Source organism: Herbaspirillum rubrisubalbicans, from assembly GCF_003719195.1.
Lineage (GTDB): Bacteria > Pseudomonadota > Gammaproteobacteria > Burkholderiales > Burkholderiaceae_D > Herbaspirillum > Herbaspirillum rubrisubalbicans.
The window spans coordinates 518053-575723 of the sequence record NZ_CP024996.1 but is presented as its reverse complement, the minus strand read 5'-3'; the positions used below and the strand labels follow the sequence as shown (position 1 = coordinate 575723).

The following is a 57671-nucleotide window of genomic DNA, read 5'->3' as shown; positions in this document are numbered from 1 at the left end:
GCTTACCTGGCTATCTTCTTTCTCATCCAGGCCGGTGATACCGTGCTGGGCTAGCAGCACCAAGGTCTCGGCCATGGTCAGGTCGTCACGCAACGGAAGATCGGCAGGCAAGGCGCCTGCCTCCACGTAACAGCGCAACACATCACCAGTGGTGCTTGCACCCTCTTTCCACTGCAGCCGACAATCGAGCGTTTGCGCCAACTGGAAGCGCAACTCCTGCAGTGCCGGCCCCGGGACACCCTCGCCGCGTGGCTCGACGACGAAACCGTGGGCCAGCAAGGCCTGCTCCAGGGCCGGCCAGTCGGGTTGATCCAAGTGCGCCTGGAGCGGAAAAATGTAATCTTCGTGCAATGACATGGTGGAGACTCCATTGGTTAAGCTGCACAATAAAGCAGCAAGCGGTAGACTGAGTCCCCCATGCACGGTTCCATGACTGGTCAGCCGGCATCATCGTTGCTTGACGAAATTTCTCCTTCTTTTCAGAACGCCATGACGCACAAGCTTTTCTGGTCGGCTCCCTACCAGACCGAACTCGATACCCACATCACCCAGGTCGAGGGCGACCAGGTGCAAGTGGCACAGACCATCTTCTTCGCCTTCTCGGGCGGCCAGGAAAGCGATGCCGGCACCTTGGGCGGCTATCCGGTGCTGCAGGCAGACAAGCGCGAACAGAGCATCGTCTACACCTTGCCTGCCGGGCACAGCTTGCGGGTGGGGGATGCGGTCTCGATGCAGATCGACTGGGCGCGTCGCTATCGCCTCATGCGCCTGCACTTCGCCGCCGAGATGGTGCTGCAACTGGTCTATCAGTTGCGCCCCGGCATCGAACGCATCGGCGCACACATCGCGGTGGACAAGGCACGTGTGGATTTTGCCAGCGACACCAGCCTGGCACCGCTCTTTGCCACCATCGAAGCTTCGGCGCAGCAACTGGTGAGCGCCGACCTGCCCATCGTCACTGCCTTCAGTGATGAACAGGCCGGACGGCGTTATTGGGAAGTGGAAGGATTTGCGCGCATGGCCTGTGGCGGCACCCACCCGCGCACCACGGCCGAAGTGGGCAGCCTCAAGCTCAAACGCAAGAACACCGGTCGCGGCAAGGAGCGCATCGAGATCCTGCTGGATGCGCCCGCCGCTGCGGTGTGAGCAGAACGTTCAGGTCTTGTAGTCGTACTTCATCTGCTGGGCGATGAGGATGTCCTTGCTGGTACGCTCGCACAGGGTCACGTAATGGGTCAGCGGCTGCGGCGGCCGCATTCCCTCTTCGATCAGGCGCGCATTGTCGAACAGCACTTCCTCGGCCGCGAAATACCCGTAGGAACGGATCGCCTTGAGCACGATGCGCTTGTTGCAGGGGCCGATCAGATCCTTGAAGCGATCCTGCATCTGCAGGAAACTTTCGTAGTGCGTCTGGCGGTAACGCGACATCTTCTTCTCGCCATTGCCCACACTGATGGCTTCATCGATCTGGCCAAAAGTGCAGGAATGATTGGGGCCGGAAGAGATGTTGTAGGCCGAATATTTCAGCGTCGGTTTTTCCAGCAGCAGGTGCAGCGCCTCGGCGCAATAGTCGACCGGGATCACATCGATCTTCTGGTCCAGCTCGCAGGGGAAGGCCTGCAAGGCGCGCGCCAGGCGGAACACCCAATAGATGCTGCCGGAGGCCGCACACCCCAGCTCGGTATGCCCGACCACGATGGAGGGCCGCGCAATGACCAGCGGCAGCTCAGGCAATTCGGTGCGCAAGCGCTGCTCGGCCTGGTACTTGCTGGCGGTGTAGTCCAGGTAATGTTCCACATCTTCACCGGGCAAGTAATCTTCCGACACCGGACGCGGTGCATTGCGCCCGCAGGACATCCCTGTACCGATCTGTATGAAGCGGCGCAGCTTGCGCCCCCGGCACAGGCCATGCGCCATGCTCAGGACGCCATCGACGTTGGTGGGGAAGATGGAGCGATGGGTACCGAAGGAAGCCAGTGCGGCCGAATTGACTACGTCATGCACCTCAAGCAGACGCGGGTCATCGATCCAGCGCTCCACGCCAGTGAGATCGCCGCAGATGATCTGCTCGGGCGTAAGGCGCTGCAATTGGCTTTCCGTCATGCCATGCAGCCGCAGGTTCTGCGCCAGCCGTGCGCGCCCTTGCTCGCGATTGGCCGACCTGACCAGGAACAGCGAGCGCTCCCAGCGCGGCGTCTTGATAAGTCGAGCGGCCAGCGCGCCCCCGATGAATCCGGTACTGCCAGTGAGCAACAACATAGAAGATGAACACTCCACAGAAAAAGGAGCAAGAGCCTGGCGTGAGCAACATGCCGGCCCGTGAAATAAGTGCCGAAAGCTTGCCCCCATCAGTGATAAAAATAGGGCAAAAAATTATAAGTGAGCGCACCCCGAAATAAATCAGTCTGTTTGGACTGGCGCGCAAGAAAGGCACTCCCCGTACCACAGAGAATTTACATCGTTTTATCGCCTTTCAGTCCAAACAGACCTATTTCTTTTGTCAGCGCGACCATTAAAATCGAGGGAATGCCACAAGGACCACTCCCCCTTCCTCTGGCCACCATGACGTCACCACACCGAGGAGCCTGCTCATGCTGCCCTTGCCTCTGCGCCGCCCCATCCTGGCCCAGGATCGTGACTGACCACGCCCACGTACTCCCGCTGCATCGCCGCGTCGGGCTGCTGCTGCAGACCGCTCTTCTGGTCGCGGGCGCGACCTTGTCCGCGACCGCTTTGCTGGACCGCTCCCTGTCGTTCCACACGGCTTGCACGGCGGCAATCACCGGCCTACTGTGTGCCGGCTGCTTCGCCCATTGGCTGCTGCGTGAACAGCGCGGCCTGGTGGAGTCGGAACGCAAGTCAGTGACGCTGGCGGTATTGATCGTCTGCCTGTTTTGTGCCGGACTGCGTGATAGCGGCCTTGTCGCCGGGCAACGCGTGGACTTCCTGGTGGCATTGGTGAGCGCGCTGCGCCACGTGGTTCTGCCCTTGGGGGTGTTCATGTATTGGCTGGTGTTCTGCGGACCGGTAAGGCTAGGCTGGCGCATGGTCATGCCGTCTTCGCCGGTGCTGGGGGGACTGTATTTCTCGATGATCCATTCCATCCAAGGCAGGCCAGTACGATGGCCCTTACGCTTGCTGGAATTGCAGCCGAAAGAAGCCGTCTTGCTTCATGCAGGATTGCTGGTGCTGCTGTTTGCGGGGATGCTGGTGGGGTTGAAGCTGGTGAAGAAGTATTTGCTGACGGCGGCGGTGCGGTCGGCGGCTTTTGGGGATTGGGATGCTGCTATAGCTTTGCGCCAAAGCAGCTAGACGCAAGCGGGCAAGGAAGAAGCCTCGTCGGGCAAACCCGGCAAGGCTTTGTTTAACTGGACCAGGAGTTCAACATTGGATTGAGCGAAGACGACTTCATTTCTTCGTTTCGCTCAACATATCTGTGGAAAAGTCCAGGCATCGTTTTGTTGGCACCCACGACCTCCACTTTGGATTGCTGACTGACTCGTCAGTCGGCACACAGAATTCATTACCCAAATCGGTCGGCGTTCGGGTTTCATAGGCTCCAGACTTGGGAACCCAATAGGAGCAGTCGTTAATTGCTTTTGCATTGCTCACCACCGTTTTTCCATATCGATCAAAACGGCTTTTCAGAGACATCAGCGTAGCCCGATTGGAATAGATGTCTTTCCATCCCACACCATCGGTCCCATTACGTCGGATGCGCTCCAGATCCTGCGCCTTGGCACGCGCAGGTCGAGGCCAGAACATATAGGGATAGGCTTCCGTTTTCGCTTTCGAAAACATGCCCTGATTGGACACCGACAATACAGCCGCATTGATGGCATCCAGCGTGAATTGCTGCTGCATCAGCAAAAGCTTGTAGCCGCCACTCCCGAGGAGAGATTCGATGTCCTGGGGAGTGACTTTCAGAGCCATGCTGAATGCGGCAGAAGCATCCAGTTGCTCACTATAGGCAATGTACTTGACTGAACGGGAGAAGGTTTCGATGTAGGGTGAGTCGAAAATATTTTCTACATCCATCTGTCCGGACGCGTCCGTATACTCCACTGCCAGCCGCGTAATGAAATCCATACCGATCTGTAATGACGCATCTCGAATGCCGGCGAGCACCACGTAACCCGTGGTCGCCTTGCTGCTACTTTTCTCTGCCCCCACCAGAGAGCCGATCGCAAGCTTGGTATCGTCCTGCTTGCCGCTGCTCCAGCGTGCCACCATCACGCCTGATTTGGACGCCGCTGTCTTGACATTCGACAAGGTGGCTTGCAGGGCTCTGTTTTCGTTATCCAGAGCACTACTGATCTCCTGTTGCGCCGCCTGGAAATCTGTCGCGGATTTCCCTGCCACGCCAAGTACCTTGGTGAGCGTATCGAGTTGCTCCTTGGAACCCCCACTTTGAGACAGACCGACACCCATCTCCGCAAATTGCTTGCGCATTTGCAGGCTGAGTACCTTGATTGCCTGCTGCTGAATCGCATCCAGTTGATTCTTGATGTTAGCGACATCGGCCATCGTCGCTTCCGTTTCATAGGAAGTCACCACGATCTTGGAACACATGCCTGCAATCGGTATGGCCATCAAGTCCGGTTGATCTTGCCCCGGCGACATGACGTTTTGCCCCACTACCGTCGGCAAATTCAAGCCCGTGACAGAGAATGCGGTGCGCACGTCCAGTCCCTGCGTCGTGCTGCGTGTGGCACTTTCCACCCCCAATTGCTCAAAGGACACTTGAATTCCCGCCGGGTCCTTACGCGGTAGGGAATCACACGCACTCAACATTCCAGAAAGAACCATCAGCAACAACCCCCTCGTGCTTTTCATTTTGGCCTCGATGTCGTGAAGTGAACTGGGAGATACACAGCGTCCGATTTTCATCGTGACGCAAACTCAGCCTGCGGCTCTTGAAGATACACATGGCATTGTTCTGCATCCTAGCGGGCCACGCCAAAGCCGACATCATCAAAACGGATGAGGTCGTTTTTACACGCTGTTTCCCCAGAAAAATAGTCACGAAAAAATTACGTTAATGGAGTTACTTTGCATATTTCATGCTGCGATAATTCGATGTCGTTCGAGCTGCGCCGTTGGCGCAAGACAAAATAAAAAACATAGGGGAATCTTGTGGACCTTCCGACCCAGGAACTCACGCGATTTAGCGAGCTTGTCGATCTGATCTATGAAGGCGCCACTGCTCCCGGAGACTGGAGCAGAAGGATACTCCCCGCCGTTGCGCACTATCTGGATGCCCCCAGCTGCATCCTGTATTCCACCCACCATACGCCGCAGGATGGCGGTTACTTCTTTCTGCATGGCATCGATCAGGAGCACGTGGATCAATACATCCAGAAATACTATGACGTCGATGTCTGGAAGATGGCGATGCAAGAGCGCAATTTATATTCCACCGGCAATGTCCTGATCGGAGATGAACTGGTGGAGCGCAGCCGGTTGCTCGAATCTGATTTCTATAAGCAATGTCTCTCGCGCAATCAGAATATGGCGCAGGTATTGGCCGGCATTGTATTCGGCAAAGAGTCGTCAACCTCGCTCCCCACGGTCTGCTCGTTCTTTCGGGGGATGCATCATCCTGACTTCGACCAGATTGCCCGTACGCGGCTAGGCCTGCTGCTGCCACATCTATCGCGTGCGCTGGGCGTGATGCAGCGTCTGCGGTGCAGCGAACTCACCCTGGCCACCAGCCTGGAAGCGCTTGACCGGCTGCCCTCCGCGGTGCTTCTGCTGGACCATCAGGGTCGGGTCGGCTTTGCCAACGGAGCGGCCAAGAACATGCTGACGCTGGGCGATGGCCTGCGCCTGCGACGCTTCAATCGCGCAGTGGAAACCTACGAACTCATGGGGGAAACATCGGCAGTGAATAAAGCGATCAAGATTGCCATCGACTCCACCTTGAATGCTTCCCCATTGGAGATTCGCCACTTCTCGAAATCCCTGGCGGTACCGCATCTGTCTTCCACGGAAAACTATGTCCTGCAGTTTTCTGCGCTGGGGATGCACAACGAGTTCGGCGGCGAGGACAGCATGTTTGCTGCGATCATTTTCATTTCAGATGGAGCCGCGCGTGTGCGCATCGATCTGGACACCTTGCAGGCGGTGTATGGCATGACACCCATGGAGGCACGTGTAGCCGCGTCCCTGGTGGAGCACGAATCGGCGAAAGAGGTGGCCGATTTCCTCGGCATCAGCGCCAATACGGTGCGTACCCATATCCAGAATATCTACGCCAAACTGAGTGTGGACACGCGCACCAGGTTCGTTAAAGTGATGTTGGGGACGGCCAATGGCCGGCCTTGAAGAGAGACACACCGGACACTCCTGAGGGTAAGATAAGCACCGCGAGCAAACCCAGTCCAGCAGGAGCCAGCCATCATGAGCGAACGTCGCGTTCCCCCCGTCAGTCCAATCCATGCCATCCGACCGCTATCGGAGGTGAGCGTCAAAAGGACGTACTTCCGGCAATTGAATCAATGGCGCAAGATGTCAGAAAAATATGCGAAGGAGAGGAAGGCGCGGGAGGCTAAGGAACAGGATAAATAAGCTGGAAAACGGAATTTGCCCAAGATCAGTGAGCCGATTCGACAGACCCTGGTTTGCCCGCGCAGTACAATCCCGCGTAAAATAGCGGCTCTCGCGGGTGTAGCTCAATGGTAGAGCAGAAGCTTCCCAAGCTTAAGACGAGGGTTCGATCCCCTTCACCCGCTCCAGATCACTGCCTCGCGGCCCTTTACGCCCAGCCTTGCCTGGAGCACCTGTGCGGGCCGCACCCCATACTGCTTCGAGTCATCATGTCTGAAAACAAAGCCGGCAAACCGCTGTTCTACGATCCCAGCGAGCGCCGTATCCGTAGTTTCGTTACCCGCGCCGGGCGCGTGTCGGTGGCCCAAGGCCGGGCGCTGGAGGAGCTGGGGCCGCGCTTTCTGGTGCCGTATGAAAAGGCGCCGCTGGATCTGGCCGCGACCTTTGGCCGGCAGGCGCCGACCATCCTGGAAATCGGCTTCGGCATGGGCGAGACCAGCGCCAAGATCTCGGCCCTGATGCCGGAGAAGAACTTCATCGGCGTCGAAGTCCATACGCCGGGCGTGGGCAGCTACCTCAAGCTGATCGGCGAAGGCCAGCTGGAAAACGTGCGCATCATCCAGCACGACGCCGTGGAAGTGCTGACCAACATGATTGCGCCCGCCACCCTGGCCGGGGTGCATGTGTTCTTCCCCGATCCCTGGCACAAGGCGCGTCACAACAAGCGTCGCCTGATCCAGAACCCGCTGGTGCAGTTGATCAGTTCGCGCCTGGCCCCCGGTGGCTACATCCACTGCGCCACCGACTGGGAAGAATATGCGGTGCAGATGCTGGAAGTGCTGTCGGCCGAGCCGACGCTGAAGAACACGGCCACCGATCCTTCCGGTTACGTGCCGCGCCCGGAATATCGCGATACCACCAAGTTCGAGAACCGCGGCCTGCGTCTGGGACACGGCGTATGGGACCTGGTGTTCGAAAAGCGCGCCTGATCGCTGGCCCTCCCCGCCTCAACAAAGACGGCATGTTCCTTCACAGGACATGCCGTTTTTGCTGCTGGCTACGGGCGCCGATGTAGAAAACTTCATATCGCGGCTTTAAAGGCCTTAGCCACCCTACCCAGCCTGCATCTGGGCGATCAACTCGATGATCTGGGCGCCGTAGGTTTCCAGTTTCTTCTCGCCCACGCCGGTGACGTGGCGCAGCTCATCCAGCGATTGCGGGCGGGCCTTGGCGATTTCGCGCATGGTGGCGTCGTGGAAGATGACGTAGGCCGGCACGTTGTGGGCGCGCGCGGTTTCCATGCGCCACCAGCGCAGTTTTTCGAAGAGTGCCTGTTCTTCGCTGTTGAGATCGGTCTCGACGAAGCTGGAGCGCTGCGAACTGCGCTTGGCCTTTTCCGGCTTGCGGTAGCGGCGCAATTGCACCTGCTGTTCGCCGCGCAGCACGGGGCGCGCGGCTTCGGTGAGCTTCAAGGCGCTGTAGTTCTCTGCATCCACCGTCAGCAAACCCAACGCGATGACCTGGCGCAGGATGGCGCGCCATTCTGCTTCACCGCGATCACTGCCGACACCAAAGACGGAAAGCTGGTCATGCCGCCACTGCTTGACGCGCTCGCCATCGATGCCGCGCAGCACCTCGATCACATGGCCGGGGGCGAAGCGCTGCTCGACGCGATAGACGGTGGAGAGCAGTTTCTGTACCTCGACCGTGGCATCAAAGGAGACCGGCGGCGTGAGGCAGGTGTCGCAATTGCCGCAGGGGCTGGACTTCTCGCCGAAGTAGTCCAGCAGGTGCACGCGCCGGCAGTGCAGCGTCTCGCACAGGGAGAGCATGGCGTCGAGCTTGGTGCCGAGTACGCGCTTGAAGGTTTCGTCGGCTTCGGATTCGTCGATCATGCGGCGCTGCTGCACCACGTCCTGCAGGCCATAGGCCATCCAGGCGTCGGCGGGCAGGCCGTCACGACCGGCGCGGCCGGTTTCCTGATAGTAGCCTTCCACGCTCTTGGGCAGGTCGAGGTGGCAGACGAAGCGCACATCGGGCTTGTCGATACCCATGCCGAAGGCGATGGTGGCGACCATCACGATCTTGTCTTCGCGCAGGAAACGCGCCTGGTTCTTGGTGCGCAACGCATAGTCCATGCCGGCGTGATAGGCCAGCGCATTGATGCCCTCGCCGCGCAGGAACTCGGCGGTCTCCTCGACCTTCTTGCGCGAGAGGCAATAGACGATGCCAGCGTCTTCCGGGTGTTCGCTCTTGATGAAATCGAGCAACTGCTTGCGACCGTTGGCCTTTTCCACGATCTGGTAGCGGATGTTGGGTCGGTCGAAGGAAGAGACGAACTGGCGCGCATCTTCCAGTTGCAGGCGATGGATGATCTCTTCGCGGGTCTGCTGGTCGGCAGTGGCCGTCAGCGCGATACGCGGCACCTGTGGAAAGCGCTCGTGCAGGATGGAGAGCTTGATGTACTCCGGGCGGAAATCATGGCCCCATTGCGAGACGCAGTGCGCCTCATCGATGGCGAAGAGCGCGATGCGGGCCGATTCGAGCAGGTCCAGACAGCGCGGCGTCATCAGCCGTTCCGGCGCGACGTAGAGCACGTCCAGATCACCCTGGCGCAAGCGCCGTTCGATCTGCAGGGCTTCGTCGAAACTCTGGGTGGAGTTGAGGAAGGCCGCGCGCACGCCGACTTCGGCGAGCGCATCGACCTGATCCTGCATCAGCGCGATCAATGGCGAGACCACCACCCCGGTGCCCTCGCGTAGCAGCGCCGGCACCTGGTAGCACAGCGACTTGCCGCCGCCGGTGGGCATGAGCACCAGGGCATCGCCGCCAGCGGCGACGTGCTGGACGATCTCGCCCTGATGACCGCGAAAGGACGAGTAGCCGAACACCGTCTCCAGCACGTGCAGTGCGCGTTCTTGCTGGGTGGCGCCGGGAGGCAGGGAATCGAGATCGACCATGGAAAAACCTGAAGCTGCTGCGTAGCAAAGGCGCTATTTTATTGCAGCCAGCCGCGCGAGACGCCCAAGAGCAGGAAAACGCCCAGCGCAGCTCGATAGACGATGAAGGGCCATGTCGAGAAACGCTCCAGGAATTTCATCAAGCCCCAGATCGCCGCAAAGGCCGACACGCTCGCCACGGCCAGGCCGAACAGCAGCACGCCCCAGGCTTGCAGCGGGATATGCGCGTGCAGCAACACGGCCAGTTCCTTCAGCCCAGCCAGGGCGATGGCGGGCAAGCCCAGCAGGAAGGAGAAGCGCGCGGCTTCTTCGCGACGGAAGTTCAGGAACAGTGCAGCGGTGAGCGTGGAGCCGGAACGCGAGACGCCGGGGATGAGCGCACCGACCTGGGCCAGGCCGACGATGAAGGCATCGCGCAGGCGCATCTGGTCGACGCTGCGACGATGGCGGCACACCAGTTCGGACAGCGCCAGCAAACCCGCCATGACGATGCAGGACCAGCCGATCACCGACAGGCTGCGCAGTGGCGAGCCACAGGCATTCAAGACATGCGACAGCGCCAGGCCGGCGATGCCGATGGGAATGGTGGCCAGGATGATGGCCACGGCCAGCTTGAACATGGGGTCGCTGAAATCGCGACGGCGCCAGGCGGCCAGGCTGCCACCGGTCACGGCCGTCACATCGCGCCGGAAGTAGCTGATGACTGCGGCCAGCGCCGCCAGTTGCATGGCCGCCGAAAAGGCCGAGCCGGGATCGTGCCAGCCGAGGAAGGCGGGGACCACGCGCATGTGGGCGGTGGAAGAAATGGGGAGCAGTTCGGTGATGCCCTGGACGATGCCCAGGAAACCGATCTGTGCGTAACTGAGGGAGGCAAAGCCGATATCAAGCCCGGCGCTGCAGACGTTGGCCATGGAGTGTGCTCTGAAGGGAGTTGGCGAAAGGAAGTCAGGAACCGTCGCCGGCCTCAAGAATCCAGTCTTGAGGCCGGCGACGAGCACCGCAGTGTACCGCGCCAGCTAAGGTACTGGCTGACGGTAAGCTGACGCGCAAGAGTCAGGCTTGTGTCGGCGCTGGCAGTGATCAATCGACCCAGGCCACAGTGCCGGTGTAGGCGGTGACCAACACGATGATGCCGAAGACAATGCGGTACCAGGCAAAAATGGTGAAGTCGTGCGAGCTGATGTAGCGCAACAGCCAGCGCACGCACAGGAAGGCCGAGACGAAGGCGGCCACGGTACCCACGGTGAAGAGCGGCACGTCGGCCGCCGACAGCAGGGCGCGTTCCTTGTAGAGGGAATAGATGGTGGCGGCAAACAGCGTGGGGATGGCCAGGAAGAACGAGAATTCGGTGGCCGCCTTGCGCGACAGGCCGAACATCATGCCGCCGATGATGGTGGCGCCCGAGCGGCTGGTGCCGGGGATCAGGGCAAAGGCCTGGGCGATGCCGACCTTCAGGGCGTCCAGCGGGGTCATGTCATCCACCGTTTCGACGCGCGCCGAGGCCATGCTCATGCGGTCCTTGTTACGCCGTTCCACCCACAGGATGATCAAGCCGCCGACGATGAAGGCAATGGCCACCGAGACCGGGTTGAACAGTACGTCCTTGATGCGGCGGCTGAACAGGAAGCCCAGAATGGCCGCTGGCAGGAAGGCCACGATCAGGTTGATCACCAGGCGCTGGGCCTTGCGATCGGAAAACATGCCCGTCAGCACGGTGGCGATGCGCACCCGGTATTCCCAGCACACCGCCAGGATGGCGCCGGCCTGGATGACGATCTCGAAGACGTCGGCTTTTTCCTTGGAGAAATCGGGGCCGGTGAATTGCAGCAGGCTGTTGGTGAGGATCAGGTGGCCAGTGGAGGAAATGGGCAGGAATTCGGTCAGGCCTTCGACGATGCCCATGATGAGCGCCTTGAGCGCGAGGAGAGTATCCATACGGGTGCTGTGGGTGGCTTTTTCTGAGGGGTTGAAGGGAAATGCTGGGGATTGTGCCGTTTTGAGCTAAGAAAGCGGGATCAAAGCCTGCTGGATCACCACTTGTCGGCATCAGGATGCATTGAATGCACTGCAACAAAATCGAATTCTACATGAGCAGCGTGACAAAACTCGCGTTTTCCGGCCATCGATCCGGGCTACCATGTAGTTTTCTTCTGTCTCCGGCAAACCAAGATGAGCAATAGTTCCATCACTATCTATCACAACCCCAAATGCGGCACCTCGCGCAATGTGCTGCAAGGCCTGCGCGATGGCGGGGTCGAGCCGACCATCATCGAATACCTGAAGAACCCGCCCGACCGGGCCACTCTGACCGGGCTGATCGCCGCCATGGGCGTGCCGGTGCGCGAGGTGGTGCGCAGCAAGGAGGCGCTCTACCAGGAGCTTGGGCTGGATGCGGCTACCGTAAGCGATGAACAATTGATCGATGCGATGCTGGCCCATCCCGTCCTCATCAATCGTCCCATCGTGGTCACGCCCAAGGGCACGATGCTGGTGCGGCCCAGCGAACGACTGGCCGAGATTTTCCCTTAAGCACTGAAATGGGGCACATCGCCCAGCATCAGCAGCCATTTGAGCTCAATCACGCCATACAGCAGCGATCCGTGGTACAAAGTGGGAGTTCCCCCTCCCCCATCGACATCAGGAGCAGCGGTGCATCATCGACACGAAGAAAGTACTGCCGATCTGAAGGAGCTGACTACCATCGCTCCCATCAGCCGTGAAGCCCATGCCGCCCACCTCAAGGAAAAGGTGGATACCCGGCGTCTTATCGAGGATATCCGCGAAGAAGCACGACGGCGGCGCGAGGAGGCTTTCTAGCCGCCGGCTCAATCCGGTCAGCGCGCTGGTGGTGACGGCTGGCCCGGCGCGGTCAGTTGCTCCAGTTCAGTGAGCCAGGTAATGGCTTGCGTGCGGCTGTCGCCGCACATCTCGCGGGATGGCTGCAAGCCAGCGCAGAAGGCCGGTCGCTGTGGCTGTCCAAAGATCTGGCAACGCATGTCCTGGCCCAACTGCACGCAAGGCACATTGGCCGGTTTGCCATGGGGCATTCCAGGTAACGGGCTGGTGATGGAAGGGGCGATGCAGCAGGCGCCGCACGCGTCTCGGCATTTCATGGACGTTCCTGGTGGCGCAGTGGGCCTGCATTGTAGTGCATCGCGCCGCGCTTGACCGGGCGGCTTGACGTCAGTGCGGCTTGCCACTTACAGTGCCCCGTCCCGGTAATTTTGTTTCTCATGTCTGCATTGGCCAAAGAACCGCGTTGGGAAAGACGCAAGCAGGATCGCCCTCAGGAATTGCTGGCGGCGGCCTTGGAATTGTTCGTCGAACGCGGCTATGCCGCCACCCGCCTGGAAGACGTGGCCTCCCGCGCGGGCGTCTCCAAGGGCACGCTCTATCTCTACTTCGATGGCAAGGAAAGCCTGTTCAAGTCGGTGGTGCGCACCAACATGCTGCCGCTGCTGGACCAGGCCGAGGCGCGCATCGAGGGCCACGCCGGCAGCAGCGCCGAGTTGCTGCGCGACCTGCTCATGCACTGGTGGCAGGCGGCCTCGCACTCGGGGGTGATGGGCATCGCCAAGCTGATGGTGGCCGAATCGGGTAACTTTCCCGAACTGGCGCGCTTCTATCACGAAGAAATCACCGTGCGCGGGGACGCCACCATGGTGCGTGTGCTGGAACGCGGCATGGCACGCGGCGAATTCCGCCGGGTCGATGTCGATGTGATGAAAAAGGTGATCGTCGCGCCCATTGTGATGTTGATGTTGTGGGACCAGTCGCTCGCCCCCTGCGCCGTAGCCCCCATCGATCCCCTGGCCTATCTGGATAACATGATCGACCTTTGCCTGCACGGGCTCAAGGCTTGAAAAGCCGGTAGTGCCCGGCTGCCCTCGCAGATTGCATGGGAACCGGCCCCTAGCTGGGCGGTGTTTGATAAAATGCTGGCTTTCCGTCGCTACTAGATGAGATCGAGCCACCGCCATGAATATCGAACAAGCCCGCTTCAACATGATCGAACAGCAAATCCGCCCCTGGAACGTGCTGGCGCAGGACGTGCTGGACCTGCTGATGGTCGTCAAGCGTGAAGAATTCGTCCCGGCCGCCTATCGCAGCCTGGCCTTCTTCGACACCGAGATCCCGCTGCCGGGTGGTGAAAACATGCTGGCGCCCAAGATCGAAGCGCGCATCCTGCAGGAAGCCAACGTCAAGAAGCATGAATACGTGCTGGAAATCGGCGCCGGTTCGGGCTACATGGCAGCCCTGCTGGCGCACAAGGCGCGTCACGTGACGACCGTAGAAATCTCGCCGGAATTGAAAGCCCTGGCCGCACAGAACCTGTCCGACTACGGCGTGGCCAATGTGGACGTGCAACTGGGCAATGGTGCTCAAGGCTGGAACGGTGCCGATGGCAAGCCGGCGGAATACGACGTGATCGTCATCTCCGGTTCGCTGCCAGTGCTGCCGGACGCCTTCGGCAAGCAACTCAAGATCGGTGGCCGCCTGCTGGCCATCGTCGGTTCAGCCCCGGTGATGGAATTGCAACTGATCACCCGCACCTCGGAACACGTCTTCGAGACCGTCAACATCGTGGAAACCCTGGCCAAGCCGCTGCACGCAGCGCTCACGCCGTCCCACTTCACGTTCTGAAGATAACCGCACCACAGGAAAGCATCATGGAGCACATCTCTGCCCCGGAACTGGCGGCCTGGATCAACGACCCGGACCGTCCCACGCCCCTGCTGCTGGACGTGCGCGAGCCCTGGGAACACCAGACCTGCCACATCGCCGGCGTACAACTGGTGCCGATGAACACCATCCCCGGCCGCTTCTCGGAATTCGATGAAGAGCAGCCGGTGGTGTGCATCTGCCACCACGGCGGCCGCAGTATGCAGGTAGCGGCCTTCCTGGAGCGCCAGGGTTTTAGCAAGGTCATCAACCTGAGCGGTGGTGTCCATGCCTGGGCCAGCCAGGTCGATCCCTCGATGCCGACCTACTGATCTGGTCTATTGATTCATATCGCATTCAGGCCGGCGGGCGTCATGCACATGGCGCAGGCCGGTCTGGCGGGGGCCGGGTTCTCCGGCCTGCCTGATTTTCCTTCCGTTTTATCTTTTTCCTTCATATCGCCCGAAACCCATCCCGTTTTCGAGGCTCACTCCGGCGCGCTCTTCTGCAGCGAAGGGGCGGTCTTTAGCGCATAGAGCGAAGCTGCCAGGATGCGTTCGCCATCCTTGACCAGATCAAAGCTGTCGGGCGAAAAGAACCAGTCGGTAAGCAAGCCACTGAAGGTGGCGTGCGCCGCCAGGCAAGCCAGGCGGATGTCGAGCGTCGCCGGGAGCTGGCCGCGCGCCACCGCGTTCATCAAGATCTGCTCCAGCCGCAACAGCCCGTCCACATGGCATTCGCGCTGGCGGATCAGGATCGGGTCGTGGGCATCGGCAAATTCACATTTGTTGAAGATGATGTCGAACACGCGCCGGCAGCGCTCATCGGTGGCGGCCATGGTCAACACGTAGATGCCGCTGCGCAGGAACTGGCCCAGCGGATCCTCCAACTGCGGGCTGGCGTTTTCTTCCAGTACCGCTTCCATGGGTAGGCGCACGCGCTCGCACATGGCGTCGAACAGGTCACTCTTGTTCTTGAAATGCCAGTAGATGGCGCCGCGCGTGACCTCGGCCGCCTTGGCCACATCAGCCAGCGAAGTCTGCGAGACGCCGCGCTCGTGGAATACCTGCTCGGCCGCATCGAGGATGCGGGCGCGGGTTTCCAGCGCTTCTTCCTTGGTTGAGCGGGCCATCTCAGCAATCTCCTGAGAAAACGGGGGTTGGGGGCTCCATCAGTCGCGCTTGCTGCCGGTGTTGCATTCGCACATGGGCCGCAACGACCGCACCAGCTGCCATCGCAGCGCTTGCGCAGGAATGGTCATGGAGGAAAAATAATTCATCGTGCACAATATCAAGCTGTCTGTTTCGTCTTCCACCCAGCCCGGCCGTGGTGGCATAACAACGGGGAAGAACTCGGGTTTATTTCTTCGGAAACGGCATTTGAGTGGCGCTTGAAGCAAAATGCAAGGAATCACTCATATTTTGCTACGCCGTTTCGAACAAATTTGTTAAATTAATGTGATCCTGGGAAGAAATACATACATTCATGGATGTATGTATAATAGCATCCGCTTCAAGCTCCTGCCGTTCATCATCTGCAAAAAAATTCATCACCCTTGCCGGGACGCGGGGGGGAAATGTTTTGCATTGCAATAACGTAGCCAGGGTCATCCGCCTTCGCCGTCAGGTGACAGGTACAGCACCATCGTGACCGGTTCAACCGAATTCGTTTCAGCGCCGCCCTGGCGGCTTCAACTTTACTTTCGTGCGAGATATCTATGAGCTCAGTCAGTCGTTTCACGCGCCTCACCATGACCGTCGCCGTTGCCGCCGCGCTGGTCGCCTGCGGACAGAAACCCGCCGCGCAAGGCGGCCCGATGCCTGCACCCGAGGTGTCGGTAGTGACCATCGCCCCGCAGCGCGTGGCCATTACCAATGAACTGCCGGGCCGCGTGGAAGCGTTCCGCACGGCGCAGGTGCGGGCACGGGTGGCGGGCATCGTGCAAAAGCGCGTCTTCAAGGAAGGCAGCGAAGTCAAGGAAGGCCAGGTGCTGTTCAAGATCGATCCGGCCCAGTACAAGGCCAGCCTGGAAAGCGCCCAAGCCACACTGGCGCGGGCCCAGGCCAACCTGACCCAGACCACGCTGACCGCGCAGCGCTACAAGCCGCTGGTGGAAGTCAACGCCGTCTCCAAGATGGATTACGACAATGCAGTGGCCGCCCAGAAGCAGGCCGAGGCCGATGTGGCCTCCGGCAAGGCGGCAGTCCAGACGGCCAGCCTGAACCTGGGCTATGCCACCGTGACCTCCCCCATCTCCGGGCGTATCGGCCGTGCGCTGGTGACCGAGGGTGCGCTGGTGGGCCAGGGTGACGCGACCCAACTGGCGCTGGTACAGCAGCTCGATCCGGTCTATGTGAACGTAACCCAGTCCAGCGCCGACCTGTTGAAGCTGCAGCAGGCAATGGCCGCCGGGCAGTTGAAGAATGTCGGCGACAACAAGGCCAAAGTGACCTTGGTGCTGGAAAACGGTCAGCCCTACGACCAGCCGGGCAAACTGTTGTTCTCGGATGTCAGTGTGGATGAAAGCACGGGGTCGGTCTCGCTGCGCGCGGAATTCCCCAACCCCAAGCGCCTGCTGCTGCCGGGTACCTACGTGCGTACCAACATCGAACAGGCCGTAGATGACCAGGCGCTGCTGGTGCCGCAACAGGCTGTGATGCGCGACGCCGGTGGTTCGATCGTGATGGTGGTCAATGCCGAGAACAAGGTCGAACCGCGTCCGGTCAAGACCGGTGGCGCACGCGGCAACAACTGGCAAGTTCTCGATGGCTTGAAGGAAGGTGATCGCGTGATCGTGGAAGGCCTGCAAAAGGTCCGCCCGGGCGCCACTGTCAAGCCGGTCCAATGGAGTCCCGCGGGCGCTCCCGCAGCGGCTACCGGCCAAGCGGCCAAGCCAGAGGCGAGCGCCCAACCGAAAGCTAACTAAGAGGCTGCCAGATGGGAAAGTTCTTTATTGATCGCCCCGTATTTGCGTGGGTGCTAGCGATCTTCATCATGCTGGCCGGTGCGCTGGCCATCACCGGCTTGCCGGTGTCCCAATACCCCAACATTGCGCCGCCGACCATCGTGGTCACGGCCACCTATCCGGGTGCGACCGCGCAGACCCTGGACGATTCGGTGACCAGCCTGATCGAACAGGAAATGAACGGCGCCGATGGCCTGCAATACATCGAGTCGCAAAGTCAGGCCAATGGCCAGGTGCAGATCACCGTCACGTTCTCGCCGGAGACCAACCCGGACCTGGCGGCGGTGGATGTGCAGAACCGCTTGAAGCGCGTCGAGGCCCGCCTGCCGGCAGCCGTGACGCAACAGGGCGTGCAGGTGACCAAGTCGCGTTCCAACTTCCTGCTCTTCATCGGTCTGTCTTCCACCGATGGCAAGCTTGATCCGGTGGCGCTGGGTGACTATCTGTCGCGTAACGTGTTGAACGAAATCAAGCGCGTGCCCGGCGTGGGCCAGGCGCAGCTGTTCGGTACCGAACGCGCCATGCGCATCTGGATCGATCCGAACAAGCTGATCGGCCTGAACCTGACCCCGGGTGACGTGACCGCAGCCATCACCGCGCAGAACGCGCTGGTGGCCGGTGGTACCCTGGGCGCCCTGCCCAGCCCCGGTACCCAGCAGATCGCCGCCACCGTGGTGGTCAATGGTCAACTGACCTCGCCCGAGCAATTCGGCAACATCGTACTGCGCGCCAACGCCGACGGTTCCACCGTGCGCCTGCGCGACGTGGCCCGGGTGGAAATGGGTGGCCAGAGCTATGACACCTCCGGTCGTCTGGATGGCAAGCCGTCCTCCTTCATCGGCGTGCAGCTCTCGCCCACCGCCAATGCGCTGGGTACCGCCACCGCCGTGCACAAGAAGATGGAAGAGCTGGCCAAGTACTTCCCGGCCGGGGTGAAGTACACCATCCCCTACGACACCTCCAAGTTCGTCAAGATCTCGATCGAGGAAGTGGTCAAGACCCTGATCGAAGCCATCGTGCTGGTGTTCCTGGTGATGTTCCTGTTCCTGCAGAACATTCGCTACACCATCATCCCCACCATCGTGGTGCCGGTGGCGCTCTTGGGTACCTTTGCCACGCTGCTGCTGTTCGGCTTCTCGATCAACGTGCTGACCATGTTCGGCATGGTGCTGGCCATCGGTATCCTGGTCGATGATGCGATCGTGGTGGTGGAAAACGTCGAACGCATCATGAGCGAAGAAGGTCTTTCGCCGCCGGAAGCCACGCGCAAGGCCATGGGCCAGATCAGCGGCGCGCTGATCGGTATCACCCTGGTGCTCATCGCGGTGTTCATTCCGATGGCCTTCTTCGGTGGCGCGGTGGGTGCAATCTATCGCCAGTTCTCGCTGTCGATGGTGGCCTCCATGGTGTTCTCGGTGCTGATGGCCTTCACCCTTACGCCGGCGCTGTGCGCGACCATCCTGAAACCCGTGGAAAAGGGTCACCACCACGAGAAGAAAGGCTTCTTCGGCTGGTTCAACCGCAAGTTCAACAGTACCGCCAGTGGCTACCAGGGCGTGATCAGCAAGATGCTCAACAAGGCCGGTCGCTACATGATCGTCTATGTGGTGATCGTGGCGTGCGTGGGCTTGCTGTACGTGCGCCTGCCGGCCTCCTTCCTGCCTAACGAAGACCAGGGCTACATCATCACCAACGTCCAGTTGCCACCAGGCGCCAGCACCGCGCGCACCCTGGAGGTGGTCAAGAAGATCGAGCAGTACTACCTCAAGGATACGGCCGTGGAACACGCCATTGCCGTGCTGGGTTACTCGTTCTCCGGCAACGGCCAGAACGCGGCCTTGGTGTTTACCCCCTTGAAGGACTGGTCCGAACGCGACAAGTCGCAATCGGCTGACGCCATTGCCGGCAAGGCCTTCGGTGCCTTCTCGCAGATCAAGGATGCGATCGTGTTCCCGCTGAACCCGCCGCCGATCCCGGAACTGGGTAACGCGACCGGCTTTACCTTCCGTCTGCAGGACCGTGCTGGTCTGGGTCATGCGGCGCTGGTGCAGGCTCGTAACCAGATCCTGGGCATGGCTGCGCAAAGCAAGGTGCTGGCGGGTGTGCGCCCGGAAGGTCTGGAAGATGCGCCGCAGTTGCAACTGGACATCGACCGCGACAAGGCCAATGCATTGGGCGTGCCGTTCTCGACGATCAATAGTGTGCTCTCCACGGCGCTGGGTTCGTCCTATGTGAACGATTTTCCCAACCAAGGCCGCCAGCAGCGCGTGATCGTGCAGGCTGATGCCAATCAGCGCCTGCAACCTGAAGATTTGACCAACCTGTATGCCCGCAACTCCAGTGGCGGCATGGTCCCCTTCTCGGCCTTCGTGACCGCCAAGTGGATCAATGGTCCGGTTCAACTGATCCGCTACAACGGCTATCCGGCCATGAAGATCGCCGGTGGCGCTGCGCCTGGTCGCAGTACCGGTGAAGCCATGGCCGAGATGGAATCCTTCGTGGCCAAGCTGCCGCCGGGCTTCGGTTTCGAATGGACTGGTCAGTCGCTGGAAGAAAAGACCTCAGGTAACCAGGCGCCAGCCCTGTATGCCCTGTCGCTGATCGCCGTGTTCCTGGTGCTGGCGGCCTTGTATGAAAGTACCTCGATCCCGCTGGCGGTGATGCTGGTGGTGCCGCTGGGTATCCTCGGTGCCCTCTTGGGTGTGACGCTGCGCGCCATGCCTAACGACGTGTACTTCAAGGTGGGGATGATTGCGGTGGTGGGTCTGTCGGCCAAGAACGCGATTCTGATCATCGAGTTCGCCAAGGATCTGCAGGCACAAGGCATGGGCTTGATCGAAGCGACGCTGGAAGCCGTGCACCTGCGCTTCCGTCCGATCATCATGACCTCGCTGGCCTTCATCCTCGGCGTGCTGCCGCTGGCCATTGCCTCTGGCGCCGGTTCGGCCAGCCAGCGCGCCATCGGTACCGGCGTGATGGGCGGCATGATTACCGCCACCGTGCTGGCCGTGTTCCTGGTGCCGATCTTCTTCGTGGTCGTGCGCAAGGTGTTCAAGGGCAGCGAGCGTCAGCGCAAGTTTGACGCCGAACACTCGCCCAAGATTGATAGTGGAGAATAACAATGGCTAATCTGTCGTTGCCGCGCTCGCCTCGCTTGCTGCAATTGTGTGCAGCGCTGATGGTGGCCGGCGTACTGGGGGGCTGCTCGCTGGCCCCCACTTATGAGCGTCCGCAAGCGCCGGTGGAATCGGCCTATCCGGCTGATGCTGCCGGTCGCGCCGAGCTGCAGGCGGTGAATCTGGGCTGGCGCCAGTTCTTCCCGGACCAGCGCCTGCAACAGTTGATCGCAGCCGCGCTGGAGAACAACCGTGACCTGCGCACCGCGGTGCTCAACATCGAAGAAGCGCGTGCCCAGTACCAGATTGCCCGCGCCGATTTGCTGCCCAATCTGAATATCGCCGGCAGTGCGGCGCGTACCCGTACCCCGGCCAGCCAGTCGCTGACCGGCCAGCCCGTCATCAGCAACAGCTATCAGGTGGGCCTGGCAGTGCCGGCCTATGAACTGGATTTCTTCGGTCGTGTGCGCAACCTGAAGGATGCCGCACTGGCGTCCTACCTCTCCACGGAAGAAGCGCAGAAGTCCGCGCAGATCAGCCTGGTGGCGCAGGTGGCGCAGGCGTATCTGTCTGAACGGTCCTATGCCGAGCAACTGCAACTGGCCAATGACACGCTCAAGTCGCGTGAAGACAATCTGGAGTTGGCGCGTAAGCGTTTTGATGTAGGCGCCAGTTCGGCGCTGGACTTCCGTCTGACGCAAACGCTGGTGGAATCGGCCCGAGTGGCCAAGGCGCAGCTGGAACGTCAGCGCGCGCAAGCCGAGAATGCCCTTACCCTGCTGGTGGGCAAGAAGGTGGGCGACCTGCCGCCGGCGCAGTTGCTGTCGGATGAAAAGATCGTCACCGATATTCCGGCCGGTCTGCCTTCCGACTTGCTGACCAATCGTCCTGACATCCGCTCGGCCGAGCAGAGCCTGTTGGCGGCCAATGCCAATATCGGCGCGGCGCGGGCGGCGTTCTTCCCGCGTATCTCGCTGACCGGCAACTTCGGCAGTGCCAGCAGCACGCTGGGCAATCTCTTTGAGTCGGGCTCTGGTGCGTGGAGCTTCGGTCCCTCGCTATCGCTGCCTATCTTCGACTTCGGCCGTAACAGTGCCAACCTGGATCTGGCTGAAGTGCGCAAGAACCAGGCCGTGGTGACTTACGAAAAGACCATTCAGACTGCCTTCCGCGAAGTGGCCGATGCGCTGGTAGCACGCGGTACGCTCGACGACCAGGTCAAGGCGCAGGAAGCGTTCCTGGCAGCCCAGCAGGAGCGTCTGAAGCTGACCGACCTGCGTTTCAAGAACGGGATTGCATCGTCGCTGGACCAGCTCGATGCGCAGCGTGACCTGTTCTCGGCGCAGCAAGCGCTGATCCAGGCGCGGCAGTTGCGCTTGAACAATGCCATCGACCTATATAAGGCCTTGGGTGGTGGGATCAATGAAAATACGGTGAGCGTGGCAGCAAAGCAGTAAGTCCGGCAGCCTGTGTAGGAAGACAGGCACTCTCTGCCTAGATGCCGTCCAGTGAACACTGGACGGCATTTTTTATTGCCTGGGCGTTGCCTTGGGCTGTGTATAAATCTAAGTACTGGCTTTCAAACATGCCCTTGACATGCGGCTTTCGAGGGGATTCACGCTCTAAAAACTAAGTACCTTGTGCCTGTAGTTGCCCCCGCAATTCAGGACACTCAGACATCGTTAAGTTAGTGATGCTGCAGCCCGTCTGAACTCGCGAGGCGAGCGGTATTTCAGGGCCTTGTGCGGATGGTGCTCATTGTATTGCTCGAAGGCAGAGGCCAGATGTGTGAGCGCCGTGGGCACATCGGGCTTGTCCATGAAGGCGATGTAATCATGTTTCATCGTTTTTACGAACCGCTCCGCCATGCCGTTACTCTGTGGCGAGCGCACGGGCGTGGTCAAGGGCTCCAGTCCCAGCTCGCGCGCGAAGCTGCGTGTGCGATGGTCGATGTAGGCAGAGCCGTTGTCGCTGAGCCATTCAATCACCTCTGGAGTCTGCGTGCTCCCAAACCGCTGCTCTACGGCAGCCAGCATCACGTCGCGCACGACATCCCCGCTATGCCCACCGGTAGTGGCCGCCCAGCTGATGGCCTCACGGTCACAACAATCCAGCGCAAACGTCACTCGCAATGCAGACCCGTCATCGCAACGGAATTCGAAGCCGTCCGAACACCAGCGCGCATTACTTTGCTTGACCGCTACGCGACCATCGTGGCGTCGATTGTCACGTCTCACACCAGGGCGGCGCAGCAGCAACTCGTGCTCTCGCATGACGCGATAGACCCGCTTATGGTTCACGCACGCCTGGCCCAGGGATTCCCGGCTACGTCGCAGCAAAGCCCAGATGCGGCGATAGCCATAGCTCGGCAAGCTCGCAACATGCAGTTCAATCTCTTCGAGCAAGCCGCTGTCGTCGACTTTGCGAACACTGCGGCCATCTCGCCATTCCGGGCTCCGGGCTCGTTTTACTGCCACTGCAGAGCGCGCCACACCGAGAACGTCACAAACCACTTTCATTGGTCGTCCTCCGGCAGCAAGGGCGAGCGCGCAATCAGGTTTTTTGACCGGCCCCATTCGACGGCCTCGCGCAGAATCTCGTTCTCCATGCTCTTCTTGCCCAACAGCCGCTGCAGTTCTTTGATTTCCTTGATGGCCGCGGCCAGCTCCGAGGCCGGCACTACCGTCTCGCCAGCCTTGACGGCAGTCAGACTGCCTTCCTGGTACTGCTTGCGCCAACCAAACACCTGGTTCGCGTTCACCCCGTGTCGCCTGGCAACGGCTGATACGGAAGCTCCAGGAGCCAAGGTCTCCTGGACGATGGCTATTTTCTCTTGGGGCGTGCGTCTTCTGCGACGCTCCGGCTCGGTCAGAATCTCGATATGGTCCACGGTTTGCCTAGTCGTAAAACTGGTCATAAGACTGTCCTCTATTTTAAGAGAGTCTTCGTGTCCTGAGATTCAAGGGGCTATTCCAGTGCATAAGGTCAGTTCATTGAGCGCGATGCTGGTTGGGCGAGCTGTGTATAACACCAAGATCGATACTCTCCACCTCTGATATCAGAGCACAGAGGTCAGAGATCATAGGTCAGCGCCCTGATGTCTGCGCAGAAGTGGGCCGACCCGTGCAGATATGTGCCCAAGCACAGTCAGATTCACAATACAAAGCGATCAACACAAAGCGATCGCGCAAAAGCAAAAACCCTCGTTACTTTCGTAACGAGGGTTCTGCGGAGTAACAAGCCTGACGATGACCTACTTTCACACTGGTTGCAGCACTATCATCGGCGCGAAGTCGTTTCACGGTCCTGTTCGGGATGGGAAGGGGTGGTACCAACTTGCTATAGTCATCAGGCATAACTTGTAAAGCCAGTTGCTCTCGATGGAGCAGCAACTAACCCAAACTGGAAGAAGTATTTAGATTCTAGGGTGTGATGCACTAGGGCAAACACAATATATGCTCAACTTGTCTATAACAGAGCTAATGTTATAGGAACAAGCCGCACGGGCAATTAGTATCAGTTAGCTTAACGCATTACTGCGCTTCCACACCTGACCTATCAACGTCCTGGTCTCGAACGACCCTTTAGGGGAATCTAGTTCCCGGGAAGTCTCATCTCAAGGCGAGTTTCCCGCTTAGATGCTTTCAGCGGTTATCTCTTCCGAACTTAGCTACTCGGCAATGCCACTGGCGTGACAACCGATACACCAGAGGTTCGTCCACTCCGGTCCTCTCGTACTAGGAGCAGCCCCCTTCAAACTTCCAACGCCCACGGCAGATAGGGACCAAACTGTCTCACGACGTTTTAAACCCAGCTCACGTACCACTTTAAATGGCGAACAGCCATACCCTTGGGACCGGCTACAGCCCCAGGATGTGATGAGCCGACATCGAGGTGCCAAACTCCCCCGTCGATATGAACTCTTGGGAGGAATCAGCCTGTTATCCCCAGAGTACCTTTTATCCGTTGAGCGATGGCCCTTCCATACAGAACCACCGGATCACTATGTCCTACTTTCGTACCTGCTCGACTTGTCAGTCTCGCAGTTAAGCACGCTTATGCCATTGCACTATTAGCACGATGTCCGACCGTACCTAGCGTACCTTCGAACTCCTCCGTTACACTTTGGGAGGAGACCGCCCCAGTCAAACTGCCTACCATGCACTGTCCCCGATCCGGATAACGGACCAAGGTTAGAACCTCAAACAAACCAGGGTGGTATTTCAAGGTCGGCTCCACAGAAACTAGCGTTCCTGCTTCAAAGCCTCCCACCTATCCTACACAGATTGGTTCAAAGTCCAATGCAAAGCTACAGTAAAGGTTCATGGGGTCTTTCCGTCTAGCCGCGGGTAGATTGCATCATCACAAACATTTCAACTTCGCTGAGTCTCGGGAGGAGACAGTGTGGCCATCGTTACGCCATTCGTGCAGGTCGGAACTTACCCGACAAGGAATTTCGCTACCTTAGGACCGTTATAGTTACGGCCGCCGTTTACTGGGACTTCAATCAAGAGCTTGCACCCCATCATTTAATCTTCCAGCACCGGGCAGGCGTCACACCCTATACGTCCACTTTCGTGTTTGCAGAGTGCTGTGTTTTTATTAAACAGTCGCAGCCACCATTTTATTGCAACCCTTTTGTCCTTCTGGCGCAGGCCAGTCAAACTACTTGGGCGTACCTTATCCCGAAGTTACGGTACCAATTTGCCGAGTTCCTTCTCCCGAGTTCTCTCAAGCGCCTTAGAATACTCATCTCGCCCACCTGTGTCGGTTTGCGGTACGGTCTCGTTAGACTGAAGCTTAGAGGCTTTTCTTGGAACCACTTCCGATTGCTTCGCGAACAAGTTCGCTCGTCTCACACCCTTGAATTACGCTGCCGGATTTGCCTAACAGCCTTCTTCGATGCAAAAACCGACTATTCCAACAGTCGGACAACCTTCCGCGATCCGTCCCCCCATCGCATCTAACGACGGTGCAGGAATATTAACCTGCTTCCCATCAGCTACGCATCTCTGCCTCGCCTTAGGGGCCGACTCACCCTGCTCCGATGAACGTTGAACAGGAAACCTTGGGCTTACGGCGTGCGGGCTTTTCACCCGCATTATCGCTACTCATGTCAGCATTCGCACTTCTGATACCTCCAGCATCCTTTACAAGACACCTTCACAGGCTTACAGAACGCTCTCCTACCATATCCTTACGGATATCCGCAGCTTCGGTGACTGGCTTAGCCCCGTTACATCTTCCGCGCAGGACGACTCGATCAGTGAGCTATTACGCTTTCTTTAAAGGATGGCTGCTTCTAAGCCAACCTCCTGACTGTTTTAGCCTTCCCACTTCGTTTTCCACTTAGCCAATCTTTGGGACCTTAGCTGGCGGTCTGGGTTGTTTCCCTCTTGACGTCGGACGTTAGCACCCGGCGTCTGTCTCCCAAGCTCGCACTCATCGGTATTCGGAGTTTGCAATGGTTTGGTAAGTCGCGATGACCCCCTAGCCATAACAGTGCTCTACCCCCGATGGTGATACTTGAGGCACTACCTAAATAGTTTTCGGAGAGAACCAGCTATTTCCAGATTTGTTTAGCCTTTCACCCCTATCCACAGCTCATCCCCTAATTTTTCAACATTAGTGGGTTCGGTCCTCCAGTGCGTGTTACCGCACCTTCAACCTGGCCATGGATAGATCATCTGGTTTCGGGTCTACACCCAGCGACTGAACGCCCTATTCGGACTCGATTTCTCTACGCCTTCCCTATTCGGTTAAGCTTGCCACTGAATGTAAGTCGCTGACCCATTATACAAAAGGTACGCAGTCACCCCTTACAGGGCTCCTACTGTTTGTATGCACACGGTTTCAGGATCTATTTCACTCCCCTTCCGGGGTTCTTTTCGCCTTTCCCTCACGGTACTGGTTCACTATCGGTCGATTACGAGTATTTAGCCTTGGAGGATGGTCCCCCCATCTTCAGACAGGATTTCACGTGTCCCGCCCTACTTGTCGCAAGCCTAGTTCCACACCATCGATTTCGCATACGGGGCTATCACCCACTATGGCCGGACTTTCCATTCCGTTCTACTATCGTTGATGCTAAATCTTGCAGGCTGATCCCATTTCGCTCGCCACTACTTTGGGAATCTCGGTTGATTTCTTTTCCTGTAGCTACTTAGATGTTTCAGTTCGCCACGTTCGCTTCGTTACCCTATGTATTCAGATAACGATGACCTTACGGCCGGGTTTCCCCATTCGGAAATCTGCGGATCAAAGCTCGTTTGCCAGCTCCCCGCAGCTTATCGCAAGCTACTACGTCCTTCATCGCCTGTAATCGCCAAGGCATCCACCATGTGCACTTATTCGCTTGTTCCTATAACGTTAGCCTCTTTTGCAAGAGCGTTATAAAAAGCGTTGAGTTTTAGCGTTTGCCGTATTCCAAAGTAAGTCTTCTAATTGCTAAGATCACTTCGTAATACTTTGATTGATACAATCACACCCATTTTTACTTTCGCAAGAACCGTAGTCCTGGCGATCGTTTAAATGAATCTTTACTTCTTCCAGATTGTTAAAGAACAAAAACAGCCATTGATCGTAAAAGATCAAACCTAAATCACTACGTCTTGCGTTTTGTGACGCTGACTTAGGTTTGACATTTCTTGGTGGAGGTTGACGGGATCGAACCGACGACCCCCTGCTTGCAAAGCAGGTGCTCTCCCAGCTGAGCTAAACCCCCGAAACCTTGGTGGGTCTGGTTGGGCTCGAACCAACGACCCCCGCGTTATCAACACGGTGCTCTAACCAGCTGAGCTACAGACCCGCTTGGATCAGTATCAGTAGCCAGTCAGTGACCTTGTGTCACAGACCGCGCTTCACCAAATAACTGTTCTTTGAATTACAGCCGATAAGTGTGGACGCTTAACTTCGTGCGCACTCTAGAAAGGAGGTGATCCAGCCGCACCTTCCGATACGGCTACCTTGTTACGACTTCACCCCAGTCACGAATCCTACCGTGGTGAGCGCCCTCCTTGCGGTTAGGCTACCCACTTCTGGTAAAACCCGCTCCCATGGTGTGACGGGCGGTGTGTACAAGACCCGGGAACGTATTCACCGCGACATGCTGATCCGCGATTACTAGCGATTCCAACTTCATGTAGTCGAGTTGCAGACTACAATCCGGACTACGATACACTTTCTGGGATTAGCTCCCCCTCGCGGGTTGGCGGCCCTCTGTATGTACCATTGTATGACGTGTGAAGCCCTACCCATAAGGGCCATGAGGACTTGACGTCATCCCCACCTTCCTCCGGTTTGTCACCGGCAGTCTCATTAGAGTGCCCTTTCGTAGCAACTAATGACAAGGGTTGCGCTCGTTGCGGGACTTAACCCAACATCTCACGACACGAGCTGACGACAGCCATGCAGCACCTGTGCGCCGGTTCTCTTTCGAGCACTCCCAAATCTCTTCAGGATTCCGACCATGTCAAGGGTAGGTAAGGTTTTTCGCGTTGCATCGAATTAATCCACATCATCCACCGCTTGTGCGGGTCCCCGTCAATTCCTTTGAGTTTTAATCTTGCGACCGTACTCCCCAGGCGGTCTACTTCACGCGTTAGCTGCGTTACCAAGTCAATTAAGACCCGACAACTAGTAGACATCGTTTAGGGCGTGGACTACCAGGGTATCTAATCCTGTTTGCTCCCCACGCTTTCGTGCATGAGCGTCAGTGTTATCCCAGGGGGCTGCCTTCGCCATCGGTATTCCTCCACATATCTACGCATTTCACTGCTACACGTGGAATTCTACCCCCCTCTGACACACTCTAGCCGTGCAGTCTCAAATGCAATTCCCAGGTTGAGCCCGGGGATTTCACATCTGACTTACACAACCGCCTGCGCACGCTTTACGCCCAGTAATTCCGATTAACGCTTGCACCCTACGTATTACCGCGGCTGCTGGCACGTAGTTAGCCGGTGCTTATTCTTCAGGTACCGTCATTAGTAGTAGATATTAGCTACCACCGTTTCTTCCCTGACAAAAGAGCTTTACAACCCGAAGGCCTTCTTCACTCACGCGGCATTGCTGGATCAGGGTTGCCCCCATTGTCCAAAATTCCCCACTGCTGCCTCCCGTAGGAGTCTGGGCCGTGTCTCAGTCCCAGTGTGGCTGGTCGTCCTCTCAGACCAGCTACTGATCGTCGCCTTGGTAGGCTTTTACCCCACCAACTAGCTAATCAGATATCGGCCGCTCCAGGAGCATGAGGTCTTGCGATCCCCCACTTTCATCCTTAGATCGTATGCGGTATTAGCTAGTCTTTCGACTAGTTATCCCCCACTCTAGGGCACGTTCCGATATATTACTCACCCGTTCGCCACTCGCCATCAGGAGCAAGCTCCTATGCTGCCGTTCGACTTGCATGTGTAAGGCATGCCGCCAGCGTTCAATCTGAGCCAGGATCAAACTCTTTAGTTTAATCTCTGTTTTGTGCCATTTCTGGCTACCCCGAAGGGCATCGCTCTCTCAAAATACTGACAGGTAATTTCTTGCGATCTTACCTATATTTCTTGTGAGCATTTAATGTTTAAAGTTTCCAGAACCGAAGTTCTGTCGCACTTCATTAAACGCCCACGCTTATCGGCTGTTAATTTTTAAAGATCTTGTCTGCCGCAAACGCGCTTGGCGCTGTTTGCATCGCCGCGAATCGTTTTGTTCGTCAGCAGCAGAGAAACGAGATTATGTAGCAGTTTGTTTATCGCGTCAACTACTTTTTTGCGATTCGTTTTAAATTTTTTCGTCTCGCTTAACTGATCGCTTCGACTACTTCCATTTAAAACGCCCTACAAACCACTTCACACCTCTTTGCTTCGCCCACCTCCGTCGCTCTGTCTTTCAACTTCGCTTCGTGTGTCGCGTCAGCAGGGGGCGAACTATAGCAACCCTCCCCACACCGCGCAAGCCCTTTTTCAAAAATAATTGAAAATAATTTAGAACGCCGCTTTCTCCCTCTTCGTAAGAAACTTCAAAGCCTCTCTAAGGCCGCCCAGCAAACCGGGTCGGAGACCGCAAAATCATTTATATACATAGAGAAGGCAGGCACAAACCTTCACCCTGGCGCCTCACCTTGCCTACCCTGCCTGCAGTGATAATATCGGCTCCCCTGTCTTCGTCCGCTCCATTGGCCAGCCCCATGCATATTCTCATAACCGGCGCCTCCGGCTTTGTCGGCCAAGCCCTGATCGCCCGCCTCTCCTCCGACGGTCAACATCATCTTCGCGCAGCGGTCCGCCCTTCGGCGCGCGCTATCCCTCAGGACGACAATGTGGAGCAGGTCAGCATCAGCGGCCTGGCCGCCGATACCGATTGGTCAGCCGCTCTGCACCAGACGCAGGCCATCGTCCATTGCGCGGCACGGGTCCATGTCATGAGCGAGACCGCCAGCGATCCTCTGGCCGAATTCCGGCGCATCAACGTTGAAGGCACCCTGGCGCTAGCGCGCCAGGCGCAACAGGCGGGAGTACGACGCTTCGTCTTTATCAGTTCGATCAAGGTCAATGGCGAGCAGACCGGGCCGGGCGCCTCTTTTCATGCCGATGACCTCCCGGCGCCCGCCGATCCTTATGGCATTTCGAAGATGGAAGCTGAACAGGCCCTGCTGGAACTGGGCCGAACCGGCCAGATGGAAGTGGTAGTGATACGCCCAGTGCTAGTCTACGGCCCAGGCGTCAAAGCCAATTTCCTGAGCATGATGCGCTGGCTGGACAAGGGTGTACCGTTGCCGCTGGGAGGCATTACCACCAATCGGCGCAGCCTGGTGGCGCTGGACAATCTGGTGGACTTGATCACCGTCTGCCTGACGCATCCGGCCGCTGTCGGCCAGGTGTTCCTGGTATCGGATGGCGAAGACCTGTCCACCACCGCCATGCTCAGACGCCTGGCCCAGGCACTGGGCAAGTCACCAGCCTTGCTGCCGATCCCCGCCTGCTGCCTGGCATGGGCTGCGCGCCTGCTGGGCAAAGCCGGCATCGCGCAACGCCTGTGCGGTTCGCTGCAAGTCGATATCAGCAAGAATCGGGAATTGCTTGGATGGACGCCACCGACCAGCGTCGATCAAGCCTTCAAGAAAACGGTCGACGCCTACCGCCGCGGCTAAGCCCGCCCCATCAACGGTTGCAGCAATGCCAGACTGCGAGCAGTCGCTCCCTGGTGGCGCTGGGCGAACATGGTGGCGGCCTGCGCCATGGCCTCCATCCGCGCTGGATCGGCCATGAGCTGCGCCCACTGGCGCATCAGTGCCACCGCATCCTCCACACGGGCGGCGGCGCCATCGGCGACGGCATCCTCGGAGATATGCAGGAAATTGAAAGTGTGCTCCCCGATCAACACCGGCTTGCCCAGGGCAAACGCCTCGATCAGGTTCTGCCCACCCAAGGGCAGCAGACTGCCACCGATGAAGGCAGCATCGCAGGCTGCGTAGTAAGCAAACATCTCCCCCATCGAATCGCCCAGCAGGACATCGACCTCATCCAGAGCAGTGTCCGGCGCAAGCTCGGAGCGCCGACGCAGCCGCAAGCCACGGGAGCGAATCATCCCGGCCACCTCATCGAAACGCTGTGGATGACGCGGCACGATGACGGTCAGCCAATCGCTGCGGCCCAGCTTGGCCAGGGCATCGAGGATCAAGGATTCCTCACCTTCACGTGTACTGGCGCATAGCAGCACCTTGCGCTCACCGATCCCGCGCTTCCACCCCAGGCCGCGCTCAACCATCTCCACCGGAGGCTGCACATCGAACTTGAGGCTGCCGATCACTTCCACATGGCGCGCACCGAAGGCGCGCAGGCGTTCGGCATCCGCCTCGGACTGGGCACCGACCACGTCGATCGCTTCGGCAGTCGGCCGCAGCAACGTCGCAAAACGCAGGCCACGGCGCAGTGAACGCGCCGACAGGCGCGCATTGGCCAGCATCACCGGCACACGATGACGGCGGCATTGTTCGATCAGGGTGGGCCAGACCTCGGTTTCCATCAATACACAGACCACCGGACGGAAATGGCACAGGAAGCGCGCGCACATCCAGCCGATGTCATACGGCAGGAAGCTCTGCACGACGCGTTCGCCGTGCTTGCCGTACACCTGGGCGCCAGTGTCCCGGCCGGTCGCGGTCATGCAAGTCAACAGGATGCTGTGCTGCGGATAGTGCTGCAGCAAGGCCTCGATGAGGGGCTGGGCGGCACGCGTCTCGCCGACCGAGACAGCGTGCACCCAGATGAAACGCGCCTGCGGATCAGGCAGGCGCGGATAGAAGCCCAGGCGTTCGGCGACGTGCGCCCGGTAGCCGGGCTCCTTGCGGCCGCGCCGCCACAGACGCAACAGTACCAGCGGCAGGGCCAACCACCAGATTGCACAATACAGCAACCGCATCTCAGACCAGCGGATGGCCGGCCAGGCGCGTCAGGATGGCCAAGGGGCTGGATTGCGGATCGTATTGCTGTTGCGGCACCAGGTGCAGAGTCTGCTCCATCATGTATTGGCCCGACATCACCGCGTGCGAGGCCTGGTCGGAGAAACAAATCCAGACCGAACCTGCGGCAAAGGGCATGGTGACCTGCTGGGCATCCTGCTGGTATTGCATGTCGCCCTTCATCCCATCATGCAATTGCAGCATCAGGTGATCGTATTCACTGCGCAAGGACTTGGTCACATGCAGCGCGTTCAATACCTTGGCCTGCCAACGCACGTAAGGCTTGGCGCGCGGCAGGAAGCGCCGGGCCACGGTCTCGAAGGGTTCGCCCACGCGCCAGACGCGCGGCACACCGTCTGGATTGACGTTGGTGAAGACGCGCAGGATGCGCTCGCCATAGTTGGGGCGCGAAGGGAAGGCATCCACGTGCATCCGCCGATCATCCGCACGCCAGGATTGGGCACGGGTCTCGACCTGCATCGGACGATAGCTGGTAGGCGCCACCCGCAAGGCATCGCGATACTTGGGCAGCAGGGAATGCACCAGCGCCAGCGCCTGTTCGCGGAAACGGCCCACCATGGCGGCCAGCGCCAGTTGCTGCTCGGTGCCACCGGCGGCACCCTTGATGTGACCACGCGCATCCAGGCTGATGTTACGCGACTTGGGGGCACGCACGGCCGGGTTCAGGAGCGGGCGCTCGGACTCCAGCAACTGGAAAGCCAGCTGCGGGAAATACAGCACCTTGCCGGCTTCCAGCGCCGTAATCCATTCCGGGTTGGGATTGTCGACCTGCCAATCTGTCAGGCCAATCTCGATAATTTGCGATTCCATGGCGCGTATTATGCCCTCAAGCGCCCAGGGCGTGTGGTGGCAGCGCACTTGCACCAGCACCGCAACATCAGGCCGCAAGCGGCTTGCAGCGTGATTTGGTAGTTTGAGCAAGGGTTTTGATCTGTTTCAAAACATGTTCAACCGCCACCCACGCGCTTCACAGCGAACAGCAAGGTTCAGTCCAGCAAGCCCAGCGCAGCGGCCAGCACATCCTCTTCCGACGGCGGCGCCCCCAGATCGCCCAGGTTGACGATGCGTGGAGACCAGTTGCCCTCGGTCTTCCAGCGCGGCGAGTCGCAGTAGAGCTCGATGGTGGGCTTGTCATAGGCAGCAGCGATGTGGGTGAGGCCCGTATCGAGCCCGATCACCAGTTGCGCCTGCTGCACCAGTGCCACGGCCTGCATCAGCGGCAGCGCCGGCAGTACGATGGCACCGGGAATCCCAGCGGCCAGTTGTCGTGCGGCTTGCTCTTCCTTGGCACTGCCCCAGGGCAGCAGCACCGGCAGTCCTCGCGCCCCCAGCGCCTGTCCCAACTTGATCCACTGCGCCTGCGGCCATTGCTTGGCGGCACGCGCGGTGCCATGGAAAAAGACCACGTAGGGCTGCTCCGGCATCCACCCAAAACGCACTGTGGGCGGCGGCTGCAAGGCGAAATCGGGTAAACCCTCGACCTCATAACCCAGCGCGCCAGCCGCCACCAGGCGCGCCCGCGCCACGGCATGGGCACGCCGGTCCACGACAATGCTCTGGTCATGGAAGATGCGCGAGATCGGCTCATAGCCCGAGCCTTCGGTAGCATTGGCCAGGCCCACGCGGCGCCCGTGCGGCGCCAGGTGCGCCATGCGCATGACCACGCTGGTCTTGAGCAGGCCCTGGGTATCGAACACCAGGTCATAGGCTTGGGCGCACAATTGCTGGCGAAATGCGCCCATCTCGGCGCGGGTGGCGGCCGAGAACAGGGTCTTGCGCCAGCGGCGCAGGGCGATGGGAATGACATTGCGCACCTGCGGGTTGAGGCGGATGAGGCTGGTATAGGCCTCTTCCACCACCCAGTCGATCTGCGCATCGGGGAAATGGCGATGGATGTCCGCAACCATCGGCATGTTATGGATGACGTCTCCCAGGGAAGAGACGCGGACGATGAGAATTTTCAAGGCTGGCCCACTTTGGCTTGACTTAATGGTGGGCCAGCATCTTACCTCATTGGACGATCAGAACGGCAGTGTGACATCGGGACGGGCCGCCAGGATCACCTTGCGGAACTCGCCCTGGATGCGCTCCAGCGCTTGCGGGGTCTCGGCTTCGAAGCGCAGCACCACCACCGGCGTGGTGTTGGAGGAGCGTGCCAGACCGAAGCCGTCGGCATATTCCACGCGCAGGCCGTCGATGGTGATGATGTCCTGCGCACCCTCGAACTTGGCCTCGCTTTGCAGCTTGCCGATCAAGGCGAAGTTCTCGCCTTCCTGCAGCTTCAGTTGCAGTTCCGGGGTACTGACCGACTGCGGCAGGGCATTGAGCACCGCCGACGGGTCGCTCTGGCGCGCCATCAGCTCCAACATGCGCACACCGGCATAGAGGCCATCATCGAAGCCGAACCAGCGGTCCTTGAAGAAGATATGACCGCTCATCTCGCCGCCCAGCGGGGCGCCGGTTTCACGCAGCTTGGCCTTGACCAGCGAGTGACCGGTCTTCCACATCAGCGGCTGGCCACCGCGCGCGGTGATCCAAGGCGCCAGGTGGCGCGTGCACTTGACGTCGTAAAGGATTTCCTTGCCCGGATTGCGGGTGAGCACGTCTTCGGCGAAGAGCATCAGTTGGCGGTCCGGATAGATGATCTGGCCATCCTTGGTCACCAGACCCAGGCGGTCGCCATCGCCATCGAAGGCCAGGCCGAGCTCATTGTCGGTTTCCTGCAGGCAGCGGATCAGGTCTTGCAGGTTTTCAGGATGGGCCGGATCGGGATGGTGGTTGGGGAAGTTGCCATCGACTTCGCAGAACAGCTCGGTCACTTCGCAGCCCAGCGCACGGTAGATATCGGCCGCGAAAGCACCGGCCACGCCATTGCCGCAATCGACGGCGATCTTCAACGGACGGGCCAGCTTGACGTCGGAGATCATGCGCGAGATGTAGGCATCCTTGATGTCATGGGTGCTGTAGCTGCCGTTGCCCTGCGGGAATTCCCCCTTGACGATGGCCTGGTACAGAGCCTGGATGGTCTCACCGTGGATCGCTTCGTCGGCCAGCACCATCTTGAAACCGTTGTAGTCGGGCGGATTGTGGCTGCCGGTGACCATGATGCCGGACTGCGTATCGAGCACGTGGGTGCCGAAATAGACCATGGGGGTGGCGACCATGCCCAGGTCAATCACGTCCACCCCCACCGCCTGCAGGCCCTTGGCCAGCGCGGCCGACAGCGACGGGCCGGAAAGACGGCCGTCACGGCCGATCACGACCTTCTTCTGGCCTTTGGCCAAGGCGGCAGCGCCGAAAGCCTGGCCGATCTGGAAGGCGACTTGGTCGTCCAGGGTTTTGTCGATGATGCCGCGGATGTCGTAGGCTTTGAAAATGGAGCGCTCAAGTTGGGTCATAGTTTCCCCAGGGTGAAAGTTAAAGTTTAAATTTCTAAGGTGGTCGGTACAGGTAGCACTTCGATTGAAGCTTGATTCGAGGCTGCATTAACCCAATCAACGATCTCACATGCAGGGGAATAGCCGGCAACAAGATTGGACAGAAGGGTGCGGACAGCCTCCACATCATTTTTCTCGACTATCAATGAAAGCTGATCCAAGCTCTTAAGGAGTTCCGGCCACGGTAGCATCTCCTCACGCGCACGCATGATACGGGGATGTGCTGTGCCTTTCGCGTTATCACCGATGAGAAGCTCCTCATAGAGCTTCTCTCCTGGGCGTAAGCCGGTAATTTGAATTTCGATATCGCCATCTTGGCGTTGCTCGTCGCGTACAGTCAGTCCAGACAGCTCTATCATCCGACGGGCCAGATCAAAAATCCGTACCGGCGTACCCATGTCGAGCAAAAACACGTCTCCGCCTTCGGCCATTGCACCGGCTTGGATGACAAGTTGGGCAGCCTCCGGTATTGTCATGAAGTAGCGTGTCACCTCTTTATCAGTCAAGGTGATCGGCCCACCATTCTTGATCTGCTCACGGAAGAGCGGCACCACAGAGCCCGAAGAATCCAGGACGTTGCCAAAGCGCACCATCGAAAAACGAGTCTTGATCCCATCCTCGTTGTACTGGGCTTGCAAATCACCGAAGGGCTTCACGCTACTTACCGACAATGCCTGCAGAATCATCTCGGCAAGCCGCTTGGTCGCTCCCATCACGTTCGTAGGACGCACTGCCTTGTCGGTACTAATCAGTACCATGTCATGGACACCGCTCTCAATAGCCGCCTTGGCCACGTTCAAGGTACCAAAAACGTTGTTGCGAATACCTTCCGCAGGGTTATGCTCAACCAGCGGAACATGCTTGTAGGCAGCTGCATGATAGATGGTGCGGGGACGCCAAGCACGGCAAATCTGGGCCAATCTGTCGAAATCCTTGACACTGCCCAATAACGGTATCAGGGTGACTTGCAATTGCTGATCCAAGGCCCGGTCCATCAGATCTCGGTGAATAGCGTAAAGGCTGAACTCGTTATGATCCAACAGCAACAGACACGACGGTCTGGCACGTAATATCTGTCGGCACAACTCACTGCCGATGCTGCCGCCAGCGCCGGTTACCATGACCACCTTATCGAAGACGTTGCGGCTGATCAGGGCCGGATTGGGCGCCACGGGGTCCCGACCAAGCAAGTCCACGATATCCAACTCATGGATATCGGACATCATCACCTTACCGCGGGCCAAGTCGGTAAGATCGGGCAATGAACTCACATGGACGTGATACTGACGCAAGCTGTCGAGAATCTCATTGCGACGGGTCCGAGTCACCGAGGGCAGCGCCAACAGGATATCAGTCACAGCAAACAGTCTGATCACATCTCCGACAGCACCTGCCGGGTAGACCTTCAATCCATTGATCAACTTACCATCCAGCTCGGGCTTATCGTCGAGAAAACCAATGATGGTAAATTGCTTTCTTTGCTGAAGTACATCGGCGATCTGAGCGCCGGCACCTCCCGCACCATAGATCAGCATCCGCGAATCACGCTGGTACTTACGCTCACCGTCGGCCTGGCTTAACCACAAACGGGCAAAAGCTCTGCTTCCTCCGATCATTGAGAACAGCAGCAACGGTTGCAACAGGCCAATGGAACGCGGCACGCCTGGAAGCGCCAACCACATCAGGAAGGCGAACAGAATCAATCCATACAAAGCGATGGCCTTGGCGATCGAGACGATTGCCGCAATACCTGTGTAACGAAAGACAGCACGATACAGGCCAAAACGAAGGAAGATCGGCAACATGAGCATCGGCGTGATCTGGTAGACATGCCATTGATAGCCCACCGGGAAATGCACGGTATCCAGCCGAAGTGAGAAGGCAACCCAAGTGGAGACTACGCAAATAACCAGGTCGATGGCAATGACGATGCTTTGCTTGATCGGCCTGGGAAAGTGTATGAGTTTGCGTCGCATAGTTCTCAATGGGAAACACCGCTGCGGCTCACGACCTTCAGGAAGGTGCGCGCCAAGATGTAAAGATCAAAGACGAAGGACATACGCTGAAGATATTGCTCGTCATATCGGACCTTGTCGGGAATGGGGAGTTCGTCGCGACCGTTGATTTGAGCCCATCCGGTAATACCCGGTGCCAGACGATGCACACCGACCAAGGTACGCAATTCAATCAGATCGGTCTGATTGAATAATGCGGGGCGTGGACCGACCAAGCTCATATGTCCTACCAACACACTCCAGAGCTGCGGCAGCTCGTCCAGGCTGGACTTGCGCAGGAAGCCGCCAATCGGTGTAAGGTGCGATTTGGCATCGGTCAAGAGATGCGTCGCCACTGCAGGAGCGCCTGTCCTCATGCTCCGGAATTTGGGCATATCGAACAATTGGTTGTTTTTCCCCACCCGCTTAGACCAATAAATGACGGGGCCCGCCGATGTGGCCTTGATGCAAAGGGCGATGAGCACACCAGGGATCAGGAACAAGCCCAGGCCTATGAGGGCACAACAGACATCCAACATTCTTTTCATACATCGGTTTTCAATTACAGTCGTGATCGGAAGAAAAGCTTACGCAATACTAACTAATCTCAGGCAATGACTCTGCGATAGAGTGCCAGGGTCTCTCCGATGATGCGCTTGGCCGAAAACTCCGCTTCGGCACGCAATCGACCGTTTTTGCCAAATCTCTGTCGTGTTTCGTTGTCTACGATCAATTGCATGAGCCCCTCCGCAAGCGGTGCACACTCGCGGGCCGGCACTCGCAAGCCATTGACCCCTGGCTCTACTGCCTCGCGACACCCGGGAACATCGGTCGCCACCACGGCACGTCCTGCTGCCAACGCTTCCAGCAGAAACTTAGGCAACCCCTCCCGATAGGAGGGCAAACAAGCAATATGGCTGTCAGCCAGGATGGCAGGAACATCACTTCTCTGCCCCAACCATTCAATGGCGCCCTCCTTCTGCCACGTCAAAAGCTGTGCATCGGACACAGAAGCAGGATTTCCCTCATCGGGAGCCCCCACGAGCTGGAAGCGGGCATCAGGAAAGGTCCTCTTGACCATGCGGGCAGCCTCGACGAATTCGCCGACCCCTTTGTCCCACAACATGCGCGCCGCCAGAACAATACGAACAGGCCCCGGTGGTTCAGGCCGGACCTCAATGACATCCGTATCAACTCCCGCGCCACGGATAAGCTCCGCGCACTCAGCACGGACAATCTTTTGCTGGATTGCCGCGCCCAGATCATCCTTGTTCTCGAAAATCACCTTGCTGCGCCTTGGATTGAGCAGATGGCGCATCGCAAACATCACCATCGGTTTCAAGACGCGAGCCAGCAAGCGACGGGAGGTAAAGACGAACCCCATACCCACCGGTGCATTGACGATAAACGGTTTGCGCTCCAGTAACGCGGCCAAGGATCCATACAATATAGGCTTGAGCGCCACATGGTGCACGATGTCGGGCTGCTGTTGACGATATACCTTCCGCAACTGCAGGAAGGTAGCCGCCTCATGAAATAGATTAGTCCCACGCCTGTGGAAGTTGACTGGAATAAATGTCAGGCCTGCCTGATGGATAGCTTCGGCGTGCGTCCCCTCTCGTGCCGCCACGATCACTTCGTAACCGGCGCCGCGTGCGGCTACTGCACGGTCGAGAAAGTGGGAGCAGAAAAACCAGTCTTCCGTCACCACATACAAGATTTTCTTGCCCATGTTATTCATTTGCCTATTTGCAATATTCTCTGCAGCTCTTGCAGATGGGCTGGCTCGTAGGCGTTCGCCATTCTGGCGAAGAACAGGCGCTTGCCTCCGGGCAATGAGCACAGGAGATCGACTACCATCTTCAGAATCCCCATCGACAAGGCGAGCCCAGCATTCACCCACTCGCCGCGAGTCATAAACAGCCCCAACTGCGCGCGCAGCAAATGCCTGCGCGCCAACAATACCTTGGGCAATGAAAAACCATGTTGTCGATAACCGAGCAAGACGTCATCCAAACATGCATAACAGCTCGAAGGAGCCGCGCGAATGAGCAACTCCTGATCCTCTGCTCTCAGGACCTCCGGCATACGATAACGGTGCGTCCGAAACCAGGCTGACTTTCCCATCCATGTAGGGTGCGGCAACGGCACGCCTCTCCACGGGCTGGCACAGATCTGTTCATGACTGGCTTTGAATGAAAGTAGTCCGATCACCTCATCCTGGGACCGAAACACGATGGCACGCGTACCCAGCAGATCGACTTGAGGATGGCTCTCGAGATACTCGTACTGACGCTGCAGGCGTTCAGGAAAAGCGACGTCATCCGCATCCATTCTGGCAATGTATTTGCCTCGTGCCAGATCAATGCCTTCGTTGAGACGCGTGGCCAGTCCCTTGTGCCGGCCGTCGCTGACAAGACGCAGACGAGGATCATCGAACCGAGCGACGATTTCACCACTGCCATCCGTCGACCCATCATCCAGCACCAATACTTCCATAGAAGCCAAGGTTTGCGAGACGATGGACTGCAGCGCCACCACCAAGGTTTCTCGACCGTTTCTCACTGGCAGGAGCACCGTCACCAACGGAGAATCACCTTGCTTTATTCCTATCATCCGACCGCTCGTTCTTGTGGCTTTTTGCCATCATGTTAAGAGGAAATGTTCATTCGCAGCCCAATGCTTGGGGTGCTTATTATAAATGGCACGATGCGATCAATACCAGGAACGATATTCTCAACACCGCCCAAGCCGCAGCACTACCGGCCAACTATAGTCGCTCATTTTTTTGCGGAAGAGGTACCACATCCACTGTCATAAGGAGCAGTTAGCGCAGTCGCCTGTTGCGCGGGATAGCGCCACAAATAGACGTGCTTTGCGTCAAGCTTCCACAGAGGAATATCCCGTGAGGTGCACCAGTATTGCGTCAGGACTTCACCATCCCATGTCGTACGCCACTCGTCTTTGCGCAACATGGTAGCAAATTCATGCGGTCTCTTTTCGTTAGCGTAGGCAGGCACATAAGGAACAAGAGCTGCACTGATGTCCCAGTAGGCACTGAAAGTAAAAACCGGAGGTGTTCCTCGTGGCGCATCAACGACGAGCATTCTATCCTCCCCTACCACGCTGGTAACGTTCTGCGGCAGCATCTTGAGTAGGTTCTGTTGCTCTTCCCAGCTCTTGGCCCAGAAGCTCGATTGCTCGACAAGAGAGTAGGACAGAGGTACCGCCACACCAGCCAGAGCGACCACAAGCGCGGTCTTCACATAAGGCCGCGCCCCGCTCCAGGCCATGGAAAACAAACTTGCGAAAGCGAGGGAGAGCCAGAAACTGACTGGGAGAGTGACGCGACTGAACAGCCCCGTCCACTCAATGGCATAACCAGCTGCTGCATACAGGAGTTGCGAGACCACCAAGCCAAGAATCATGCAGAACAGTACCCAGCCGCGAGCCGGCAGTGCGATGCACCTGCGAACGTTCAACAAAAGACAAGCCAATAGCAGAAGCAGGCTATATCCGATGAACTGGTAGCTCCACAAAGATGGCAACAATTGGTTGACGAATAGGTATCTATCCGTATCCAAGAGGGCCAGGATACTTGCCGACAACTTCTTGCCATGCGAGGACTGTGCGGAAATAACGCGATTGAGAATAATGAACACTACCTGCGCGAGCAAAGAGCCCCAGAAGAATCGCCAGGCAACAGGCCGCAAGCCCGTGCTTTTTCTGGCGCGCATCAGCAATACGAGGGAAAACGGCAGCCACAGCATCCAAGTGGCCTCATAGATCAACCAACTCAATACCAACAGCAAGATAGCGAAATAAACACGCTTGAGGTCCAAGCCGGGACGCATGACCATGAGCATCCCCGACACAGCCAGTAACATGCCGATATCCGGCGGCAACATGATGGCCCAAGCCGAGTATCCCAGTGACCAGGGATAGAGCAGCCAGAGCGCAGCGCCGACTACACTGGGTACTCGACTGCGTTCGGGCTGCGCGGAGGAGAAAAGATAACCCGCCAATCTATAAATGGCGATGGCATTGAGGAAATGAACGAACGCCAGTAAAGATTGCCACAGAACCACTTTACCTGATAGCAACCATCGTAAGATATACAGGACAATGATGTAAAGAGGCCGACTGGGATCGGCTGCCAGCAAGGAAGCAAGATCGCTCGATCGATCCAGTGGCACTGCGACCGAACTCCAGTCATCATGGTAGAAGCCGAAGAACGCAGGGCGCCACGCGACCAAAGTGATCCATAGCACGCCAAGAAAAACGGACGGCCAGAAAGCCTGAAGTGCGGCGAAAAATACCTTCGGTTTGTACTCGATTCGACCCATTACCATAAACTCAAGCAGCGATAGCAGCAAGCGCGACCCGGTACTCCTGGTAGTCCCGGATATAGTCGCTCTCGTCATATTTGTCCGAAGCCAAGACCAGGCATACGGTACCTGGGTCAAAATTGATCTCGGCAGCCCAGATCATCGGTGGGACATGCAAGCCCTTCCAAGGACGATTCAAGTGAATCCTGGCCTGGAACTCGCCATCGTCAATTGCCACATCAAAACTGCCAGAGAGGCAGACAATGAACTGATGTAAAGAGCGATGCGCATGTGCACCACGACTCTCTTCGGTGGGTACATCGTAGAGATAGAACACACGCTTGATATCAAACGGAATGTGATTATTCTCTTCAACGAATGTCAGGTTGCCCCGGGGATCGGTGATTTTCGGCAACGATACCACCGTGCAGTCATTGATACTTGGCTTGGCCTTCATTGCTTTTTTTCCCTGCTAAAAATTATTTTGGTAAGTATGTACATCACGGGCACAGACAGGATGAGGACCAATAACGGACCGAACGTTTCCGCGATCTTCAATCGTTCCACGAGCAACCAGAGCAACCCAATTCCGAAGAGATAGTTGACGACATAAAGCAAGGGATAGCGTAGTAACGAATGAAGCCCTGGCCTGGCCTTGAATACCCAAAATGTATTTAATAGGTATCCCAACATGATGCCGGCGACAAACGTCAGAGAATAAGCCCAGATGTAGGGCACCACATGCAAGAGCAATAAATAGAGCAGATACGTGAGCCCCGTATTAAGACCTCCGGCAGCGAGGTACTTGATCAAACTCGATTCACCAAATCTCATCAATCACAGTCTCCGGACGCTTGTTCGTCTCTTCGAAAATACGCCACAAGTACTCACCAATTACGCCAAGCATCACAATGATCAAACCCAGCAAGAAGGTAATGAGGGCCACCACGGTAGCGAATCCTTCAATCGGAATACGATTGAAAAGCGCATTGACAACGACCAGCCCTCCATAAACGAAGCTCAACAGCGCTACAAGCACCCCCATTCCGGAGATCAATCTGATGGGGCGAATGGAAAAACCCAGCATCACATCGAGAAATGCATTGAATTTCTTGGCAAATGTCCAGCCTGATTTGCCGTGTTTGCGTGCGCGACGGTGATACTTAATCACATCGGGCTTGTAGCCCAGCCAATATGCCAATAGCGGCGTGAATACGCTCTTGGAACTGTTCTGGAGATGCGGCAGGAACACCTTATCCATCAGCGCCATGTCATAGCCACCGTCTGGATAATCTTTCATCACTAATAGCTTCAGTAGCTTGTAGTAAATCCAGGAATACATTTTGGACACGGCAGGATCCTGGCGTGTAATACGCTCGCAAATCACGAACTTTGCACCATTTAGCCAACGATCCACCATGTCCAGCACAAGCTCCGGCGGATCCTGAAGATCGGCAGCCACTACCATGAAGGCATCACCAGTGACGAACTTCATGCCCGTCTTGGAACAATGCACGGCGCCGAAATTTCGAGTCAGCTTGACGACACGGGTACCCTGACGTTTATTGCGGAACTCCAGCAAGCGCTCAAGGGAATCATCGCGCGAACCATCGTCCACGAATATCAACTCCAGATCAACACTCCGTGTCGCCAGTTGCTCCTCCAATGCGGTCAACTCGGAAAACAGGTGCGGCAAACTTGCCCCGTTGAAATAGACGGGAACGACAATCGATAACTTTTTATTCATGATGGAATCTCAATTCGAAGAATTCATGCGCGACACCTGCTGCGCCGAATTCCGACTTGAAACGATACAACCCGTCATTGAGGATCATCCCCCCCTCCTCATTGCTGGTACCGAAATCGAAATAACGAACGCCGGCCTCCCTGGCGCGGACAATACCGGCTTCGAAAACCGCGTCCAGCGCGGCTACGTCATAGGCTTTGGCACTGGCAGCAATGTATTGCGCGTGCCAGACAGAACTACTGTTAAAGAACACGACGCCGGCCTCGACCTGTCCATCGATCAAGGCGCATAAGACAGTTATGTGCTGGGGAAAGCGCTCACGCAACAGGGCAAGTTCTGCCATGGTGTGCACCGGTCGCGCGCCATGTTTCCTGACCAGGTTCTCCTCCAGCACTTGCCAGAGAGGCTCCATGAGGTGCTGTTCATCCGAAACAGCCACCGAAGCATTGGCTTTTTTGAAGCTGCGCTTTCGTCTTTCACTGCGTTCAAGACGTGCGGCCAGATCCATTGCGCAAGACAAGTCACATCGGACTCGTGTCGCGCCCAACCTGAACAGTGCATACAGGTCATCCTGCGCAGGTGCACGCGCATATATGTGAGGCAAAGCCTTATACAGCAAAGAACCATATCCCAGGCGCCGATACCACTCAGACACGGCCGACAATGCCGCGAGCATTTTCATGCCGACGAGTTTCCCGTCATGAACGATGCCACCATAGGTGATTCCAGGATGGCTCACCACTTGAGTCGCATCGGCTGGCGACAGCGCCGCGGGGAGTACCCCGACAAGTTTCCCACTATCAAAAATCATCAGGGAAAGATCGTCGAAACGATCACCGTGATAACTCAGGAACCGGCGTGAGTGCAAGAAGCTGCCATTGATGGCGGTTGCACAGAAATCGTCCCATCGTTGCGAATCGGCCTCTGCGAAAGAGGCAATCTCGATACTCACGAGATCAACTCCGCCACACAGAAACCCTCTTCGCCGAAATTGTTTCCATTGTAAAAGCAGTAGGTTTTCCCGTTCACCTCGATGACGGCCGAATACATGATCGCATCAGAAGCAATGTCCTCGGGACTGACATCGAGCCCCATGCCATCGTCCAGTCTGTCCCAATGAATACCGTCTTGCGATTCGGCGTAGCCGAGTCGATAGGCCCCAAAAGAACGTCTTCTGATAGAGTAAAAAAGGCGATATCCGCCACCTGGCTTACGGATTACCCAGGGACGTCCGAATCCATGCTCGTCCTCCCCCGTAAGGGCCATCGACAGCACTCCAGTGTCTGCCCAGACAAGCCCGTCCTCAGACTCTTGGTAGCGGAGATCGTAGACAGGCATGAACTTACCATTGAGGATCGTCCATTGACTTCCGGCAATGTACCAAAGCTTGAAGACCCCTTGCTCTTGAAGGATGAACGGGCCACAGCGAAAGAACCTCTCACTATCAGTGCGATCAAGAACCGGCGTGCTTCCGACCCTAGAGAACGACGCCCCATCATCGGAACTGATGGCGGCACCGGAAAGTATCCGATAGCGAATATTCGTGCAGATTTCAAAGCCCGCGTAATACATGAGCAAGTTCCCAGATGGGAGACGAATCACACTGGTCAACATAAGACCATTGTCATCAAAAGAACCAGGTTCGCCAATGTCCATGATGGCATCGCCAGATGTCCCAAGCACACGCGTGGGATCTGCTGCCGAGACATCGACGAAACCAGGGCGCCCCCGCCCCTTTTCATCAAGACAGGTGATAAAGACGCGAATCACCTCGGGTGTCAGAAGGAACGGGGTCGGCCCCATGGCGTGCGAACGCGCCCAGGCCTGCTTACCGTCCGTGTTCCACACCAGCCCCAATTTACGCCATTTCATTTTTTGACCTTGAAAAATCTGCTCGCAGACACCTTTGCCGGCTCTGCTTGTATGCTCTTGAACAACTGGTCCGGCTGCGTATCCTGTGTGATGGCAGCCCCCACTCCGATCCAGTTGTCCGGAGCGACATTGATATTGTTGGCTAATGCGGCATTGACGCCGATGAAGGTATTCCTGCCCACGTTGCAAAAGCCGGATACTACAACATGTGATGCAATGAAACAGTTGTCTTGAATGACGGAATGATGGCCAATGTGATTGCCACTCCACAACACAACATTGTTCCCGATTGCCACGAAGGGCTGCAGCGTATTGTCCTCAAAGACAAAGCAGTGTTCGCCGAGCTTGACGTTATGCCATACGAATGCGCGGCTGCTGACGTAGCTGGCTGCACGGTAACCCTTGTCTTTCATCGACTGATACAACCGGGTACGCAATCTATTGAGCTGCGTATAAACCAGCGCGGCATAAAACTCTACCTCCGCCGGCGGAAATTCTTCCTCAATTGTTTCGAGTTCTACGACCGGCAAACCAAACAGTTCCCGCCGAGTCAGGAAAGCGGACTCGACTGCGAAACCCACTACCTCGTATGCCGAATCATGGGTGAAGCACTCATAAGCGACTTCGGCAAAGGCACTATCTCCGATAATGATCAGCTTCTTGGTCTTACACATGGCCATTTCCTTTACGGACGCACTATCAGAATATCTTCTCGCCGGTTAGCCATGGGCAGCGTCGCAGGCTGCGGCATGACATAGGCATCGAAACCTTGTGACCGGGCTCGTTGGAGTAAAGCCATCACCACCGCGTCATCAATCTGGTCATGCTCGATCTGATTGAAGGCGACCTCCGGCTTGTCTACCGTTTTCATAAAAGTCTGATGAAAACGGATCCCCGTCTCACTGGAGAAAAAGCGTTTTCTTTTCGAAATGTTGGGAATATCGCCTATCAGGAACTGTCCACCAGGAGCCAGCAAAGACAAGGACGCATCCAAGAACCGGAAAAATGCCGTATCCACCAGGACGTAATGCAACACGCTGTAACAGAGGATGACGTCCATCTTCCCCACATTGGCAGCAAGAAAATCGGAACAATTGGGATAAAGTCCCGGCTCCTTTTTTACAAACACCGCATCAGGAAGAAGGTCCAACATCTCCTTGCTGTCGATCAGAGAGAGAGAATGCCCTAGACTTTTGCACTTCTCGATCAGCATGAGCGGCAGGTCGCTACATCCAGGACCGATGTCCAGAACGTGTTGCGCAGGGCGCTCAAGATTGTTCAACTTGTAAAGAATATCGGCAAATATGAGTTGCTCATATCCCTCGCGATAAGAGTCTGGAAAGCCGATACGCTCATATTTCGAAAGCGTCTCATCGCTCGCCAATTGCCGAAAATCCTCGAATCCGATGTTGGTAAAAGATTTCGATTCCGCCATACTAGCCTCCCATTTTCTGTGCCGATACCAGCTGGGGCCACGTGTTGACTGCAGAAACAACACGGTCAATTTCCTCGTCCGTCATTTCCGGATAACACGGAATGGTGATGATCCGCTCTGCAAGACTTTCGGTAACAGGCAACTTCACCGAAGCGAACTGATCAGCAAATACCAGTTGCCGATGATCCGGTACTGGATAATGCACATCACTGGCAATTTGGCACTGCTTCAGATGAGCAGCCAGGGCTTCCCGTCTTGAGCAACGCAAGACATAAAGATGCGCGACGTAGTCCTCCCTGCCAACGGGAGGAAGGAGCACATCGGGATGACGAATCGATGCGTGGTAGCGGCCCGCAATCTGCCGGCGCCGCTCATTGGACGCATCCAAATCGGGAAGGAAAACCGAAAGCACTGCCGCTTGCAACTCATCAAGCCTGCTGTTGCGGCCACCTCGGATCTCGACGTTATATTTTTTGGTCCAGCCATACTGGCGCAAATGCCGCAGTTTCTCTGCCACCTGAAGCTCAGCGGTCGTTACCGCTCCGCCATCACCCAGCCCACCCAGGTTCTTCGTTGGATAAAAACTGAAGCTGGCTGCATCGCCAAATGTACCCACACGGCGCCCTGCCAGCAAAGCTCCATGACTTTGAGCACAGTCTTCCAGCAACGGAACGCCCTTGGCTCGGCAGGCTTCTGCGATCTTCGCGATCTCGGGAACAGCGCGACCGTAGAGATGGGTAACTACGACTGCCTGAACCCCAGATGCCAGGGCACGCTCGACTTCAGAGAAACTGACACAAGCAGTACTTTCCTCGACATCCATGAAAACGGGAAGCGCTCCAATCGCCAGCACGGCAGTACTTGTGTACATTCCCGCATTGGCCACCGTCGCGACCCTGGCGCCTGCATTGACTCCTAATGCACGCAGTGCCAACTCAATGGCATCGGTCCCGTTGGCAACGCTGATGCAGTAAGGCGTACCAATGTAATCAGCGAACTGTGCCTCGAAACGTGTCACAGACGGGCCCAGAACCATCCAGCCTGAGGAGAGAACCTGGGAAATGGCAGACTCGATTTCCTGCTGATAGCGAGCGACACGGGCCCCGAGATGATTGATGAGTAACATACTTCCTCTCGAAAAATGATCTCTTGATATTGAAAAGGCTATGAAGAGATCATCTCAGCAATGTCTGTCCAAACCTCTTTGATGCCCTCGGAGAAATCGACCTTGGGCTGCCATCCACTATGGCTCTTCAACTTGTTCGAGTTCAGCACGTTGACGGGAACGTCAAAGTGCCTTTCAGGAGCAACTTGCAGTTTGATGCTGTAGCCCGCTGTCGTCGCATGAGGTTCGATAGCCGACAACACCTCTCTGTTGTTCATGCCCACACCAGAACCGATATTGTATGTTTCTCCCTGACCATCGCCCTCAAGCGCGGCCACCATTCCCGCGGCGACATCGCTCACATGTAGGTAATCACGAATAGTGCCGTGCTCACCGAAAATAGTGACCTGCTCGCGCTTGAGGATATGCCCGATGGCAGTGGCAATGAAGCCCTGGCCAACGAAGGGTTTCTGCCCGGCGCCATAGGCATTGGCCGGTCTGACGATAGTCACGGGCAACCCATGGAGCCGGTGGAACATTCGACCATAATGTTCCAGGGTCAATTTGGTGATCCCGTATGGAGAGATCGGCGAAGTATGTTCGTCCTCGCAGATAGGCCAGGACGGGACGGGGCCATAAACGGTACCGCCCGAGGAGACGATCATCAGTTGTCGCAGATGCCCCAGCTTCGCCGATTCCTGAAGCAACCCGACACTCGCAGGCAAATTAGCCTGCAGATCGAATACCGGATTGACGAAACTAGTCTGCGGCACCGTAGCGTAGGCCAAATCCACGACTTCCGTGCAGGTACCAAGATGCAGGCGCAACGCCTCCCTGTCTGCGTAATCGCAAGCGGCGTAGACGGCGCGTTTCGCCAGTCCAGAAGGACGTTCGGAGCGCCTTCCCAAGACGAGCACATCCCTGCCTGTTTGCAATAACTGGGCCACCAGATGACGCCCAATGAAACCGGCTCCACCAATTACGCATGTCCGCATATCGAGCTCCTTATCACTCGTTCCCGGTACCGCCCATCAGGATTCGCTCGTATCGCTTGGCGATCTCAAACCAGGTGTACTTCTGCTCCCAATTGCTGCGACCGCTCTTGCCCAGGGCTTCCAACTTGCCCGGGTCCGTCATCAATGCCTTGATTGCATTGCCCAGCACCACTGGGTCGACACGCGTGTAGCCCCGTTCATCCCTTGGAGCAGGGCAAACCACACCTCCACCTGTCCATCGGGTGATTTCTTCTGCATTGCCTACAGACACAGTAAGGAAGGGAGTTCCCGCGGCTGCGCTCTCGAACAGGACTAACGGGGAATATTCAATATTGGAGGCAAAGACAAACAAATCCGCCGCCATATAGGCTTGCACCAACTCCTTGCGGTCAAAATCGGTCATCAGTAACTGCTTTCCCGCTCCCTTGCGGGCCTTCTCAACCCAGTGCTCCAAGGGCATGACTACCTGGCGCACGGGACGCGGCACAAAGCGACCGAACACCTGTACCCCCAAGGCAGCGAAGCGCTGACGCACCCCCACCCACCCCTCTCGGCGCAACACGCCGAACGAGCGATACGCCAGCCCGACAATACGCAACACAATCGCAGCCAAGCGTGTGGGTATCTTGCCCAGGCGCCTGGAGAGGGCAGGCAACCGGGGCGCACTCCCGTTCGCAGAGGGCGTCATCTCCACGTTGGGCCGGGGCGGGGCGTTACCGTTAAGGATGAGCGTAGTCTTGCTCTTGCCGGTGGACATCCGCGCAAAAGCCTCGGCGATTTCTCGATGCCCCTTCACGCCGGTAAGGCTGCCCACCGTGAGCATCAGAAAGCTATCTTTAGCGATACCGTGCCGCTGGCGGAAACCCGGATCCACTTCGACATTGAATTCGCGCTCGCAGGCACCATTGGCGAGAATGCTGAAGTGAGTCATTCCGTGAGCACGTGCAAAATCGACGTCGCGATAATGCTCGGCATAAAAGATCAGATGATCGAACTTGTGCAATACCGGCGGCAAATCCTCGAAGTAGCGCTGGTAGCTAGGTTCATATAAACCGGAGAACCCGCAGGGAATGAATACCTTGCGGGCAGCGATCTTGTCCAGTACCGGCCATAGCGCATCAAATGTCCACTGCTGAGCGGCCTTGATCATGATCGCATCGCAAGGGAAATTACTGACGAAATCCTGATAACGTTCAAGCTCCCCCACCATCCCCCGCACCGCATTACCGGTAACGCCAAATTGCTGAATCTTTACGCCGTTATGCTCGGTGAAGTCGCGATTGGCCAAGGCCGTCGTGGCCACGGTGACTTCATGCCCCCAACTGACCAAGCGCTCGGCAATGTGGCGCATGACTTCCTGCACACCACCGATGCTGGGATAGTAGAACTCGCAGCAGAAGAGAAAACGCATAATGGAAAGGACCTTTTATCTTTTGACTATTTTTCTGATAATGGCGCGAATCCTGCTCAGCCAAGGCTTTAACCACTGTGTGTCAGTAAAGTGAAGCATGTACTGATACTTGAGAATATCGCTACGCCCCCTTCCGCGAGCAACCACATCGGGAGTATCAAACTTAAGCGCGATTGCTTGTGCAGCACCGTTGATCAATGCCTGCATCCTGCGCAGACTAGGACGGTGTGACAGACGGTGCAAGGCTGAATGGGTAAATGCTGCCGCGTCGATGCAGTCTTGATTTGGGACCGTCATGCCATTGGCCAGCGCGAGATTCTCAGCGCTGATCGTCACTAGTTTGTCCAGGAAGGGATTGGGGCCGCTACGGGACATACTCTGGGGAACTTCCCGATAAACCAATAATATCTCCGCCAGGTTGGCGACTCGGCCAATCCGTGCAAGGCGTGACCAGAGCTCATAGTCTTCCGGTGGTTGACGCTCACGATCCGTGCTATAGCCTCCCGCCTGCAATACGCGCTCCCGGTTCATCATGACCGAGCTATGAACAAAAGGATTGTTGAACAAGAGATCAAAACTCAATGTGGCATGGTCCACAGGATGCTGATGCACCCTATCGCTCGGCTGGTCTTGTACCCATATCTCTGCCGCGCTCCCAAGCAGGATGCATTCGGGATGCGCCTCCATGTATTCCAACTGCATCTGCAGACGCTGGGGATGCGATAGATCATCTTGGTCTTGCCGCGCAATGTAGGTTCCCCGTGCCAGTTGCATACCTCGGTTCAGAGTGGCAGCCAGTCCCATGTTTTCCTGATGGATCAGCCGAATGCGAGGATCCTTGATCGCATCAAGCACCTCGGCCGAGTTGTCCTTGGAACCATCATTGATGATGAGCAACTCGAAGTCAGTGAAGCTTTGCTTCAGGATGGAATCAACTGCTTGCACCACATCGTTTGCGCCATTGTAGACAGGCAGCAATACGGTTACCAGAACACCGCTCATAGACGCACCCAACCCGCGGGAATAAGATCGCTCGTGTCCTTCGAGGCCTCGTTGAACCAACGTTGAGGCGCCACCACGATTTTCTCATCGTTGGCATTGAGCCAAGCCCCCCACCAGCTAAAGGAACTGTTTGCAATGATGTGGTGACGACAGGTCTTCATCAACGCCATGTCAAAAATGCCTTGATCAGGCGAATTGGTCTGAACGAAGGTCGTCGGACAGCCCGTGTCCAGATTCGCACTCACCCAGGCATGGTCATCCGAGAAGACAAAGAAATGCGGAGCAGCAACTCTCGCCACGATGTAGGCCACTGCCTGACGGTAATAATCCAAAGAGCAAACGCCATGATACTGAGCCGTCTGAGCATTATTCACATAATCACCACGACGCACGTGCAGAGACACGGCCCCATCACCAGCCAGGCCTATCTGCTCTGCCAGTGCATCGTTCGCGGAGCCCCAACTATCCTTGAGGGAGAACTCCTGCAACAGTTGAGGCCGAATAGCTGCAAAGTAGCGTTGGCTCTGCCAGTACCCGTCCAGATAAAGCGGAGCCTCGACTGTTTCGATACGCGCATCGTAGGTAAAACTCGCCTCACGTAATATCGACGGTTCGCGACGAATGCCAAGCTTGCGCATGGCTCGCTCGTACATGGAGGGCTTGACGCCGGCTTTTACTCCCAGCCTTGCGAGCTCCTCCTCGCTGGCAGGTTTGGCCTTGATGTTGAAACCATCCAACTCATAGCGGCGTAAGTCATAGTGAACGAACCCGGACACATCAAGTAGCAACGGCGTGTGCATATGCTCGGCCAGCGCCCTGCCTACTGCGTACTGGAACATCTGATTGCCAAGGCCACCGATCAGGCGCGAAACAATCATGATTTCAGGCTCCAATTTTCCCAAACAAATTTATAGAAATACCCCAAGTCATGGGTTTCAGACAGGCGCTGCTGAATGCGCTGCATCCTCGACTCCGCATCTGGAACAAAATCGTGAAACTGGAGCTGAATATTGCGTATCTGCTTAATGAAGCCGCTATCAATAAGATGCTCAAGAAGATCGTACTCGCCTCCTTCGATATTTATCTTCAGCAGGCTGATGAATTCAATATGCTGCTCCTTGCACCACTTGTGAAAATCCCGTATCTCAATACGTACGGCATCGCCTACATCAGCATGTACAGAAGACGCATCGGCAGCCAAAGAAATATCGATGAACTCATCGCGTGCACCGGCTGCAAATGCATTCACGCTGATGCGGGGGTTACCAGCAAAACGTGAACGAATTGCTTCCGCAAAATGGGGCACCGGCTCGAAGATATGAATGGCACACAAGTAGCGAGAAAATATATCGCTACTCCACTGACCTTTATACCCACCCAGATCAACCACGATGTCACTATCGGACAAGGCGTAATTCTGCCTTAACGTCTCGTCACCATCGTCCGCAACCCACCGTGCATGTGCCAACTCCTTCTCAGACTTGACCGGTGGTGGTGGCGGAGGAGGAGGCGGCGGAGGAGGAGGTGGCGGCGGCGGGTCAATCCGATTGGCGAGATTTTGCAAACGGCATGACGCACTACGAATTATTCTTGACAGCAGTCCTGGCATCATCACTCCCAATTACGTTTTCCAACAGGTACCCCACAACGCCGGGCCAGCTCAAAATCACTCTTGGCGGCATCAAGCTTTTTATCGCGCTCATGCAACAGTCCTCGCCAATAGCAGAAATGCCCACCTATGCCGTACTTGAGGGAATCCGCGTAAAAATCGGGAAGCGTCATCAACGTTGCACGCTCTTCTCCGGCTGCACCCGCGATCATGCCTTCCCAACGGGTTGTTGCATCTGATGGCGAAGAGTCTAGGCGCAAGGCCATGGCAGCGCGTATGACATCACTGATCTCGACCTTGTCCCATAAACTCTGCGGCATGGCGATCATGATATCTCCCGCCATATAAGGCTGATAATTGCCCGGCAGTGCCCTTAACAGCTCCAACAGCTTACGAAGACTGGGATAGCCACCATTTGACTCATGGGTTTCGAACCCGGCAGGCAGATCAATGAAGTAACGAATGTCATCAATCAAAATGATATCGTCACCCCTGCCGCGTCTACGAATGACTTCCAGTTCATTCATGATCGGCGTATTTTCTTCCGCACGCGCAGTAGAACCACCGCTCCAGTGAGCATCAAGCCATACCATGGCGCCACTGCCTCCGGTCAAGTCCAGCGCATCATCCAGCATAAGCGCAGAGTCTCCTTGCAATAGGTGGACTCCATCATCCTCTGCGAACCGTTTCACTGCATTCTGATAAAGCGTGCTGGATAACTCGATTGACACGACACGCCTGAATAATTCACGCATGGCGGCGGTCGTCTCACCAAGATACGTTCCCGTTTCAACGAAGGTGGAAATATTGGCCAGATCTCTCAGTGGGCGAACTTTCTGCGCGGAGAGCGCCCCTGAACTATTCTTTAGTGACCGCATTTCAAAATGCATTAGGAAACACCCCTATGGATAAATCAAATTAGGTACTTTCAGCTAGACGCCATCAACGTACCGAGTAAAGCAAAATATCAACGCCAAGCGAATCCTCGGATCCGGTCAAGGCGTGGTCTGCTCAGAATCGTACTTACCGGGCTTCCGAGAAAACCCAGTCCAGCCGAGGACGCGAAAGTCCCGGGAGCGCTTCCTTCCACCCATGTCGTCGAGGGTCGACATCCGCTTTCTCAACGATCTCGAATCGCAATGCGTTAGTCAGAGCAAAGTGAACTGGTGTTTCAAGTTCGTAGCTGCTAAGAATGAGAGATACCGTAAAGCGACCATTGTTAAACAAGAACGGAGGCAGTTTGCATTCCGCCTGGTATGTTCCGCGCGTCGTCGGTGCTGAGTGCGCAGGAAACGCGATGAAGAACCGCTCCCCATTGGCATCATAAAAATGGAAATTGGGGATCACTCGGTGTGGAATATCTTTCAACAACTCGTATTTGATACGCACCGAAAATTCTTCTTGAATCGGCAAATATGCTGAAGGCCTTCCAGATATATCGACCACCTCGCCGGAAATACACTGTGCATACCCCTTGGAGCTGAGGTGATCAGTGTAGACCTCTGTCTTACCGGCCTCAAAGACGAACTCAGGACAATGCCACCTGACTTCGGTTTCATCCATGATGGTCCGCGCGTATTCCGAAACACCCTCCTCGACGGGACCAAAGGAAACCACCTCACCTTTTTTCAGGTAGAGCGCCTTCTCGCACATCGACTTCACAGCAGCCATGCTGTGACTCACAAAGATCACGGTGCGACCGTCGCCGGTGAGTTCCTTCATCCGGTCAGCGCAGCGCTTCTGGAATGCCTGATCGCCCACGGACAACACTTCATCGACGATGAGGATATCGGGGTCCAGCCAAGCCGAAACCGAGAACGCCAAGCGCACATACATCCCACTGGAATAATGTTTGACCGGTGTGTCGAGGAATTTCTCGACACCTGAAAACGCTACGATTTGATCGAATTTCTTCTTGATCTCGCTTCGAGGCATACCGAGAATGGCGCCGTTGAGGAAAATATTTTCCCGGCCGGTCAACTCTGGATGAAAACCAGTTCCGACCTCCAGCAGACTGGCGACCTTCCCACGAATCGAAATCCTGCCCTCCGTAGGCTCAGTAATGCGACTCAACAACTTCAGCAATGTCGACTTGCCCGCACCATTGCCACCGATGATAGCAATACGCTGGCCTTCACCCACTTCGAAATTGACGTCCTTAAGTGCCCAGAACTGTTCCGTAGAGGGTGCCGCTGGTTCACTATCCTCTACCTCGTACTTCGGACGAAATCGCGCAAAAGGGCGCGTGAGCACCTCTCGAATCGAGCGGGCTCCTCCGTTGTTGAAGTGATTGATCAGATAGCGTTTGGAAAGGTTTTCAACCTTGATTGAATAAGACATAACTCAAATAACGTCAGCAAAACTGGCTTCGGACTTGCGGAAATACCAGATGCCACTCACCAGAATCACGATGCTACCCAATACTGAAATGAGAAAACCTGGCCAATAGAGATGACTATCCTGGCCCAGCAGGCTCCAGCGGAATCCGTCGATCACTCCTACCAATGGGTTGAGAGAATATAAAAAACGCCACTTTTCAGGAATCAGCGTCGTCGCGTAGCCCACCGGTGAAATGTAGATACCCAGTTGCAGACAGAAAGGAATGAGATGGCGGAAATCACGATAACGGACATTCAAGGCGGCAGCCCACAAGCCAAGGCCAAATGAGATCACTGCGGCGAACAGGGAAAAGAAAGGCAGCAGCAAGACACGCCAGTCAGGCCAATGGTGGTACCAGACCAGCATGGCGAACAAGAGCAAACAGGAGATCAGATAATCTACGAGGCAAACCAGCAAGGTGCTGCAGGGGACAATAAGGCGTGGAAAATATATCTTCGATAGCAGGTTTGCATTGCCCACCAGGCTGTTGCTGCACTCGGTCAATGCACTGGAGAAGAAGAACCACGGCAACATGCCAGCCAGTACGAGCAACGGGTAGGGCACCCCATCGGAAGGCAAGTTGGCAATCCGGCCGAATACGACGGAGAACACCAGCATAGTCAGCAAGGGGCGGATGATGACCCAGCTCGCGCCAATGACCGTCTGCTTGTAGCGCACCAGAATGTCGCGCCACGCCAAAAACAGCAGCATTTCGCGATGAGACCAGAAGTCGCGCCAATATCCTTTGGAACGCGCTCCGCTCTCAATAATAAGAACCGACTGAGGAGACATAAATCAGTGATGAGGATGATGTAATAGGTTATGCAAGTACTTGCCGTAGGAGTTCTTCATCATGGGTGCGGCCAGCTTTTCCAATTGCTCGGCCGTGATGTATTTCTTGCTGAACGCAATTTCCTCGGGACAGCCTATCTTGAGGCCTTGGCGCTTCTCGATCGTCGCGATGAATTGCCCGGCTTCCAGTAGGGACTCGTGCGTACCGGTATCAAGCCACGCATGTCCACGCCCCATGAGCGCCACATGTAGTTGCCCACGTTTCAGATACTCGAGGTTGACATCGGTGATCTCCAACTCTCCACGCAGAGAAGGCTTGAGATCCTTGACGATATCGACAACCTGATTGTCGTAAAAATAGAGTCCAGTCACCGCAAAGTCGGATTTTGGATTGACTGGCTTTTCTTCCAGACTGATTGCGCGCTGGTTCTCGTCAAACTCCACCACGCCATAGCGCTCGGGGTCGTGAACGTGATACGCAAATACAGAGGCCCCCGCTTGCCGGGAAGAAATCTTGAGCAGATCTTGTCCCAGCTGATTTCCATGGAAAATGTTGTCACCGAGGATCAGGGCACTGGGCTGATTATCCAGGAAGCGCTCACCGATGGTAAATGCCTGAGGCAAACCATCCGGACTAGGTTGAACCGCATAAGAAAACGACAGGCCCCATTGACTCCCGTCGCCGAGCAACTGTTCGAAACGCGGTGTATCTTGAGGCGTCGAGATGATGAGGATGTCCCGAATTCCTGCCAGCATCAACGTCGTCAGCGGATAATAGATCATCGGCTTGTCGTAGATCGGCAGCAACTGCTTGGACACCGACAAAGTTGCAGGGTAAAGGCGCGTCCCCGATCCGCCTGCCAGAATCAGCCCTTTTCTAGCTGTCATTGGCGCTCCTTGTAGTTGACGTCAATCCAGTCGCGATAGCTTCCATCTGCCACCTCCTCGACCCATGCCTGATTGTCAAGATACCAGCGCACTGTCTTTTCAATGCCAGAAGTAAAACTTTCGGCAGGCGTCCAATTCAGCTCGGCTTGGATCTTCGAGGCGTCAATTGCATAACGCGCGTCGTGCCCCGGACGATCCTTCACGAACTCGATTTGGTCGGCGTAGCTACCAGATGATTTCGGTGCATGTGCGTCAAGCAAACTGCAGATAGTACGAACGACGTCGATATTGCGCTTCTCGTTATTGCCACCGATGTTATAGGTTTCGCCTGGCCGACCCGATTCCAGCACGGCACGCACGGCACTGCAGTGATCCGTGACATAAAGCCAGTCACGGATCTGCTGGCCATCACCATAGACCGGCAAAGGTTTGCCTGCCAATGCGTTCCTGATGATCAACGGAATCAGCTTCTCTGGAAAATGGAACGGACCATAATTGTTGGAACAATTGGTCGTCAGGACGGGTAGGCCATACGTGTGGTGATAGGCACGGACAAGGTGATCGCTCGCCGCCTTGCTGGCCGAATAAGGGCTATTTGGCGCGTATTGATGGCGCTCGTTGAACGCGGGATCATTCCCCCCTAGGCTACCGTAGACCTCGTCTGTTGAGACATGCAGAAAGCGGAAGGAGGCCTTGGCCGATGCATCCAGGCCCGCGTGATAAGCGCGCACAGTTTCCAGCAGACTGAACGTGGCGACGATGTTAGTCTGAATGAAGTCAGCAGGACCGTGAATGGAGCGGTCCACATGCGACTCGGCAGCGAAATTGAGCACGGCCCTCGGCTGGTACTGCTGCAACAAGCTAGCCACCAGACTGGCATCTCCGATGTCGCCCCGGACGAATATATGCTGCGGGTTTCCCTGGAGCGAGCGCAAGTTGGCGAGGTTTCCCGCAT

At 56.9% G+C, this 57671-nt stretch carries 50 protein-coding genes, 3 tRNA genes and 3 rRNA genes (2 of these 56 only partly in view); 15 read left to right on the top strand and 41 right to left on the bottom strand.

Going from position 1 to position 57671, the window contains the following annotated elements; all coding sequences use genetic code 11:
* On the bottom strand, positions 1-357 hold the 5' portion of the coding sequence (locus tag RC54_RS02590) for a hypothetical protein (RefSeq protein ID WP_061790424.1). 441 nt of this gene lie to the left of the window's left edge; 357 of the gene's 798 nt are visible here — the first part of the coding sequence; it begins with the start codon at positions 355-357; the stop codon falls past the left edge of the window.
* 132 nt (positions 358-489) lie between these two features.
* On the opposite strand from RC54_RS02590, the gene RC54_RS02585 reads away from it, so the two are divergent.
* Positions 490-1146, top strand: a complete 657-nt coding sequence (locus RC54_RS02585; protein ID WP_017455354.1) for an alanyl-tRNA editing protein — start codon at positions 490-492, stop codon at positions 1144-1146.
* Between the two features lie 9 nt (positions 1147-1155).
* Here RC54_RS02585 and RC54_RS02580 read toward each other — a convergent pair whose 3' ends face one another.
* Entirely contained in the window at positions 1156-2259 is a 1104-nt protein-coding gene (locus tag RC54_RS02580) for an SDR family oxidoreductase (RefSeq protein ID WP_058894139.1), read from the bottom strand.
* 375 nt (positions 2260-2634) lie between these two features.
* Here RC54_RS02580 and RC54_RS02575 point away from each other — a divergent pair, with 375 nt between their 5' ends.
* Positions 2635-3312 carry a hypothetical protein gene (locus RC54_RS02575; protein WP_058894138.1) on the top strand — a complete coding sequence of 226 codons (678 nt, stop codon included), beginning with the start codon at positions 2635-2637 and terminating at the stop codon, positions 3310-3312.
* Between the two features lie 96 nt (positions 3313-3408).
* Here RC54_RS02575 and RC54_RS02570 read toward each other — a convergent pair whose 3' ends face one another.
* Complete coding sequence (locus RC54_RS02570) at positions 3409-4836, bottom strand: hypothetical protein (RefSeq protein WP_156481338.1); 1428 nt, start codon at positions 4834-4836, stop codon at positions 3409-3411.
* Between the two features lie 300 nt (positions 4837-5136).
* Between RC54_RS02570 and RC54_RS02560 the strand changes: the two genes are divergently transcribed.
* The 4 genes from RC54_RS02560 to trmB all read left to right on the top strand — a co-directional run bounded on the left by RC54_RS02560 (position 5137) and on the right by trmB (position 7538).
* Positions 5137-6327 carry a LuxR C-terminal-related transcriptional regulator gene (locus RC54_RS02560; protein ID WP_156481337.1) on the top strand — a complete coding sequence of 397 codons (1191 nt, stop codon included), beginning with the start codon at positions 5137-5139 and terminating at the stop codon, positions 6325-6327.
* A 75-nt stretch (positions 6328-6402) separates the two neighbouring features.
* Positions 6403-6570 (top strand): hypothetical protein, encoded by a 168-nt coding sequence (locus tag RC54_RS24985; RefSeq protein ID WP_164471186.1) that lies wholly within the window; start codon positions 6403-6405, stop codon positions 6568-6570.
* Positions 6571-6663: 93 nt separating this feature from the next.
* Positions 6664-6737 (top strand) — tRNA-Gly (locus RC54_RS02555).
* A gap of 81 nt (positions 6738-6818) precedes the next feature.
* Positions 6819-7538: a tRNA (guanosine(46)-N7)-methyltransferase TrmB gene (trmB, locus tag RC54_RS02550; RefSeq protein ID WP_082803196.1), complete on the top strand. Its 720-nt coding sequence runs from the start codon at positions 6819-6821 to the stop codon at positions 7536-7538.
* 123 nt (positions 7539-7661) lie between these two features.
* On the opposite strand, the gene recQ is transcribed toward trmB, so the two are convergent.
* From recQ to RC54_RS02535, 3 genes are all read right to left on the bottom strand, one after another.
* Complete coding sequence (gene recQ, locus RC54_RS02545) at positions 7662-9509, bottom strand: DNA helicase RecQ (RefSeq protein ID WP_058894134.1); 1848 nt, start codon at positions 9507-9509, stop codon at positions 7662-7664.
* 38 nt (positions 9510-9547) lie between these two features.
* Entirely contained in the window at positions 9548-10420 is an 873-nt protein-coding gene (locus RC54_RS02540) for an undecaprenyl-diphosphate phosphatase (protein WP_058894133.1), read from the bottom strand.
* 169 nt (positions 10421-10589) lie between these two features.
* The gene (locus tag RC54_RS02535) at positions 10590-11444 is read right to left on the bottom strand and encodes an undecaprenyl-diphosphate phosphatase (protein WP_058894132.1); all 855 of its coding nucleotides are present in this window, start codon (positions 11442-11444) and stop codon (positions 10590-10592) included.
* Between the two features lie 234 nt (positions 11445-11678).
* Between RC54_RS02535 and arsC the strand changes: the two genes are divergently transcribed.
* On the top strand, positions 11679-12038 hold the full coding sequence (gene arsC, locus RC54_RS02530; protein ID WP_058894131.1) for an arsenate reductase (glutaredoxin): 360 nt from the start codon (positions 11679-11681) through the stop codon (positions 12036-12038).
* Positions 12039-12158: 120 nt separating this feature from the next.
* Positions 12159-12326: a hypothetical protein gene (locus RC54_RS24980; protein WP_008325257.1), complete on the top strand. Its 168-nt coding sequence runs from the start codon at positions 12159-12161 to the stop codon at positions 12324-12326.
* Between the two features lie 17 nt (positions 12327-12343).
* On the opposite strand, the gene RC54_RS02525 is transcribed toward RC54_RS24980, so the two are convergent.
* Positions 12344-12622, bottom strand: a complete 279-nt coding sequence (locus RC54_RS02525) for a YkgJ family cysteine cluster protein (RefSeq protein ID WP_058894130.1) — start codon at positions 12620-12622, stop codon at positions 12344-12346.
* Positions 12623-12742: 120 nt separating this feature from the next.
* Between RC54_RS02525 and RC54_RS02520 the strand changes: the two genes are divergently transcribed.
* The 3 genes from RC54_RS02520 (at position 12743) to RC54_RS02510 (ending at position 14503) form a co-directional block, all read left to right on the top strand.
* Positions 12743-13372 carry a TetR/AcrR family transcriptional regulator gene (locus RC54_RS02520; protein WP_058894129.1) on the top strand — a complete coding sequence of 210 codons (630 nt, stop codon included), beginning with the start codon at positions 12743-12745 and terminating at the stop codon, positions 13370-13372.
* Between the two features lie 115 nt (positions 13373-13487).
* A complete protein-coding gene (locus RC54_RS02515) occupies positions 13488-14153 on the top strand; it encodes a protein-L-isoaspartate O-methyltransferase family protein (RefSeq protein WP_058894128.1) in 666 nt (221 codons plus the stop codon).
* 26 nt (positions 14154-14179) lie between these two features.
* Positions 14180-14503: a rhodanese-like domain-containing protein gene (locus RC54_RS02510; RefSeq protein WP_017454487.1), complete on the top strand. Its 324-nt coding sequence runs from the start codon at positions 14180-14182 to the stop codon at positions 14501-14503.
* A 155-nt stretch (positions 14504-14658) separates the two neighbouring features.
* Here RC54_RS02510 and RC54_RS02505 read toward each other — a convergent pair whose 3' ends face one another.
* Positions 14659-15303 carry a TetR family transcriptional regulator gene (locus RC54_RS02505; RefSeq protein WP_061790421.1) on the bottom strand — a complete coding sequence of 215 codons (645 nt, stop codon included), beginning with the start codon at positions 15301-15303 and terminating at the stop codon, positions 14659-14661.
* Between the two features lie 585 nt (positions 15304-15888).
* Between RC54_RS02505 and RC54_RS02500 the strand changes: the two genes are divergently transcribed.
* From RC54_RS02500 to adeC, 3 genes are read left to right on the top strand one after another with little or no spacing between them, the layout of a single operon-like run.
* On the top strand, positions 15889-17097 hold the full coding sequence (locus RC54_RS02500) for an efflux RND transporter periplasmic adaptor subunit (protein WP_058894126.1): 1209 nt from the start codon (positions 15889-15891) through the stop codon (positions 17095-17097).
* Between the two features lie 11 nt (positions 17098-17108).
* Positions 17109-20255 carry an efflux RND transporter permease subunit gene (locus tag RC54_RS02495; RefSeq protein ID WP_058894125.1) on the top strand — a complete coding sequence of 1049 codons (3147 nt, stop codon included), beginning with the start codon at positions 17109-17111 and terminating at the stop codon, positions 20253-20255.
* A 2-nt stretch (positions 20256-20257) separates the two neighbouring features.
* Positions 20258-21709 carry an AdeC/AdeK/OprM family multidrug efflux complex outer membrane factor gene (gene adeC / locus RC54_RS02490; RefSeq protein WP_058894124.1) on the top strand — a complete coding sequence of 484 codons (1452 nt, stop codon included), beginning with the start codon at positions 20258-20260 and terminating at the stop codon, positions 21707-21709.
* 225 nt (positions 21710-21934) lie between these two features.
* Here the strand turns inward: adeC and RC54_RS02485 are convergent.
* The 6 genes from RC54_RS02485 to RC54_RS02460 all read right to left on the bottom strand — a co-directional run bounded on the left by RC54_RS02485 (position 21935) and on the right by RC54_RS02460 (position 28712).
* Positions 21935-23169, bottom strand: a protein-coding gene (locus RC54_RS02485; RefSeq protein ID WP_123020402.1) for an IS3 family transposase whose coding sequence is annotated in 2 segments (ribosomal slippage) — positions 21935-22809 and positions 22809-23169 — 1236 coding nt in all. Because the reading frame shifts where the segments join, the coding sequence is not laid out codon by codon here.
* Positions 23170-23492: 323 nt separating this feature from the next.
* Positions 23493-23605, bottom strand: a 5S ribosomal RNA gene (rrf, locus tag RC54_RS02480).
* Between the two features lie 136 nt (positions 23606-23741).
* A 23S ribosomal RNA gene (locus RC54_RS02475) occupies positions 23742-26613 on the bottom strand.
* Between the two features lie 287 nt (positions 26614-26900).
* Positions 26901-26976: transfer RNA gene (locus RC54_RS02470), tRNA-Ala, on the bottom strand.
* A gap of 7 nt (positions 26977-26983) precedes the next feature.
* A tRNA-Ile gene (locus RC54_RS02465) sits at positions 26984-27060 on the bottom strand.
* A gap of 119 nt (positions 27061-27179) precedes the next feature.
* Positions 27180-28712 (bottom strand): 16S ribosomal RNA (locus tag RC54_RS02460).
* The 16S, 23S and 5S rRNA genes sit together here with 2 tRNA genes alongside, the layout of an rRNA operon.
* A gap of 715 nt (positions 28713-29427) precedes the next feature.
* Between RC54_RS02460 and RC54_RS02455 the strand changes: the two genes are divergently transcribed.
* Complete coding sequence (locus tag RC54_RS02455) at positions 29428-30390, top strand: UDP-glucose 4-epimerase family protein (protein WP_058894123.1); 963 nt, start codon at positions 29428-29430, stop codon at positions 30388-30390.
* Here RC54_RS02455 and waaA read toward each other — a convergent pair.
* The 27 genes from waaA to rfbB form a co-directional block, all read right to left on the bottom strand.
* Complete coding sequence (waaA, locus tag RC54_RS02450; protein WP_061790437.1) at positions 30387-31661, bottom strand: lipid IV(A) 3-deoxy-D-manno-octulosonic acid transferase; 1275 nt, start codon at positions 31659-31661, stop codon at positions 30387-30389. The genes RC54_RS02455 and waaA overlap by 4 nt on opposite strands.
* Position 31662: 1 nt before the next feature.
* A complete protein-coding gene (kdoO, locus tag RC54_RS02445; protein WP_058894121.1) occupies positions 31663-32532 on the bottom strand; it encodes a Kdo hydroxylase KdoO in 870 nt (289 codons plus the stop codon).
* 176 nt (positions 32533-32708) lie between these two features.
* Positions 32709-33686, bottom strand: coding sequence for a lipopolysaccharide heptosyltransferase I (gene waaC / locus RC54_RS02440; RefSeq protein ID WP_061790438.1), 978 nt, complete (start codon positions 33684-33686; stop codon positions 32709-32711).
* Between the two features lie 57 nt (positions 33687-33743).
* Positions 33744-35120: a phosphomannomutase/phosphoglucomutase gene (locus RC54_RS02435; protein WP_061790439.1), complete on the bottom strand. Its 1377-nt coding sequence runs from the start codon at positions 35118-35120 to the stop codon at positions 33744-33746.
* A gap of 26 nt (positions 35121-35146) precedes the next feature.
* Positions 35147-37135, bottom strand: a complete 1989-nt coding sequence (locus tag RC54_RS02430) for a polysaccharide biosynthesis protein (protein WP_061790440.1) — start codon at positions 37133-37135, stop codon at positions 35147-35149.
* Positions 37136-37140: 5 nt separating this feature from the next.
* Positions 37141-37701: a sugar transferase gene (locus tag RC54_RS02425; protein WP_061790441.1), complete on the bottom strand. Its 561-nt coding sequence runs from the start codon at positions 37699-37701 to the stop codon at positions 37141-37143.
* Positions 37702-37760: 59 nt separating this feature from the next.
* Positions 37761-38885: a glycosyltransferase family 4 protein gene (locus RC54_RS02420; protein WP_061790472.1), complete on the bottom strand. Its 1125-nt coding sequence runs from the start codon at positions 38883-38885 to the stop codon at positions 37761-37763.
* 5 nt (positions 38886-38890) lie between these two features.
* Positions 38891-39736 (bottom strand): glycosyltransferase family 2 protein, encoded by an 846-nt coding sequence (locus RC54_RS02415; protein WP_244216433.1) that lies wholly within the window; start codon positions 39734-39736, stop codon positions 38891-38893.
* A 197-nt stretch (positions 39737-39933) separates the two neighbouring features.
* Positions 39934-41529 carry a hypothetical protein gene (locus RC54_RS02410; RefSeq protein ID WP_061790443.1) on the bottom strand — a complete coding sequence of 532 codons (1596 nt, stop codon included), beginning with the start codon at positions 41527-41529 and terminating at the stop codon, positions 39934-39936.
* Complete coding sequence (locus RC54_RS02405; RefSeq protein ID WP_061790444.1) at positions 41510-41938, bottom strand: sugar 3,4-ketoisomerase; 429 nt, start codon at positions 41936-41938, stop codon at positions 41510-41512. The genes RC54_RS02410 and RC54_RS02405 overlap by 20 nt, the downstream gene beginning before the upstream one ends.
* Entirely contained in the window at positions 41935-42315 is a 381-nt protein-coding gene (locus RC54_RS02400; RefSeq protein WP_061790445.1) for a GtrA family protein, read from the bottom strand. Before RC54_RS02400 ends, RC54_RS02405 begins: the two co-directional genes overlap by 4 nt.
* Positions 42302-43228, bottom strand: a complete 927-nt coding sequence (locus RC54_RS02395; RefSeq protein ID WP_061790446.1) for a glycosyltransferase family 2 protein — start codon at positions 43226-43228, stop codon at positions 42302-42304. The genes RC54_RS02400 and RC54_RS02395 overlap by 14 nt, the downstream gene beginning before the upstream one ends.
* Positions 43221-44180: a GNAT family N-acetyltransferase gene (locus RC54_RS02390; RefSeq protein ID WP_061790447.1), complete on the bottom strand. Its 960-nt coding sequence runs from the start codon at positions 44178-44180 to the stop codon at positions 43221-43223. Before RC54_RS02390 ends, RC54_RS02395 begins: the two co-directional genes overlap by 8 nt.
* Positions 44177-45100: a hypothetical protein gene (locus RC54_RS02385; protein WP_061790448.1), complete on the bottom strand. Its 924-nt coding sequence runs from the start codon at positions 45098-45100 to the stop codon at positions 44177-44179. Before RC54_RS02385 ends, RC54_RS02390 begins: the two co-directional genes overlap by 4 nt.
* Entirely contained in the window at positions 45097-45774 is a 678-nt protein-coding gene (locus RC54_RS02380) for an acetyltransferase (RefSeq protein ID WP_061790449.1), read from the bottom strand. Before RC54_RS02380 ends, RC54_RS02385 begins: the two co-directional genes overlap by 4 nt.
* An 11-nt stretch (positions 45775-45785) precedes the next feature.
* Positions 45786-46535 carry a class I SAM-dependent methyltransferase gene (locus RC54_RS02375; protein ID WP_061790450.1) on the bottom strand — a complete coding sequence of 250 codons (750 nt, stop codon included), beginning with the start codon at positions 46533-46535 and terminating at the stop codon, positions 45786-45788.
* A gap of 1 nt (position 46536) precedes the next feature.
* The gene (locus RC54_RS02370) at positions 46537-47661 is read right to left on the bottom strand and encodes a DegT/DnrJ/EryC1/StrS family aminotransferase (protein ID WP_061790451.1); all 1125 of its coding nucleotides are present in this window, start codon (positions 47659-47661) and stop codon (positions 46537-46539) included.
* Positions 47662-47699: 38 nt separating this feature from the next.
* The gene (locus RC54_RS02365) at positions 47700-48635 is read right to left on the bottom strand and encodes an NAD-dependent epimerase/dehydratase family protein (RefSeq protein WP_061790452.1); all 936 of its coding nucleotides are present in this window, start codon (positions 48633-48635) and stop codon (positions 47700-47702) included.
* A gap of 13 nt (positions 48636-48648) precedes the next feature.
* Positions 48649-50046, bottom strand: coding sequence for a glycosyltransferase family 4 protein (locus RC54_RS02360; RefSeq protein WP_061790453.1), 1398 nt, complete (start codon positions 50044-50046; stop codon positions 48649-48651).
* Between the two features lie 15 nt (positions 50047-50061).
* Positions 50062-51048, bottom strand: a complete 987-nt coding sequence (locus tag RC54_RS02355; protein WP_061790454.1) for a glycosyltransferase family 2 protein — start codon at positions 51046-51048, stop codon at positions 50062-50064.
* Positions 51045-51926 carry an alpha-1,2-fucosyltransferase gene (locus tag RC54_RS02350; RefSeq protein WP_061790455.1) on the bottom strand — a complete coding sequence of 294 codons (882 nt, stop codon included), beginning with the start codon at positions 51924-51926 and terminating at the stop codon, positions 51045-51047. Before RC54_RS02350 ends, RC54_RS02355 begins: the two co-directional genes overlap by 4 nt.
* A complete protein-coding gene (locus tag RC54_RS02345; RefSeq protein WP_164471185.1) occupies positions 51923-52612 on the bottom strand; it encodes an FkbM family methyltransferase in 690 nt (229 codons plus the stop codon). Before RC54_RS02345 ends, RC54_RS02350 begins: the two co-directional genes overlap by 4 nt.
* Before the next feature lie 47 nt (positions 52613-52659).
* Positions 52660-53547: a class I SAM-dependent methyltransferase gene (locus RC54_RS02340; protein WP_156481340.1), complete on the bottom strand. Its 888-nt coding sequence runs from the start codon at positions 53545-53547 to the stop codon at positions 52660-52662.
* 133 nt (positions 53548-53680) lie between these two features.
* Complete coding sequence (locus RC54_RS02335) at positions 53681-54997, bottom strand: ABC transporter ATP-binding protein (RefSeq protein WP_061790458.1); 1317 nt, start codon at positions 54995-54997, stop codon at positions 53681-53683.
* A gap of 3 nt (positions 54998-55000) precedes the next feature.
* A complete protein-coding gene (locus RC54_RS02330) occupies positions 55001-55828 on the bottom strand; it encodes an ABC transporter permease (protein ID WP_061790459.1) in 828 nt (275 codons plus the stop codon).
* 3 nt (positions 55829-55831) lie between these two features.
* Positions 55832-56716, bottom strand: coding sequence for a glucose-1-phosphate thymidylyltransferase RfbA (gene rfbA, locus RC54_RS02325; RefSeq protein WP_061790460.1), 885 nt, complete (start codon positions 56714-56716; stop codon positions 55832-55834).
* Positions 56713-57671 carry the 3' portion of a dTDP-glucose 4,6-dehydratase gene (gene rfbB, locus RC54_RS02320; RefSeq protein ID WP_061790461.1) on the bottom strand. It continues 103 nt past the right edge of the window, so only the last 959 of its 1062 coding nucleotides appear in the window; the start codon falls outside the window, past its right edge; the stop codon is at positions 56713-56715. Before rfbB ends, rfbA begins: the two co-directional genes overlap by 4 nt.

Coding starts and splice junctions, on each gene's coding strand:
- RC54_RS02360 (WP_061790453.1), bottom strand. CDS start 50,046: ATGCGTTTTCTCTTCTGCTGCGAGTTCTACTATCCCAGCATCGGTGGT.
- arsC (WP_058894131.1), top strand. CDS start 11,679: ATGAGCAATAGTTCCATCACTATCTATCACAACCCCAAATGCGGCACC.
- RC54_RS02375 (WP_061790450.1), bottom strand. CDS start 46,535: ATGGCGGAATCGAAATCTTTTACCAACATCGGATTCGAGGATTTTCGG.
- RC54_RS02525 (WP_058894130.1), bottom strand. CDS start 12,622: ATGAAATGCCGAGACGCGTGCGGCGCCTGCTGCATCGCCCCTTCCATC.
- RC54_RS02335 (WP_061790458.1), bottom strand. CDS start 54,997: ATGTCTTATTCAATCAAGGTTGAAAACCTTTCCAAACGCTATCTGATC.
- RC54_RS02535 (WP_058894132.1), bottom strand. CDS start 11,444: ATGGATACTCTCCTCGCGCTCAAGGCGCTCATCATGGGCATCGTCGAA.
- RC54_RS02405 (WP_061790444.1), bottom strand. CDS start 41,938: ATGAAGGCCAAGCCAAGTATCAATGACTGCACGGTGGTATCGTTGCCG.
- RC54_RS02510 (WP_017454487.1), top strand. CDS start 14,180: ATGGAGCACATCTCTGCCCCGGAACTGGCGGCCTGGATCAACGACCCG.
- RC54_RS02430 (WP_061790440.1), bottom strand. CDS start 37,135: ATGCGACGCAAACTCATACACTTTCCCAGGCCGATCAAGCAAAGCATC.
- RC54_RS02385 (WP_061790448.1), bottom strand. CDS start 45,100: ATGAAATGGCGTAAATTGGGGCTGGTGTGGAACACGGACGGTAAGCAG.
- RC54_RS02570 (WP_156481338.1), bottom strand. CDS start 4,836: ATGAAAAGCACGAGGGGGTTGTTGCTGATGGTTCTTTCTGGAATGTTG.
- RC54_RS02400 (WP_061790445.1), bottom strand. CDS start 42,315: ATGAGATTTGGTGAATCGAGTTTGATCAAGTACCTCGCTGCCGGAGGT.
- RC54_RS02505 (WP_061790421.1), bottom strand. CDS start 15,303: ATGGCCCGCTCAACCAAGGAAGAAGCGCTGGAAACCCGCGCCCGCATC.
- trmB (WP_082803196.1), top strand. CDS start 6,819: ATGTCTGAAAACAAAGCCGGCAAACCGCTGTTCTACGATCCCAGCGAG.
- rfbA (WP_061790460.1), bottom strand. CDS start 56,716: ATGACAGCTAGAAAAGGGCTGATTCTGGCAGGCGGATCGGGGACGCGC.
- RC54_RS02580 (WP_058894139.1), bottom strand. CDS start 2,259: ATGTTGTTGCTCACTGGCAGTACCGGATTCATCGGGGGCGCGCTGGCC.
- waaA (WP_061790437.1), bottom strand. CDS start 31,661: ATGCGGTTGCTGTATTGTGCAATCTGGTGGTTGGCCCTGCCGCTGGTA.
- RC54_RS24985 (WP_164471186.1), top strand. CDS start 6,403: ATGAGCGAACGTCGCGTTCCCCCCGTCAGTCCAATCCATGCCATCCGA.
- RC54_RS02330 (WP_061790459.1), bottom strand. CDS start 55,828: ATGTCTCCTCAGTCGGTTCTTATTATTGAGAGCGGAGCGCGTTCCAAA.
- RC54_RS02420 (WP_061790472.1), bottom strand. CDS start 38,885: ATGGGCAAGAAAATCTTGTATGTGGTGACGGAAGACTGGTTTTTCTGC.
- recQ (WP_058894134.1), bottom strand. CDS start 9,509: ATGGTCGATCTCGATTCCCTGCCTCCCGGCGCCACCCAGCAAGAACGC.
- RC54_RS02395 (WP_061790446.1), bottom strand. CDS start 43,228: ATGAATAAAAAGTTATCGATTGTCGTTCCCGTCTATTTCAACGGGGCA.
- RC54_RS02355 (WP_061790454.1), bottom strand. CDS start 51,048: ATGAGCGGTGTTCTGGTAACCGTATTGCTGCCTGTCTACAATGGCGCA.
- RC54_RS02520 (WP_058894129.1), top strand. CDS start 12,743: ATGTCTGCATTGGCCAAAGAACCGCGTTGGGAAAGACGCAAGCAGGAT.
- adeC (WP_058894124.1), top strand. CDS start 20,258: ATGGCTAATCTGTCGTTGCCGCGCTCGCCTCGCTTGCTGCAATTGTGT.
- RC54_RS02370 (WP_061790451.1), bottom strand. CDS start 47,661: ATGTTACTCATCAATCATCTCGGGGCCCGTGTCGCTCGCTATCAGCAG.
- RC54_RS02540 (WP_058894133.1), bottom strand. CDS start 10,420: ATGGCCAACGTCTGCAGCGCCGGGCTTGATATCGGCTTTGCCTCCCTC.
- RC54_RS02340 (WP_156481340.1), bottom strand. CDS start 53,547: ATGCATTTTGAAATGCGGTCACTAAAGAATAGTTCAGGGGCGCTCTCC.
- RC54_RS02425 (WP_061790441.1), bottom strand. CDS start 37,701: ATGAAAAGAATGTTGGATGTCTGTTGTGCCCTCATAGGCCTGGGCTTG.
- RC54_RS02435 (WP_061790439.1), bottom strand. CDS start 35,120: ATGACCCAACTTGAGCGCTCCATTTTCAAAGCCTACGACATCCGCGGC.
- RC54_RS02350 (WP_061790455.1), bottom strand. CDS start 51,926: ATGATTGTTTCGCGCCTGATCGGTGGCCTTGGCAATCAGATGTTCCAG.
- RC54_RS02495 (WP_058894125.1), top strand. CDS start 17,109: ATGGGAAAGTTCTTTATTGATCGCCCCGTATTTGCGTGGGTGCTAGCG.
- RC54_RS02380 (WP_061790449.1), bottom strand. CDS start 45,774: ATGTGTAAGACCAAGAAGCTGATCATTATCGGAGATAGTGCCTTTGCC.
- RC54_RS02365 (WP_061790452.1), bottom strand. CDS start 48,635: ATGCGGACATGCGTAATTGGTGGAGCCGGTTTCATTGGGCGTCATCTG.
- RC54_RS02515 (WP_058894128.1), top strand. CDS start 13,488: ATGAATATCGAACAAGCCCGCTTCAACATGATCGAACAGCAAATCCGC.
- RC54_RS02500 (WP_058894126.1), top strand. CDS start 15,889: ATGAGCTCAGTCAGTCGTTTCACGCGCCTCACCATGACCGTCGCCGTT.
- RC54_RS02585 (WP_017455354.1), top strand. CDS start 490: ATGACGCACAAGCTTTTCTGGTCGGCTCCCTACCAGACCGAACTCGAT.
- kdoO (WP_058894121.1), bottom strand. CDS start 32,532: ATGGAATCGCAAATTATCGAGATTGGCCTGACAGATTGGCAGGTCGAC.
- RC54_RS02455 (WP_058894123.1), top strand. CDS start 29,428: ATGCATATTCTCATAACCGGCGCCTCCGGCTTTGTCGGCCAAGCCCTG.